General features: G+C 64.8%; 45 protein-coding genes, 1 tRNA gene and 2 pseudogenes. 33 read left to right on the forward strand and 15 right to left on the reverse strand.

Going from position 1 to position 51,388, the window contains the following annotated elements; genetic code table 11:
* Window positions 1–617 precede the first annotated feature (617 nt).
* On the reverse strand, window positions 618–1,652 hold the full coding sequence (locus KNN17_RS17695; RefSeq protein WP_241710240.1) for a hypothetical protein: 1,035 nt from the start codon (window positions 1,650–1,652) through the stop codon (window positions 618–620).
* A gap of 21 nt (window positions 1,653–1,673) precedes the next feature.
* Here KNN17_RS17695 and KNN17_RS17700 point away from each other — a divergent pair, with 21 nt between their 5' ends.
* The 10 genes from KNN17_RS17700 (at window position 1,674) to KNN17_RS17745 (ending at window position 11,536) form a co-directional block, all read left to right on the forward strand.
* A complete protein-coding gene (locus KNN17_RS17700; RefSeq protein WP_241710241.1) occupies window positions 1,674–2,537 on the forward strand; it encodes a hypothetical protein in 864 nt (287 codons plus the stop codon).
* Window positions 2,530–3,519 (forward strand): HAD-IIA family hydrolase, encoded by a 990-nt coding sequence (locus KNN17_RS17705; protein WP_241710242.1) that lies wholly within the window; start codon window positions 2,530–2,532, stop codon window positions 3,517–3,519. Before KNN17_RS17700 ends, KNN17_RS17705 begins: the two co-directional genes overlap by 8 nt.
* Before the next feature lie 9 nt (window positions 3,520–3,528).
* On the forward strand, window positions 3,529–3,783 hold the full coding sequence (locus tag KNN17_RS17710) for a hypothetical protein (RefSeq protein ID WP_241710243.1): 255 nt from the start codon (window positions 3,529–3,531) through the stop codon (window positions 3,781–3,783).
* 2 nt (window positions 3,784–3,785) lie between these two features.
* Entirely contained in the window at window positions 3,786–4,598 is an 813-nt protein-coding gene (locus KNN17_RS17715; RefSeq protein WP_241710244.1) for a TlyA family RNA methyltransferase, read from the forward strand.
* Between the two features lie 13 nt (window positions 4,599–4,611).
* A complete protein-coding gene (locus KNN17_RS17720) occupies window positions 4,612–5,634 on the forward strand; it encodes an NAD kinase (protein WP_241710245.1) in 1,023 nt (340 codons plus the stop codon).
* Window positions 5,635–5,637: 3 nt separating this feature from the next.
* On the forward strand, window positions 5,638–7,377 hold the full coding sequence (gene recN, locus KNN17_RS17725; RefSeq protein WP_241710246.1) for a DNA repair protein RecN: 1,740 nt from the start codon (window positions 5,638–5,640) through the stop codon (window positions 7,375–7,377).
* Between the two features lie 211 nt (window positions 7,378–7,588).
* Window positions 7,589–9,331: a CTP synthase gene (locus KNN17_RS17730; protein WP_241710247.1), complete on the forward strand. Its 1,743-nt coding sequence runs from the start codon at window positions 7,589–7,591 to the stop codon at window positions 9,329–9,331.
* A gap of 27 nt (window positions 9,332–9,358) precedes the next feature.
* Window positions 9,359–10,021 carry an NUDIX domain-containing protein gene (locus KNN17_RS17735; RefSeq protein ID WP_241710248.1) on the forward strand — a complete coding sequence of 221 codons (663 nt, stop codon included), beginning with the start codon at window positions 9,359–9,361 and terminating at the stop codon, window positions 10,019–10,021.
* Entirely contained in the window at window positions 9,994–10,986 is a 993-nt protein-coding gene (gene xerD, locus KNN17_RS17740; protein WP_372489698.1) for a site-specific tyrosine recombinase XerD, read from the forward strand. Before KNN17_RS17735 ends, xerD begins: the two co-directional genes overlap by 28 nt.
* Window positions 10,987–11,032: 46 nt before the next feature.
* Window positions 11,033–11,536, forward strand: a complete 504-nt coding sequence (locus KNN17_RS17745) for an 8-oxo-dGTP diphosphatase (RefSeq protein ID WP_241710250.1) — start codon at window positions 11,033–11,035, stop codon at window positions 11,534–11,536.
* A gap of 74 nt (window positions 11,537–11,610) precedes the next feature.
* Here the strand turns inward: KNN17_RS17745 and KNN17_RS17750 are convergent, their stop codons facing one another.
* The 6 genes and pseudogenes from KNN17_RS17750 to KNN17_RS17775 form a co-directional block, all read right to left on the reverse strand.
* Window positions 11,611–12,750, reverse strand: a complete 1,140-nt coding sequence (locus KNN17_RS17750; RefSeq protein WP_241710251.1) for a bifunctional 2-methylcitrate synthase/citrate synthase — start codon at window positions 12,748–12,750, stop codon at window positions 11,611–11,613.
* Between the two features lie 70 nt (window positions 12,751–12,820).
* On the reverse strand, window positions 12,821–13,729 hold the full coding sequence (prpB, locus tag KNN17_RS17755) for a methylisocitrate lyase (RefSeq protein WP_241710252.1): 909 nt from the start codon (window positions 13,727–13,729) through the stop codon (window positions 12,821–12,823).
* A complete protein-coding gene (locus KNN17_RS17760; protein ID WP_241710253.1) occupies window positions 13,730–15,250 on the reverse strand; it encodes an MmgE/PrpD family protein in 1,521 nt (506 codons plus the stop codon).
* Window positions 15,219–15,900 (reverse strand): annotated as a pseudogene (locus KNN17_RS17765) (GntR family transcriptional regulator). Before KNN17_RS17765 ends, KNN17_RS17760 begins: the two are co-directional and overlap by 32 nt.
* A gap of 119 nt (window positions 15,901–16,019) precedes the next feature.
* Window positions 16,020–16,733: a response regulator gene (locus KNN17_RS17770; protein WP_078105612.1), complete on the reverse strand. Its 714-nt coding sequence runs from the start codon at window positions 16,731–16,733 to the stop codon at window positions 16,020–16,022.
* Window positions 16,730–18,397: a sensor histidine kinase gene (locus tag KNN17_RS17775; RefSeq protein WP_241710255.1), complete on the reverse strand. Its 1,668-nt coding sequence runs from the start codon at window positions 18,395–18,397 to the stop codon at window positions 16,730–16,732. The genes KNN17_RS17770 and KNN17_RS17775 overlap by 4 nt, the downstream gene beginning before the upstream one ends.
* A 152-nt stretch (window positions 18,398–18,549) precedes the next feature.
* On the opposite strand from KNN17_RS17775, the gene KNN17_RS17780 reads away from it, so the two are divergent.
* From KNN17_RS17780 to KNN17_RS17830, 11 genes and pseudogenes are all read left to right on the forward strand, one after another.
* Window positions 18,550–19,875, forward strand: a complete 1,326-nt coding sequence (locus KNN17_RS17780; protein ID WP_241710256.1) for a cation:dicarboxylate symporter family transporter — start codon at window positions 18,550–18,552, stop codon at window positions 19,873–19,875.
* A 256-nt stretch (window positions 19,876–20,131) separates the two neighbouring features.
* A complete protein-coding gene (locus KNN17_RS17785) occupies window positions 20,132–21,031 on the forward strand; it encodes a ParA family protein (protein ID WP_078105609.1) in 900 nt (299 codons plus the stop codon).
* A 5-nt stretch (window positions 21,032–21,036) separates the two neighbouring features.
* On the forward strand, window positions 21,037–21,966 hold the full coding sequence (locus KNN17_RS17790; RefSeq protein ID WP_372489696.1) for a segregation and condensation protein A: 930 nt from the start codon (window positions 21,037–21,039) through the stop codon (window positions 21,964–21,966).
* Window positions 21,963–22,628: an SMC-Scp complex subunit ScpB gene (gene scpB / locus KNN17_RS17795; protein ID WP_241710257.1), complete on the forward strand. Its 666-nt coding sequence runs from the start codon at window positions 21,963–21,965 to the stop codon at window positions 22,626–22,628. The genes KNN17_RS17790 and scpB overlap by 4 nt, the downstream gene beginning before the upstream one ends.
* Before the next feature lie 159 nt (window positions 22,629–22,787).
* A complete protein-coding gene (locus KNN17_RS17800; RefSeq protein WP_241710258.1) occupies window positions 22,788–24,053 on the forward strand; it encodes a pseudouridine synthase in 1,266 nt (421 codons plus the stop codon).
* A gap of 3 nt (window positions 24,054–24,056) precedes the next feature.
* Complete coding sequence (locus tag KNN17_RS17805; protein WP_241710259.1) at window positions 24,057–25,163, forward strand: prephenate dehydrogenase; 1,107 nt, start codon at window positions 24,057–24,059, stop codon at window positions 25,161–25,163.
* On the forward strand, window positions 25,163–25,876 hold the full coding sequence (gene cmk / locus KNN17_RS17810) for a (d)CMP kinase (RefSeq protein ID WP_241710260.1): 714 nt from the start codon (window positions 25,163–25,165) through the stop codon (window positions 25,874–25,876). The genes KNN17_RS17805 and cmk overlap by 1 nt, the downstream gene beginning before the upstream one ends.
* Window positions 25,877–25,901: 25 nt before the next feature.
* A pseudogene (locus KNN17_RS17815) lies at window positions 25,902–26,600 on the forward strand (lysophospholipid acyltransferase family protein).
* A 10-nt stretch (window positions 26,601–26,610) separates the two neighbouring features.
* Window positions 26,611–28,161, forward strand: coding sequence for a ribosome biogenesis GTPase Der (der, locus tag KNN17_RS17820; RefSeq protein ID WP_078105603.1), 1,551 nt, complete (start codon window positions 26,611–26,613; stop codon window positions 28,159–28,161).
* Between the two features lie 127 nt (window positions 28,162–28,288).
* Window positions 28,289–28,362: transfer RNA gene (locus tag KNN17_RS17825), tRNA-Pro, on the forward strand.
* Window positions 28,363–28,966: 604 nt separating this feature from the next.
* Window positions 28,967–29,317 (forward strand): zinc ribbon domain-containing protein YjdM, encoded by a 351-nt coding sequence (locus tag KNN17_RS17830; RefSeq protein WP_241710261.1) that lies wholly within the window; start codon window positions 28,967–28,969, stop codon window positions 29,315–29,317.
* Between the two features lie 5 nt (window positions 29,318–29,322).
* On the opposite strand, the gene KNN17_RS17835 is transcribed toward KNN17_RS17830, so the two are convergent.
* Window positions 29,323–29,769: a MarR family winged helix-turn-helix transcriptional regulator gene (locus KNN17_RS17835; protein WP_241710262.1), complete on the reverse strand. Its 447-nt coding sequence runs from the start codon at window positions 29,767–29,769 to the stop codon at window positions 29,323–29,325.
* A 174-nt stretch (window positions 29,770–29,943) separates the two neighbouring features.
* Here KNN17_RS17835 and KNN17_RS17840 point away from each other — a divergent pair, with 174 nt between their 5' ends.
* The gene (locus tag KNN17_RS17840; RefSeq protein ID WP_241710263.1) at window positions 29,944–31,167 is read left to right on the forward strand and encodes an MFS transporter; all 1,224 of its coding nucleotides are present in this window, start codon (window positions 29,944–29,946) and stop codon (window positions 31,165–31,167) included.
* A gap of 21 nt (window positions 31,168–31,188) precedes the next feature.
* Here KNN17_RS17840 and KNN17_RS17845 read toward each other — a convergent pair whose 3' ends face one another.
* Window positions 31,189–32,082, reverse strand: coding sequence for a DNA-formamidopyrimidine glycosylase family protein (locus KNN17_RS17845; protein ID WP_241710264.1), 894 nt, complete (start codon window positions 32,080–32,082; stop codon window positions 31,189–31,191).
* Window positions 32,083–32,245: 163 nt separating this feature from the next.
* Between KNN17_RS17845 and gcvH the strand changes: the two genes are divergently transcribed.
* The 5 genes from gcvH (at window position 32,246) to KNN17_RS17870 (ending at window position 35,329) form a co-directional block, all read left to right on the forward strand.
* Window positions 32,246–32,632, forward strand: a complete 387-nt coding sequence (gene gcvH, locus KNN17_RS17850; protein WP_078105597.1) for a glycine cleavage system protein GcvH — start codon at window positions 32,246–32,248, stop codon at window positions 32,630–32,632.
* Between the two features lie 141 nt (window positions 32,633–32,773).
* A complete protein-coding gene (locus KNN17_RS17855; protein WP_241710265.1) occupies window positions 32,774–33,253 on the forward strand; it encodes an FHA domain-containing protein in 480 nt (159 codons plus the stop codon).
* Between the two features lie 20 nt (window positions 33,254–33,273).
* On the forward strand, window positions 33,274–33,990 hold the full coding sequence (gene ftsR / locus KNN17_RS17860) for a transcriptional regulator FtsR (RefSeq protein ID WP_241710275.1): 717 nt from the start codon (window positions 33,274–33,276) through the stop codon (window positions 33,988–33,990).
* Window positions 33,990–34,493, forward strand: coding sequence for a bifunctional nuclease family protein (locus KNN17_RS17865; protein WP_078105595.1), 504 nt, complete (start codon window positions 33,990–33,992; stop codon window positions 34,491–34,493). Before ftsR ends, KNN17_RS17865 begins: the two co-directional genes overlap by 1 nt.
* Before the next feature lie 242 nt (window positions 34,494–34,735).
* Entirely contained in the window at window positions 34,736–35,329 is a 594-nt protein-coding gene (locus tag KNN17_RS17870) for a MerR family transcriptional regulator (RefSeq protein ID WP_078105594.1), read from the forward strand.
* Between the two features lie 143 nt (window positions 35,330–35,472).
* Here KNN17_RS17870 and KNN17_RS17875 read toward each other — a convergent pair whose 3' ends face one another.
* Window positions 35,473–36,291, reverse strand: coding sequence for a ParA family protein (locus KNN17_RS17875; RefSeq protein WP_078105593.1), 819 nt, complete (start codon window positions 36,289–36,291; stop codon window positions 35,473–35,475).
* 312 nt (window positions 36,292–36,603) lie between these two features.
* Between KNN17_RS17875 and KNN17_RS17880 the strand changes: the two genes are divergently transcribed.
* Window positions 36,604–39,999: a pyruvate carboxylase gene (locus KNN17_RS17880; RefSeq protein ID WP_241710266.1), complete on the forward strand. Its 3,396-nt coding sequence runs from the start codon at window positions 36,604–36,606 to the stop codon at window positions 39,997–39,999.
* Window positions 40,000–40,094: 95 nt separating this feature from the next.
* Here the strand turns inward: KNN17_RS17880 and KNN17_RS17885 are convergent, their stop codons facing one another.
* Window positions 40,095–41,906 carry an AMP-dependent synthetase/ligase gene (locus KNN17_RS17885; RefSeq protein ID WP_241710267.1) on the reverse strand — a complete coding sequence of 604 codons (1,812 nt, stop codon included), beginning with the start codon at window positions 41,904–41,906 and terminating at the stop codon, window positions 40,095–40,097.
* Window positions 41,907–42,113: 207 nt separating this feature from the next.
* Here KNN17_RS17885 and KNN17_RS17890 point away from each other — a divergent pair, with 207 nt between their 5' ends.
* The gene (locus tag KNN17_RS17890; RefSeq protein ID WP_241710268.1) at window positions 42,114–43,229 is read left to right on the forward strand and encodes an ROK family glucokinase; all 1,116 of its coding nucleotides are present in this window, start codon (window positions 42,114–42,116) and stop codon (window positions 43,227–43,229) included.
* Window positions 43,230–43,304: 75 nt separating this feature from the next.
* Here the strand turns inward: KNN17_RS17890 and KNN17_RS17895 are convergent, their stop codons facing one another.
* Together KNN17_RS17895 and KNN17_RS17900 are read right to left on the reverse strand one after the other, a co-directional pair.
* Window positions 43,305–43,853 carry a hypothetical protein gene (locus tag KNN17_RS17895; protein WP_241710269.1) on the reverse strand — a complete coding sequence of 183 codons (549 nt, stop codon included), beginning with the start codon at window positions 43,851–43,853 and terminating at the stop codon, window positions 43,305–43,307.
* Window positions 43,846–44,661 carry an alpha/beta hydrolase gene (locus tag KNN17_RS17900; protein WP_241710270.1) on the reverse strand — a complete coding sequence of 272 codons (816 nt, stop codon included), beginning with the start codon at window positions 44,659–44,661 and terminating at the stop codon, window positions 43,846–43,848. Before KNN17_RS17900 ends, KNN17_RS17895 begins: the two co-directional genes overlap by 8 nt.
* A gap of 156 nt (window positions 44,662–44,817) precedes the next feature.
* Here KNN17_RS17900 and KNN17_RS17905 point away from each other — a divergent pair, with 156 nt between their 5' ends.
* Together KNN17_RS17905 and KNN17_RS17910 are read left to right on the forward strand one after the other, a co-directional pair.
* Entirely contained in the window at window positions 44,818–45,618 is an 801-nt protein-coding gene (locus KNN17_RS17905) for a lysophospholipid acyltransferase family protein (RefSeq protein WP_241710271.1), read from the forward strand.
* A gap of 66 nt (window positions 45,619–45,684) precedes the next feature.
* Window positions 45,685–47,112 (forward strand): class II 3-deoxy-7-phosphoheptulonate synthase, encoded by a 1,428-nt coding sequence (locus tag KNN17_RS17910; RefSeq protein WP_372489697.1) that lies wholly within the window; start codon window positions 45,685–45,687, stop codon window positions 47,110–47,112.
* 71 nt (window positions 47,113–47,183) lie between these two features.
* Here KNN17_RS17910 and pknB read toward each other — a convergent pair whose 3' ends face one another.
* Both pknB and KNN17_RS17920 read right to left on the reverse strand, forming a co-directional pair.
* Window positions 47,184–49,274, reverse strand: a complete 2,091-nt coding sequence (gene pknB / locus KNN17_RS17915; protein WP_241710272.1) for a Stk1 family PASTA domain-containing Ser/Thr kinase — start codon at window positions 49,272–49,274, stop codon at window positions 47,184–47,186.
* Between the two features lie 73 nt (window positions 49,275–49,347).
* Complete coding sequence (locus KNN17_RS17920) at window positions 49,348–50,724, reverse strand: lytic transglycosylase domain-containing protein (RefSeq protein WP_241710273.1); 1,377 nt, start codon at window positions 50,722–50,724, stop codon at window positions 49,348–49,350.
* On the opposite strand from KNN17_RS17920, the gene KNN17_RS17925 reads away from it, so the two are divergent.
* Window positions 50,681–50,956: a hypothetical protein gene (locus KNN17_RS17925; RefSeq protein ID WP_241710277.1), complete on the forward strand. Its 276-nt coding sequence runs from the start codon at window positions 50,681–50,683 to the stop codon at window positions 50,954–50,956. The genes KNN17_RS17920 and KNN17_RS17925 overlap by 44 nt on opposite strands.
* Window positions 50,949–51,302 (forward strand): Rv2175c family DNA-binding protein, encoded by a 354-nt coding sequence (locus KNN17_RS17930; protein ID WP_059389151.1) that lies wholly within the window; start codon window positions 50,949–50,951, stop codon window positions 51,300–51,302. Before KNN17_RS17925 ends, KNN17_RS17930 begins: the two co-directional genes overlap by 8 nt.
* The last annotated feature ends 86 nt before the right edge of the window (window positions 51,303–51,388 follow it).

The raw sequence follows: 51,388 nt of genomic DNA on the forward strand, positions 1-51,388 counted from the left end.
CACGGCCCCCGGACCCCCGCCCCACCTGACGTGAGCGCGCGTCCGGCCCGGACCCGCCATATGTGAGCGGGCGTCCGGCCCGGACCCGCCATAAGTGAGCCGGCGATCAACGAAAACCCCCGAAACGTGAGCGAGGGTCCGGCGGATCAAACCCCCGCCCACATATGGCCCGGTTTCCACCAACCCCGGCCCACATATCACCCGGTTTCCACCAACCCCGGCTCACATATCACCCCCTTTCCACAAACGCCGGCTCACATATGGCCCGTTTTCCACAACCCCGGCTCACATCAGTCCGGCCCGGAACCCCCTGGATATGTGAGCGCGCGTCCGGCCCGGGACCGCTATATGTGAGCGAGCGTTGTTGTAGGGATTGGGTAGACTTGACGGCTTCTAAGAACTGACACGCCGGCCGTGGGCTTGGATTCCCGGAGGGCCGAAGGGTGTTTGCCGAGGCATCAGGTTGTGATGATTCCCACGGGAAGCTGAATACGCGGCCTTCGAATGCGTCCGCCGATGGCTGTTCACCTAGAATTGCATAAGAGATACGAGCCGGATCCCGGCGGCGTGAGAACAAAATACGGATAAGAGCGGCTGCGCATGCGCCAGTGGTCAGCTCACAACAGGAGGAATCCATCATGGCTGAGCACAACGGCGGCAATCGCGGCAACTTCGGCGGTGGCCGTGGCGAGCGCGGCCCGTTCCGCGCCAACAACAATTCCGGGGGCGACCCCCGAGGGTTCCGTTCCAGGGACAACCGTGACGGCGCCGCCGGCGGCGACCGGGATCGGAAGCCGGTCGGCGATGGTGAGCGCCGTAGCTTTGGTGATCGTCCTCGTCGTGATGGGGATGCGCGTCCGAGTTTCGGTGACCGGGATCGTAAGCCGTTTGGTGATCGCCCGAGCCGCGACGGTGATCGGGATCGTAAGCCTTTCGGTGATCGCGATCGTAAGCCCTTTGGTGATCGTCCTCGTCGTGATGGGGATGCGCGTCCGAGTTTCGGTGACCGGGATCGTAAGCCGTTTGGTGATCGCCCGAGCCGCGACGGCGACCGTGACCGTAAGCCCTTTGGTGATCGTCCTCGTCGTGATGGGGATGCGCGTCCGAGTTTCGGTGATCGTGACCGGAAGCCGTTTGGTGATCGCCCGAGCCGCGACGGCGACCGTGATCGTAAGCCGTTTGGTGATCGTCCTCGTCGTGATGGGGATGCGCGCCCGACTTTCGGTGATCGTGATCGTAAGCCGTTTGGTGATCGTCCTCGTCGTGATGGGGATGCGCGCCCGAGTTTCGGTGATCGTGATCGTAAGCCGTTTGGTGATCGTCCTCGTCGTGATGGGGATGCGCGCCCGAGTTTCGGTGATCGTGACCGGAAGCCTTTCGGTGATCGTGACCGGAGGCCTTTCGGTGACCGTCCACGCCGCGATGGCGACGGAGAGCGTCGTAGCTTCGGCGACCGGCCGGAGCGCGGTCCCCGCAAGTTTGATGGCCCACGTACCGAGGGACGCGGCTTCGGCGGCGGATCCTGGGAAGAACGTCCCGCGCGGGTTCCGAACGCGGCGGATCTGCGCAGCGCCAACCGCCCGGACCGCGAGCGTTCCCCCGAGATCGACGACGACGTCACGGGCCAGGAACTCGACCGGGTCACGAAGCACCAGATCAAGACCCTTGAAGGCATGAATGCCGATTGGGTCGCCAAGCACCTGGTGATGGCCGGCCGCCTCATCGATATCGACCCTGAGCTGTCCTTCCAGCACGCCCTGGCCGCGAGCCGTCGCGGCGGGCGTTTGGCAGCCGTCCGTGAAGCCGTGGGCCTGACCGCCTATGCCGCCGGCCACTATGGCGAGGCTCTTCGCGAATTCCGCACCTACCGGCGGATCAGCGGCTCCAACGTCCATTTGCCCCTCATGGCCGACTGCGAACGCGGCCTGGGGCGGCCGGACCGTGCGCTCGACGTCGTCCGTTCACCCGAGGCCCAGGATCTCGACGCTCCCGGCAAGGTTGAGCTCGCCATTGTGGCTTCCGGCGCCCGGAGCGATCTTGGCCAGTTGGACGCTGCCGTGGCCGAACTGGAGATCATCCAGCTCGACATCAACCGCGCCTTCTCCTACAGCCCGCGCTTGTTCCGTGCCTATGCCGACGCCCTGACGGCAGTGGGTCGCACGGAAGAAGCCGGCAAGTGGCAGCGCCAGGCAGTCGTGGCCGAAAACGCCCTCGGCGTTGGAGACTTCGAGGACCCGGACATCATCGACCTCGGCGAAGACGACGAAGACGAAGCACGCAAACCTCGTTTCCGGAACCTCGAAGGGACCCCCGAGCGAGCCGAGGAGCGCCAGTCCGCGGAGGCGCCGGCACGCGCAGAGACAGTTATCGCCCCTGAAGCCCCCGAACAGGACGAAGTGGAACTCGACGACGCCGAGTCTGACTACTTTGACTCCGACGACGCCGAGTCGGACCGCGATTCCGTGGAGGAAGACGACGACGCTGAAGAAGACGGAGAAGAGGCTTCCCACGCCGGCGAAGAGTCCGGGAATGACTGAAGCCTCACTGGTTTCGCGTTTTGACGCCGTTCTGTCCGATCTGGACGGAGTAGTTTACGCAGGTCCGCACGCCATCCCGGGCGCAGTGGAAGCCCTGCAGCGGCTTGAGTCCGTCGGGGTGCGGCTGGGTTATGTCACCAACAACGCCTCGCGTACCCCGGCACAGGTTGCAGCCCATCTTCGTGAACTTGGCGCGCCTGCCGAAGATAACCAAGTGGTCAGTTCTTCGCAGGCTGCCGGGGATCTTCTGGCCGAACTCCTCGCTCCGGGTTCGCGTGTCATGATCACGGGAAGCGCGGCCTTGGCCCACGAGATCGAACTCGTGGGCCTCACCCCCGTCCACAGCGCCAAAGAGAAGCCTGTGGCTGTGGTCCAGGGCTTCAACCCGGAAATCGCATGGAAGGACCTGGCCGAGGCATCCTATGTTGTTGCCGCAGGAGCCCTCTGGGTGGCTACCAATACGGACATGTCCATACCCCAGGCCCGGGGGATTGCCCCGGGAAACGGCACCCTCGTGGCTGCCGTGGCGTCTGCCACGGGCAAGCAACCGCGGGTCGCCGGCAAGCCGGAGGCCCCGCTCTTCCATTCGGCCGCCCGGAGGCTGAAGTCCGAGCGGCCGATCGTTGTGGGAGACCGCTTGGACACTGACATCCTTGGCGGTAACCGTGCGGGCTTCGCGACGGCGGCCGTCCTCACGGGCGTCGACACGCCCGAGTCCATCCTTGCTGCGCGCAGCTCTGAACGCCCGGGATACTTGCTGGCTGACCTCACGGAACTGTACGAGCCGTACCCCGAGATCGTCGAGGAGGACAGCACGTTCCGCTGCGGAAAGGCAACTGCCGAAGTCCAGGATGGCCTGATCAAGGTCTCCGGGTCCGAGAAGGACCTGGACGCCTGGCGCGCTGCATGCGCAGCCTGGTGGGCGGCCACCCCCGACGCTGCAGAGGCTACATTGCCGCGGCTCGAATGGCTGGAAAACTAGACTGGTCCAATGAGCGAGTTGAACGATCACCCGGAGAGCGCAGCCGAAATGGGTGCCATCGATCTGGACGGCCTCAAGCCGCAAAGCGTCGAGCCGCACGATGCCCCATGGCCGGACGACACGGTCGCCACAGCTGACGCCGCCGTGGATTCCGCGTTGGGGCGACTGGCCGGGGTCTCCGCTGCGCCGGTGGCCGAACACAGCGGGCTCTATGCCGAGGTCCACGACTTGTTGCTGGCGGCCCTCGACGCCGACGAACGCTGAGCATGGCCAGGCTCGACCAGGAACTCGTCAGCCGTGGATTGGCGAGATCGCGGACCCATGCCGCGAAACTCATTGCGGACGGGAAAGTCAGCTCCGGAGGCAGCGTTCTCGCCAAGGCAGCGCAACAGGTCTCCGAAGAAACGGACATTGACGTTCAGGCCCATGCCGAGGACGTTTACGTCAGCCGCGCCGGACACAAACTTGCCGGAGCGCTGGCGGCGTTCCCTTCCGTCGTTGTCGAGGGGAAGCGGTGCCTCGACGCCGGAGCCTCCACCGGTGGCTTCACCGACGTGCTGCTCCGGCAAGGTGCCGCGCACGTGGTGGCGGTCGACGTCGGGCATGACCAGTTGGTGCCGTCCCTGCGGAACGATCCCCGTGTGGCAGTCCATGAGGGCCTCAACGTCCGCTACATGACGCCCGAGCAGATCGGCGGGCCGGCCGCGCTCACTGTGGCAGACTTGTCCTTCATTTCCCTCACGCTGGTTCTGCACCCGCTCGCGGCGTGCACCGAACCCGGGGGAGACCTGGTGCTCATGGTGAAGCCGCAATTCGAGGTGGGCAAGGAGCGGCTGAGCCGCACCGGCGTGGTCACCTCGGACCATGAACGGCGGCGCGCGGTGGCCCAAGTCGCGCAGGCCGCCGTGGATGCAGGGCTTGAACTCTGCGGCCTTGCACCGAGCCCCTTGCCCGGGCAGGACGGAAATGTGGAGTACTTCCTGTGGATAAGACGCAGGATGCAGGTGGACTTGCCTAAGATCGAAGAGCGGGACGAGGAAGTTGCTGCACTGATGGAACGAATCTGGACCACCCACTAGAAAGCAGAACACCATGAGCAGGCGCGTTATGGTCCTTGCCCACACCGGGCGCGAGGACTCCCTTCGCGCGGCCTGGGATGCCTGCGGGCAGCTCCACTACTCCGGACTGATCCCCGTGATGCAGAAGTCCGAACTGGACGATATCGAACGGTTCTATGGCGTGGTGGACAAGCCGATTGAGATACTCCATGAGGATGTCCGGCTGGAGGACGTCGAACTCGTCATGGTTCTTGGCGGCGACGGCACCATACTGCGCGCGGCCGAGCTGGTCCGCAACGTCGATGTTCCCCTGTTGGGCGTCAACCTCGGGCATGTTGGCTTCCTCGCCGAGAGCGAGCGTGCCGATCTCGCCCAGACTGTGGAGTGGATTGCCAGCCGCGACTATACCGTGGAAGAACGCATGACCATCGACGTCCAGGTGTGGGTCCGGGGCCAGAAGATCTGGCATACCTGGGCCCTCAACGAAGCCGCCATTGAAAAGGCGGACCGGGAGCGCATGATCGAAGTGGTGACCGAAGTGGATGAGCGTCCGCTGACGTCCTTCGGCTGCGATGGAGTGGTGCTGGCTACCCCTACGGGCTCCACGGCCTATGCCTTCTCATCCGGCGGCCCGGTAGTGTGGCCCGAGGTGGAGGCACTAGTGATTGTCCCCATCAGCGCCCACGCCCTCTTCGCCAAGCCCCTCGTGGTTTCGCCGCGGTCCAAGCTGGCCGTGGAGATCCTCACCCGGACGGATGCCCAGGGCGTACTGTGGTGCGATGGCCGCCGTTCCGTGGACCTGCCGCCCGGCGCCCGCATCGAAGTCACCCGGTCCACCCGGCCTGTGCGGCTTGCGCGCACGCACCAGACCCCGTTCTCAGCGCGGCTCGTTCGGAAGTTTGAGCTCCCCATCCACGGCTGGCGGGGTCCGGCGCCCCGTTCGGCCGACATCCACACGGGCCCGACCCCCGTGATCAGGACCTTCAAGCCCAGCCCTTTGCCGACGCCCCACGACGTGCGGACAGGTAGAGCGGCCGATCCCACAAAGGAGATGTAAACCATGATCGAGGAACTCCGGATCCGTGATCTCGGCGTCATCACCGACGCCACCCTGCCGTTGGGGCCAGGCTTGAGCGTCGTCACGGGCGAAACCGGCGCCGGCAAGACCATGGTGGTCACCGCCGTCGGCCTCCTTCTGGGAGCGCGGTCCGACGCCGGTGCGGTACGCTCCGGTGCAAAGTCGGCCTCTGCTGAGGCCACGCTCTTGCTCGATCCGGCGCACAGTGCCGTGGAAAGGGCCGTGGAGGCGGGCGGCGACGCGGAAGAGTACGACGGCGGCACCCAGCTCCTGCTGGCCCGCACCGTGGGTGCGGACGGCCGCAGCCGTGCGTTCGTGGGCGGCAGATCGGCGCCTGTAGGCGTGTTGGCGGAACTTGGCGAGAGCCTGGTGGTGGTGCATGGCCAGTCGGACCAGATCCGGCTCAAGGGTGCCGTGGCGCAGCGGCACGCGCTGGACCGCTTCGCCGGTGCCGATCTCGCCGCGACGCTCACGGAATACCAGGAGCTTTACACCCATTGGAAGTCCAGCCAGGCGGAGCTCGATACCCTCCGCAGCGAGGCGCGGGAAAGGCTGCGCGAGGCGGAATCGCTCGCGGTCGCGCTCAGTGAAATCGACGACGTCGATCCGCAGCCGGGCGAGGATGAATCCCTCAAGGCCGAGGCAGTGAAGCTGGCGAACGTGGAAGAGCTCCGCATTGCCGCCGCGGCAGCGCACGAAGCACTGATTTCGGAGGAATTCGGCGAAACAGCCGACGCGACCACGCTGATCGACTCCGCGAAACGGGCGCTGGACCAGGTTTCCGAGCATGACGAAGCGTTGGCGGGAGCTGCTGCACGGCTCGCCGAGATCGGCTTCCTCATCAACGACATCGCGGGGGAGTTGTCCAGCTACCAGGCCTCCCTGGACTCCGAGGGGCCCGAACGGCTCTCGGAGATCGAGGAACGGCGCGCTGCCCTGGCCAAACTCATCCGGAAGTACGCCCCGAGCATCGACGAGGTCTTGGAATGGGCCGCAGCTTCGAGGACCCGGCTCGACGAACTGCAGGACGACTCGAGCCGGATCGAAGCCCTCGAAGCCGAAGTGACTGCCGCAGAGTCCACGCTGCGGAAGCAAGCCGCGCGCATCTCGAAGTCGCGATCGAAGGCAGCCAAAGAACTTTCCACGCGCGTGAGCGCGGAACTCACCGCCCTCGCGATGGCCGACGCAACCCTGGTGATCGAGGTGGACAGCCAAGGACAGTTGGGCCCCCACGGCGTCGACGACATCTCCTTCCTCCTGCAGCCACACTCGGGTGCCCCTGCCCGCCCCCTTGGCAAGGGGGCGTCCGGTGGCGAGTTGTCACGCGTGATGCTCGCCATCGAAGTGGTCCTCGCGGCCGTGGATCCGGTGCCGACGTTCGTCTTTGACGAGGTGGACGCCGGAGTTGGCGGGCGCGCGGCCGTGGAGATCGGACGCCGGCTTGCCATGCTGGCCCGCCACGTCCAGGTGCTGGTGGTAACCCACTTGCCGCAGGTGGCTGCCTTCGCCGACCAACATATCCGCGTCACCAAGACCTCGGTCAGGGGAAGCGACGGCAAGACCGCCACGGGCTTCACGTCCAGCGACGTGCAGCTCCTCGATGACGAGGAACGCGTGAAAGAGCTTGCCAGGATGCTGGCGGGCCAGGAAGACTCGGAGTCCGCGCGGGCGCATGCCCAGGAATTGCTGGACGACGCGAAGCTTCTCCCGCAGCAGGCGTAGCTACCCGGCTGCGGCCTGGGACATCGGTCACATGCGCGCTTTCGCCGGACAGGGAGGCTCCTTCTGCGGTACCTGAGGCCAAGCAGCTGATTCCCGGGCGGCTGAGCTGTTTTGCCGTTCCGGGTGGGCTTTACTCTTGATCCTTGCCCGATGGCAGGGGACTATTGAGCATTTGGGAAAACGGCTAGCGGATCCTTTGGAGGCGCAATTGATGATAGGCTCGAATTCCGTGGTGCAGCGATCAAATTCCCGTGTAAATTCCCGGTTTCCGGGCTCGTCCAAGACGACCAAACACATCTTTGTCACTGGCGGTGTGGCGTCCTCGCTCGGTAAGGGACTGACGGCTTCGAGCCTCGGCCACCTGCTGCGGGCACGCGGTTTGTCTGTAACTATGCAGAAGCTCGATCCCTATCTCAACGTGGATCCGGGCACGATGAACCCCTTCCAGCACGGCGAAGTCTTCGTCACTGACGACGGCGCCGAAACCGACCTCGACATCGGACACTACGAGCGCTTCCTCGATGAGAACCTCGAGGGTTCGGCCAACGTCACAACCGGCCAGATCTACTCGACGGTTATCGCCAAGGAAAGGCGTGGTGAGTACCTCGGCGACACCGTCCAGGTCATCCCGCACATCACGGATGAGATCAAGCGCCGCATGCGCCTCCCCGCTGAGGGCAAGAACGCTCCTGACGTCATCATCACCGAAATCGGCGGCACCGTTGGCGACATCGAGTCGCAGCCTTTCCTCGAGTCCGCACGCCAGGTCCGCCAGGACATCGGCCGGAACAACGTCTTTTTCCTGCACGTCTCGTTGGTGCCCTACATCGGCCCCTCGCAGGAACTGAAGACCAAACCAACACAGCACTCTGTTGCCGCGCTGCGTTCGCTCGGCATCCAGCCGGAAGCGATCGTCATCCGCTCGGACCGCGAAGTGCCCGACGCCATGCGCGAGAAGATCGGCCGCATGTGCGACGTCGATATTGACGCAGTGATCAACGCCGCCGATGCTCCCAGCATCTACGACATCCCGAAGACGCTGCACTCCCAAGGCCTTGACTCCTACGTCGTCCGAGCCCTGGACCTCCCGTTCAAGGACGTCGACTGGACCAGCTGGGACAAGCTCCTCGAAGCTGTCCACAACCCCAAGCACAACGTTGAAATTGCGCTGGTGGGCAAGTACATCGACCTCCCGGACGCTTACTTGTCCGTGACCGAGGCCTTGCGTGCCGGTGGTTTTGCGAACGAAACCAAGGTCAAGATCCGGTGGGTCCCGTCCGACGAGTGTGAAACCCTCGAAGGCGCCACGAAGTCCTTGGCAGGCGTCGACGCTATTTGTGTTCCCGGCGGCTTCGGCATCCGTGGCCTGGAGGGCAAGCTCGGCGCGCTCAAGTTTGCCCGCGAGACGAAGCTTCCCGTGCTGGGCCTGTGCCTCGGCCTTCAGTGCATGGTCATCGAGTACGCCCGCAATGTGGTCGGCCTCGAGGGGGCGTCCTCCAGCGAGTTCGAACCCGACTCCAAGTACCCGGTCATCGCCACGATGGAAGAACAACTGGACATCGTGGACGGAAAGGGCGACCTTGGCGGCACGATGCGCCTGGGCCTCTACGAAGCCACGTTGGATGAAGGCTCCGTGGTCGCAGAGACCTACGGTGCCACGACGGTCAGCGAGCGTCACCGCCACCGCTACGAGGTCAACAACAAGTACCGCGAGCAGATTGCGGCCGAGGGGCTCGTGTTTTCCGGAACGTCCCCCGACGGCAAGCTGGTCGAGTTCGTGGAACTGCCGCGCGAAGTACACCCGTACTACGTGGCAACGCAGGCCCACCCCGAGCTCAGCTCCCGCCCCACGCGCCCCCACCCGCTGTTTGCCGGCCTCGTGAAGGCTGCGCTGGAGCGTCAGGCGGGCGTGGACGCCGGAGCAAAGTCGGCCCGCAAGGTAGCTGCAAAGTAATCGCTCACACAAACGAAGGACGGCGCGATGCCCGGTTTTCCTGAAACCCCCAGCACTTTTCGGAAGGTTTCGGACATGCCGAGCCCGCGCCGTCTTTTGTCGTCCAGCAAGGTCTATAAAGGCCGGATCTGGGACGTCGTCAGTGACGCGTTCGAACTGGGCGAAGACACCGGCACTTTGATCCGCGACTACATCGACCACCCCGGTGCTGTTGCGGTGCTGCCGATGAATGTCGACGGCGAAATCCTGTTGCTCAAGCAATACCGCCATCCCGTGGGCATGGACCTGTGGGAGATTCCCGCCGGGCTTCTTGACGTGGCCGGCGAAGACTTCGTCGTCGGTGCAGCCCGGGAGCTCGCGGAAGAGGCCGATCTTACTGCGGCCACGTGGAATGTCCTCGCGGACTTCTTCAACTCGCCCGGCTCCTCGAGCGAGGCGATTCGCATCTATTTGGCACGCGGTTTGGGAAGCGTTCCCGAGGCGGAACGGCACGTCCGCACGGATGAAGAAGCCGAAATCGAGCTCGTGTGGGTGACACTCGACGAAGCCGTTTCAGCGGTGCTCGAAGGCCGGCTGCACAACCCGTCCGCCGTCGTCGGGATCCTCGCGGCCGCCGCCGCGCGCGCGGACGGCTTCAGGAACCTGCGCCCCGCCAATGCTCCCTGGCCCGCCCACCCGAGCCAGCGCTGACCGTGCCCCAGCTCGCGGAGACCCCTGTCCAGACCGCCATTGACCGGGCCGTCACGGATTACCTGCAACACCTCGGCGTGGAACGTGGCCTTGCCAGCAACACCTTGTCCGCTTACCGCCGGGACTTGTCCCGCTATTCGAACTTCCTGGCCGCGTCCGGCGTGGACAAACCGGGCAACATCTCCCGCCACGATGTCACGGCCTTTGTCCAGGCACTGTCCGACGGCTCGGATGGTGGCGCCCCCCTCGGGGTCCGCTCAGCTGCACGCACCGTGGTCGCCGTCCGGGGGCTCCACAAGTTTTGGGCCCTGGAGGGCACGACGACGGCCGATCCGGCGAGCGATGTCCACCCGCCCATGCCCGGCAAGCGGCTGCCGAAGGCCATCAGCGTCGGCGAAGTGACCCGGATCCTCGAGGCTGCGGGCGCCGATACCGCCACCGGATTGCGGGACCGGGCCCTGTTGGAGTTCCTCTATTCCACGGGCGCCCGCATCAGCGAAGCGGTGGGGCTCGACGTCGACGATGTCTCCCTCGAAGCGGAATCCGATGGCCCCGCGATCGTCAGGCTCTTCGGAAAAGGTTCCAAGGAGCGCCTGGTGCCGCTGGGGTCCTATGGTGCCCGCGCCGTCGGGTCCTACGTGGTTCGCGGACGGCCGGCGCTGGCCGCGAAAGGCAAAGGCACTCCGGCGCTCTTCCTGAATGCCCGCGGAGGCCGGATCAGCCGGCAGAGCGCCTGGACCATTCTCAAGACAGCGGCGGAGAAGGCAAACATCACCAAGGATGTCTCGCCGCACACCCTCCGGCATTCGTTCGCCACGCATCTCCTGGAGGGCGGCGCCGATGTCCGGGTGGTGCAGGAGCTCCTGGGCCACGCCTCGGTGACCACCACGCAGGTGTACACCTTGGTCACCGCCGACACTTTGCGCGAAGTGTACGCCGCTGCGCATCCGCGGGCGCTCGGCTGAGCGTCGCCCTGAACCCGATGCGGGGCTGCAGGGTTAGGCTTGGTCAATGACCGCAGCCCACGTCACCCTGTGCTTCCTGCTCCGCGACGGCAACGCTGGACAGGAGGTGCTCCTGGGCCGGAAAAAGACCGGCTTCGGCACCGGAAAGGTCGTGGGTGTCGGCGGACACGTGGAGGCCGGAGAGACGGCGGCCCAAGCCGTATGCCGGGAAGTCCACGAAGAGATCTTCGTCCACCTGGAAGAAGAGGACCTTATCCCCGCGGGCACTGTGGATTTCGTCTTCCCCGCCAAGCCCGAATGGAACATGTTCACCACGGTGTATCTGACCGGGCAATGGACCGGCGAACCCGCCGAAAGCGATGAAATAGCGCCACAGTGGTATCGGGTGGAGGGACTCCCAGTCGAACAGATGTGGGCCGACGCCGAACACTGGCTGCCGGCCATGATTTCCGGCCAACGCATCGCCGTTGAAGTCGTGCTTGCCCATGACAATGAAAGCGTCGCCGAAGTCCACACGGCCGAGTGGCTGGATTCGGGAGCCGCGCGCTGACTTCCTGGCAGAAACCAGAACGACGCCGGGCCGGCCCCCTGAGGTGACCGGCCCGACGTCGTACGTTCAGAAAATTACGGCAGGTGCCGTTCGTCGACGCCGTTGTATTCGCTGAGCGGACGGATCAGGGAGTTCGATCCGAGTTGCTCCATGACGTGTGCGGTCCAGCCGGTGATCCGGCTGGCGACGAACAGCGGGGTGAAGGTCGGGGTGTCGAAGCCCATGAGGTGGTAGGTCGGTCCGGCGGGGTAGTCGAGGTTGGGCTTGATCGCCTTGGCCTCGTCCATGGCCTGCTCGAGGCCGTTGTAGAGCCCAAGGATTTCCGGCCGGCCGTAGTGGGCGATCATCTTGTCCAGTGCGGCCTTCATGGTGGGAACCCTGGAGTCGCCGTGCTTGTAGACGCGGTGCCCGAATCCCATGACCTTCTTCTTCTGCGCAAGGGCGTGTTCCATCCAGGTCTTTGCCCGGCTGGCGGCCTCATCCAGCGATTCCTCGGTGCGGATGCCGATTTCCTCGAAGGTGTGCATGACGGCCTCGTTGGCGCCGCCGTGCAACGGACCCTTGAGGGCGCCGATCGCCGCGGTGACCGCGGAGTGGAGATCCGAGAGCGTGGAGGTGACAACGCGGGCCGTGAAGGTGGACGCGTTGAAGGAGTGCTCGGCGTAAAGGATCATCGAGACGTTGAACGCCTTCACGACCTCGTCCACGGGATCCTCGCCGAAGGTCATCCACAGGAAGTTCGCGGAGAATCCGAGGTCCTCGCGAGGATCCACCACTCCCTGGCCGCGCCGGCGTCGCTGGTCGTAGGCGACCACCGCAGGCATCGCGGCGAACAAGTCGATTGCCTTGGTCATGTTGGCCTCGGGCGTGGAATCCTCGGCCAGGGGGTGCCGTGCTCCCAGCACCGAAGCCGCCGTCCGGCACACATCCATGGGATGGGCAGTCGTCGGCAGAGCATCGATGACCTGCTTCACCACGGGGTCAAGGGCGCGGCCCGCGCGCTCGCGGGCTGTGAACTCTGCGAGCTCCTCCGGCGTGGGCAACTCGCCGTTCCACAGCAGGAAGGCAACTTCTTCGAAGCTGCACTTGGCGGCGAGTTCCTGCACGGGATAGCCGCGGTACAGCAGCGAGTTGGTGTCCGGATTGACTTTGGAGATCGCGGTGTAGTCAACCACGACGCCGGCCAGGCCCTTCTTGATCTCAACAGCTACCATGCTGTTCTCCTTCGTTCATCGGCAAGCACTCCGGAATAGCCGGAGCGCCTGCATCCCTTGGTTGATCCAGTTACCGGCTGAGCCCAGGAACCTGGAAGTTGAAAACGCTCGTGTCGAAGTGGTTGTAAGCCTCGTAGTCCACGAGGTCATAGAGCCGCGCACGGGTGAGCATGTTCTCCACCTGCGCCTCCTGCGTTCCTGTGGCCTTGATCGTTTCCAGCGTACGCTCTGCAGCCCCCATGGCAATGCGGAGCAGGGTGACCGGGTAGATCACCATGTTCACGCCCACGCCTTGGAGCTGTTCCACGGTGAAGAGCTCGCTCTTGCCGAACTCGGTCATGTTGGCCAGGATCGGCACGTCCACTGCATCACGGATGGCTTGGAACTCGCTGAGATCCTTCATGGCTTCGGGGAAGATCGCGTCGGCGCCGGCGTCGACGAGCGCCCGGGCGCGTTCCTGGGCTGCCTCGATCCCGTCGACGGCGCGGATATCGGTCCGGGCCATGATGAGGAAGTTCGCATCGCGCCTGGCGTCGGCTGCCGCACGGATGCGCTTGGCGGCGGTGTCGACGTCGACGACGTTCTTGCCGTCAAGGTGCCCGCAGCGCTTCGGGTTGAACTGGTCCTCGATGTGGCAACCGGCCAGTCCGGCGTTCTCAAGCTCCTGGATGGTGCGGGCCACGTTCATCGGTTCGCCGAATCCGGTGTCCGCGTCCACCAGGCACGGGAGATCGGTCATGCGGGCGATCTGCCCTGCACGGGTGGCGACCTCGGTAAGTGTCGTGAGTCCGATGTCCGGCAGGCCGAGGTCGTTGGCGAGGACGGCACCGGAGATGTAGACGCCGGGGAAGCCCTTCTCCTCGATCAGCCGTGCCGAGAGCGGGTTGAACGCGCCTGGGAACTGGTGGACGGTCCCTGAGTTCAGCAGCTCCCGCAGGGCGAGCCGCTTCTGCTCAGGCGTGGTCTTGGAGTACAACATCTAGAACAACCCCTTCGGTGCGGCAGCGAGGTCGATGACGCCGGGAGCAGCGGTGATGTTCAGCTGGTCCAGCTCGCCCGGGCCGAGCTCAGGGAGGCGCTCGACGGCGGTGAGGAACCTTTCGATCTCGGCCTCCTCGACCAAACCGGCAGCAAGGGTGCGGAACTTGTTCACGTACTGTTCGCGGGCGAACGGCCGGGCGCCGAGCGGGTGGGCGTCGGCCACGGCGATCGATTCGGTGATGACGGTGCCGTCGTTGAGGGTGATTTCGACGGTGCCGCCGAAGGCCTTCTCCGCGATGTCCAGGGAGTGGTAGCGGCGGGTCCATTCCGGGTCCTCGACGGTGGTGACCTTGTGCCAGAGTTCCACGGTGTCCGCCCGTCCTGCGCGTTCCGGGCTGTAGGAGTCGACGTGGTGCCAGGAACCGTCCTGCAGGGCGACGGTGAAGATGTACGGGATGGAGTGGTCCAGCGTCTCGCGTGAAGCGGTGGGCGAGTACTTCTGGGGGTCGTTGGCGCCGGAGCCGATCACGTAGTGGGTGTGGTGGCTCGTCTTGATCAGGACGGACTTCACGTTGGCCGGGTCCGTGGCCTCCGGGTGCTCCTTGTTCAGCTTGCGGGCGAGGTCGATCCAGGCCTGGGCCTGGTATTCGGCGGAGTGTTCCTTGGTGTAGGTGTCAAGGATCGCGCGCTTGGCTTCCCCGGCCTCGGGGAGCGGGACCTCGTAGGAGGCATCCGGGCCGTCGAGCATCCAGGCGATGACGCCGTCTTCGCCTTCGTAGATCGGTACGGGGGAGGTCTGGCCGCGCATGGAGCGGTCCACGGCTTCGACGGCCATTTTGCCGGCGAACGCGGGGGCGTGGGCCTTCCAGGTGGAGATTTCGCCCTTGCGGGACTGGCGCGTGGCGGTGGTGGTGTGCAGGGCCTGGCCGACGGACTGGAAGATCGTCTCGACGTCGAGGCCCAGGAGGGTGCCGATACCGGCGGCGGCGGACGGGCCGAGGTGCGCTACGTGGTCGATCTTGTGTTTGTGCAGGCAGATGGCCTTGACCAGGTTCACCTGGATTTCGTAGCCCGTGGCGATGCCGCGGATCAGGTCCTTGCCGCCCGCGCCGACGTGCTGCGCCACGGCGAGGATCGGGGGAATGTTGTCGCCGGGGTGGGAGTAGTCCGCGGCCAGGAACGTGTCGTGGTAGTCGAGTTCGCGCACGGCGACGCCGTTGGCCCAGGCGGCCCACTCGGGGGAGACCTTGTCGCTGATGCCGAAGACGGACGAGCCCTTGCCGTTGGTGGTCGGCGCGTGGGTCAAAGCCTGAGCCCGGGCGGCGACGATCGGGGCACGGTTCAAGGATGCGATGGCGACGGAGGCGTTGTCGATGATCCGGTTGATGATCATGTCGGTGACCTCGGGAGTCACCTCGACGGGGTCGGCGGCGACGGTGGCGATCTTGTGCGCCAGTTGCTCCTCGCGGGCGAGGTTTTCTTCGCTCTTATAGACGCGGACGTGGTTGTTCTTCACCATGGTGCTCCTTAGTGAGGTGTGTGGGTGGCTTTGACGTGGGAGAGACTGCGGTGCAGATGAAGGGTGGTGGCGGCTTCGGCGAGCCGGGGGTTGCCTGCCGCGATGGCTTCGGCGATCGCGGCATGCTCAGCCGCGGCGGCATGGAGGCGTTCGGCGTCGTCGGCCGCGAGGCGGCGGACCCGCACGAGGTGGACGCGCAAGCTGCGCATGGCCTGGGCGAGGTAGGAATTGGAGATGGCTTCGTCGATCGCGTCGTCGAGCCGTCCCACCAGGGCGTAGTAGTCGTGCCGTGCAGGATCGCTGTCGTTGAGCATCTCGGGCGCCCGGAGGAGCTCGGCGTGCAGCTGCTCGAACACCGCATGTTCGCCTCGCTTCGCGGCGAGGGCTGCGGCTTTGCCTTCCAGGGTTTCGCGCAGCTCGAACAGTTCGTCGATGTCGTCCAGCGAGATGTCGGTGACGACGACGCCGCGGCCGCCTGCCGCCGTCGTCAGCCCTTCCGCGCTGAGCCGGCTCAGCGCCTCCCGGACCGGTGTGCGGGACACGCCCAAACGTTCGGATTGTTCCACTTCCGCGAGGACCGTTCCGGGTGCCAGACGCCACTCAATGATGTCTTCGCGCAGGGCCGCATAGGCTTTGTCGCTGGCACGCATGGACCCTCCTTCGCTGGGTGGACGTCCTCAGTGTATACACAAATGGCCATCAAGCCTAGCTTTTCTTGAGAATGCCCGGCCAATGACCCACCTATGTATACACCCAGATGAATTGTGGGCTAACCCCGGTTCCAGCGGTACTCGTTCTCCGGCCGCCCCGGAGTGCCGTATCGAGCATTCCGGGTGACCATTCCGGCGTCGGCCAGGTACTCGAGATAGCGGCGTACGGTGACCCGGGACATCCCCAGGGCGACGGTTGCCTCGCTCGCGGACACCGGCCGGCCAAGGCTGGCCAGGAGGTCTTTGACGGACTCCAGGCTATGGGCGGAGAGGCCCTTGGGCAGCGGGACTTCGGAGGGGGCGCGGAGACTCGCGAACGCCTGGTCCACATCGCTTTGGGACGCACCGCTCGCCCGCGCGCCCGACGCCGGTGCGGCGAGTTGCTCACGGAAGGCGCGGTAGCTGGCGAGCTTGTCCGCGAATGTCGCGAACGTGAAGGGCTTGATGAGGTACTGCACCACGCCGATCGACACCGCACTGCGGACAATGTTCACTTCCCTGACGGCGGTGATGGCGATGATGTCCGCAAGCAGTCCCGAAGCACGCATCCGGCGGGCAACGTCCAGTCCGTGAAGATCCGGCAGGTTCATGTCCAGCAGGACGAGGTCCACCGGTTGCCCGGCAACAGCGAACTCGTTGAGCAGCCGCAGGGCCGATTGTCCGTCAGGGGCCGTTCCCGCAACGGTGAAGCCGTCGATTCGGCCGACGTAGACGCCATGGGCATCGGCGGCGATGGGTTCGTCCTCGACAACGAGGACGCGGATCTCGGTCATTCGGTTTCTTTCCTGGAGTCCGGCGCGGGGAGCGCTACGCGGAAGAACGCACCGCCCAAGGCGCTCGTGGAGTCGCTGATGGACAGCGTACCGCCCAGCCGCTGTACCGCTTGCCGCACCAAGGCCAGTCCCACGCCGCGCGACGGGGCTCCGGGTTGCCCGGTTTGTCCGATGCCGGCCGCCTTGGTGCTGTATCCGTAGTGCCAGACGTCGTCCACGATGGCGGGATCGATCCCGTGCCCGGAATCGACCACCGTGAACGTGGTTCCTTCGGGGCCCGATTCGATGCCCAGTTCCACTTTGCGGGGCGGGGGAGCGGCAGCCGCGGCGTCGAGCGCGTTGTCGAGCAGGTTGCCCAGGATCGTCACGAGGTCCTGGACAGCCAGGCCCTGGAGTCCGTCCCCGCCCGTCACCGTGACCGTGAGCTCCGCCCCGCGTTCGTGCGCCTCGGCGGACTTCCCCATGATGAGCGCACTCAAGACAGGTTCGTCCACCGATGCCACGAGGTGGTCGGTCAGTTGTTGGCTCAGTTCAAGGTCCATGGTGGCAAAGTCCAGGGCGTCGGTGGTCCGCCCGAGTTCCATGAGGGACACGATGGTGTGCAGCCGGTTGGCATGTTCGTGTGTCTGGGCCCGCAAGGCGTCGGACAGGGTCTTCATGGTTTCGAGTTCACTGCCCAAGGACTCGATTTCCGTCCTGTCCCGGAGCGTGGCCACGGTCCCGAACACGGCAGGTCGTTGCCGGCCCCTCATTCCCGGGGGTCCCACGGCGGGCGCCTGGTTCACCACCAGGATCCTGGACCCTGTCAGGTGGATTTCGTCGTGCGCCGTCCGGCCGGACTCGAAGAGCCCGTGGAGGCTGGGCTCGAGGGGCAGGTCCGCAAGGCGCGGTGCGGCTCCCGCGGCGGGATCGACGTCGGACCGCTCCAGTCCCAGCAGCTCCGCGGCTTGGTCGTTGTACATGACCACGCGGCCTTCCGTGTCGATCAGCACCACGCCTTCGCGGACAGAATGCAGGACCGACTCGTAGTAAGCGAACAACTGCGCCAATTGCTCCGGTCCCCACCCCCGGGTGACCGAACGCAGGTAGCGGCCCAACAACCAGGAGGCCAGCGAGCCTCCGGCGAGCATGGCCAGGGAGAAGGCGATGATCGTCGTGAGCCGGGCTGAGACCGCGACGTCCACCGTCCGCACCGTGACACCCGCGGCGACCAGTGCCCGTACCTTCCCGGAGGAATCCTCCACGGGAACGATGGTGCGGACGGACGGGCCGAGAGTACCGGCGGTGACCTCGGTGAAGGTCTGGCCGTGGAGGGCCGGATCGATGGTGCCGATGTAGGGTTTGCCGATTTCGTCGGGGTTCGCATGGGTCCAGCGCGTCCGGTCCGGGGCCATGATGGTGATGAAGTCGGTATGGGCGTTGGCCATGACCACTTGGGCGTAGGGCTGCAGGGCGGCGGACGGGTTTGGTGTGCCGGCGGCCTGAAGGACGAGGGGGTTGGCTGCGATCGCCGCGGCCACAGCCTGCATGCGCTGGCCGGCGTCGTTGTAGGCCCGGTCCCGGGCGTCCACGAAGGCCACCGTTCCCACGATCGCGGTGAGCGCCAGAATGAACAGCAGATTTGCCACAAAGAGTCTCCGGGCAATGCTCCAGCGTCGGATCACGTGCTCCTTTCCACGGGCCATCCTGTGACCAATATGAACGCAACAGTGATGCATGTCACGCCGCGCCTAATGATGGGTATCACAGCAGAGCGACGCAGGGACATTTTGCAGGGACCACGGCGCTTTCCAGAGTATCTATAAGGAGTAAAGCCATGACCTCTCAAAGAGGAGAGATTGCACCCGCGAAGGCCGGGCGCAAGGGGCTGGACAAGTCGCATTACCTCTACATCGCCGTGATCGCCGCAGTTGTGCTGGGCGCCGTCGTCGGCCTGCTTTTCCCCGAAGTGGGCAAATCACTCAAGCCTTTGGGTGACGGATTCATCAAGCTCATCAAGATGATGATCGCCCCCGTCATCTTCTGCACCATCGTCCTGGGCATCGGGTCGATCGCCAAGGCTGCCACGGTCGGCAAGGTCGGCGGCCTCGCACTCATCTACTTCCTGGTGATGTCCACGTTCGCGCTCGCCATTGGTTTGGTCGTCGGCAACATCATCCACCCGGGCGAGGGGCTGAAGCTGATCCCGTACAACCCGAACGCGCCTGCTTCTTCGAACAGCACCGCCGACTTCCTGCTGGGGATCATCCCCGGAGACATCCCCGTGCTGCCGACGCTCCTGGTTGCCATCCTGGTGGGCTTCGCGCTGCAGCGCATGGGTTCGCAGGGCCAGCCGGTGCTCAAGGCCATCCAGCATGGGCAGGCGCTCGTCTTCCGCATCCTCATCATGATCATGTGGCTGGCGCCCGTCGGCGCCTTCGGTGCGATCGCCGCGGTGGTCGGCGCCACCGGAGTGAAAGCCATCTTCGGCATGCTCACCCTGATGGTCGCTTTCTACATCACCTGCGCGCTCTTCATCGTGGTGATACTCGGCAGCTTGCTGCGGGTCGTTGCCGGCGTCAGCATTTTCCAGCTGATGAAGTACCTGGCCCGCGAATACCTGCTCATCTTCTCCACCTCATCCTCCGAAGCGGCGCTGCCCAGGCTTATCGCCAAGATGGAGCACCTCGGCGTCTCCAAGCCGGTTGTCGGTGTCACGGTGCCTACCGGCTACTCCTTCAACCTGGATGGAACCGCCATCTACCTCACCATGGCTTCGCTGTTCGTCGCCAACGCCATGGGTATTCCGCTGGACCTGGGCGCCCAGGTATCGCTTCTGGTGTTCATGATCATTGCGTCCAAGGGGGCGGCCGGCGTTTCCGGTGCCGGCCTGGCCACCCTCGCTGCAGGCCTGCAGGCACACCGGCCCGAACTGCTGGGCGGTGTAGGCATGATCGTCGGGATCGACCGCTTCATGTCTGAAGCCCGCGCCCTGACCAACTTCACGGGCAACGCGGTGGCCACCGTGCTGATTGGTACCTGGGTCAAGGAAATCGACCGCACGCAGGTCACCAACGTCCTGTCCGGTGCGACTCCTTTCGACGAGCTGACCATGATCAGCCACCATGCCGAACCCGAGGTGAAAGAGGCCGTGGCCGCTTAGTCCGGCATACTGTTTGGAGTGTCGATGCAGGCAAGGCAGGAACCCGTCCGGGGACCTGCCTTGCCTGCGTTTTGCGGGCACGTTTTGGTGCACGCGGACCCAACCTTCTACCTCAGCTAGAAGGTAAAGGCTCAAACTGCGGGCAATGTCAAGTTCCGCAGAATGCCGTGTCGGGCGCTGTAGCCTAGGTGGGGAGCAGTGCTGGTGCTGGAGACAGCCGCAGGAAATGACCGTCGTGGAGAGAGTGGATAGATACGTGAGCAGCGAACGGGGAACGACTACGCTGGAGGGCACGGATTTCGATCTGGAAGACGCCGTCATGGGGCCCACGGGCCGCCCGCACCGCGACTTCCCCGAGCCCGCGCCATTGGCCTCCCACGGCCCGGCCCGCGTCATCGCCATGGTCAACCAGAAGGGTGGCGTGGGCAAGACCACGTCAACCATCAACCTCGCCGCTGCGCTCGCAGAATTCGGCCGGCGCGTGCTGCTCGTTGACTTCGACCCGCAGGGAGCTCTTTCCGCGGGCCTGGGCGCGAACCCGCACGAGCTCGACCTCACGGTCTACAACGTCCTGATGGACCGCAAAGTGGACATCCGCGATGCCATCCAGAAGACCGGCGTCGAAGGCATCGACCTCCTGCCGGCGAACATCGACCTCTCCGCCGCCGAAGTCCAGCTGGTCAACGAAGTAGCGCGCGAGCAAGTGCTGGACCGCGCGCTCAAGAGCGTGGAGGACGACTACGACGTCGTGCTCATCGACTGCCAGCCGTCCCTCGGCCTCCTCACGGTCAACGCCTTGACGGCTGCGCACGGCGTCATCATCCCGCTGATCTGCGAATTCTTCGCCCTCCGCGCGGTGGCACTGCTCGTCGAAACCATCGAAAAAGTGCAGGACCGGTTGAACCCGCGCCTGCAGGTGGACGGCGTGCTCGCCACGATGTACGACGCGCGCACCCTGCACAGCCGCGAAGTCATTTCCAGGCTCGTGGAGGCGTTCGGGGACAAGGTCTTCGAGACCGTCATCAAGCGTTCCATCAAGTTCGCCGACGCCACGGTCGCCGCGGAGCCCATCACCAGCTACGCCGGAAACCACATCGGTGCCGACGCCTACCGCCGCCTGGCCAAGGAACTGATTTCGCGCGGCGGCGCACCCTAGCCAGCGTGGCAGAGCCACTCACCCCTGAAACCGCGACCGTCCTGGCGGACGACGCGCCGCCGTCGAACCCACCTGAAAGCAACGCGGACGACGCCGGAGCCCGGCCTTCCGGACGGAAGGCCGGCTTCGAAGTCAGGCTGGCAAACTTCACCGGCCCCTTCGATCTCCTGCTCGGCCTGATCTCCAAGCACAAGCTGGATATCACGGAAGTTGCGCTGGCGACCGTCACGGATGAGTTCATCAAGTACATCCGGCGCCTGCAGGAACTGGGGGAGGACTGGGCCCTGGACGAGGCCAGCGAATTCCTGGTCATCGCCGCAACGCTCCTGGACCTCAAAGCCGCGAGGCTCCTGCCGGCCGGGGAGGTCGAAGATGCCGAGGACATTGCCTTGCTGGAGGCCCGGGATCTCCTCTTCGCCAGGCTGTTGCAGTACAAGGCCTTCAAACAGGTGTCCGCGATCATGTCCGGCACCCTTGAATCGGAAGCCCGGCGCTTCCCGCGGCAAGTCGCGTTGGAAGGGCATTTCGCGGCAATGCTGCCGGAGCTGATCTGGCGCCATACGCCCGAACAGTTCGCCGCGCTGGCCGCCAAGACGCTGGCACCCAAGGACAACACGCCCGAGGAAGTCGGGCTCGACCACCTTCACGGAACACCCGTCAGTGTCAAGGAACAAGCCGAGATCATCGGGTACCGCCTGCAGCGGGGCCAGCCACAAACATTCAGGGCACTGATCGCCGACGCCGAATCCACGCTCGTCGTCGTCGTCCGGTTCCTGGCGCTCCTCGAGCTGTTCCGCGACCGCGTGGTGGCGTTTGATCAACCGGGTCCGCTCGCCGAACTGACGGTGCGCTGGACAGGGCGCCCCGAAGGGTGGAGCAGCGACAATATGAGCGACGAGTACGAGCAGATCGACCAAGGAGAGGAACCGCTGTGAGCGAGCAGGAAACCGGCGGAGACGGCCTCGCCGAGCTTGAAGCCTTGCCGGGAGGGGCCCGCGCAGCCCTCGAAGCCGTCCTGATGGTGATCGACCAACCGGCCACCGCGGAAGAACTGGCCGCCGGGCTCAACGTGACGGTTGCCGTCGTCGAGGATTTGCTGGAGGGACTGCGGCGGGAGTATAGCGGCTATACTGTTAAAGCCCCGGGCAGGGACGCTGATGACTTGCACACTGATGCAAGTGCCAGCGCTGCACCCCGGGGTTTTGAGTTGCGGAACGTTGCCGGAGGGTGGCGGATCTATTCACGCGCGGATTTTGCCGACGTCGTGGGCAGGTTCGTTCTCGAAGGCCAGACCGCGCGGCTGACGCAGGCAGCCCTTGAAACCATGGCGGTCATCGCGTACCGGCAGCCGGTTTCCAGGGCCAGGGTGTCGGCCATCCGCGGCGTCAATGTCGATTCGGTCGTTCGGACCCTTGTCCAACGCGGGCTGATCGAGGACTCGGGTAACGATCCTGAATCGGGGGCGATCCTTTACCGGACCACCTCGTACTTCCTCGAACGCATGGGCATTGGCTCGGTGGCGGAACTTCCTCAATTGTCCCCCCACCTTCCGGGGCTGGAGGGCATCGAGGAGTTCTTCGACGCCGAACGCATGTAGTCGCGGGAAACCCGGCCGCAGGCAAGCTGAACAACTCAATATTGCAAGGATCTACAAACGCCCGGCTAGTAGCGGGCAGACACACGGGACAGATATTCTCTGTCCGGCTGGCTTACGTTGAGAAAGAACAAGCCGGCCACCATAACAAAAGGACGGGTCATGACACAGGCGGGACGCCAGGGTTCACCACGTAACAGTTCGGGACGAAACAATTCCGGACGCAACGAGTCGCAAGACTCAGGCCGCAACAATGCCGGCCGCAGCAGTGCCGCCCGCGCCGGAGGCAGCGGCTTCGGTGCCGGCCGGGGTGGCGCAAGCCGTGCCGGCGGCGCCTCCGGAGGCAGCAAGCGCAGCTTCTCCCCGGGCGGAGAACGCCCCTTCAAGCCCACGCGTCCGCGTGAAGAGCGCCCCTTCGATCCGGACAACCCCACGTCGGCCGGAGGCTACGGGCGCCGTGAAGACGCCGGCCGCCAAGATCCCAGGCCGGCCAAGGCCCCTCGCAAGCCTGGCTCCAACAAGCCCGGCTTCGGCAAGGCTCCGGGCACGCCCGGCGCATTGAAGCCCAAAGCCAGCAACAAGAAGCAGTACGCTTCCCGCGCCTTCGGCAGTGAGCGCTTCGGCCAGAACCTTGGCCCGATCCGCAAGCCCCGCGGCCGCCGCGGCGAGGTGGCGCAGTCCGAGCAGCACGACGCCGATGGCGTGCGCCTGCAGAAGGTCATGGCCCAGGCGGGCGTGGCTTCCCGCCGCGTCTGCGAGGAAATGATCGAGGAAGGCCGCGTCGAGGTCAACGGCCAGCTCACCACCGAGCTGGGCATGCGCGTGGACCCCGCTACCGCGGTGATCCACGTAGACGGAATCCGCATCCAGCTCGATGACACCATGCTCTACATGGTGTTCAACAAGCCCAAGGGCGTCGTTTCCACGATGGAAGATCCCGAAGGCCGTCCCTGCATCAGCGACTTCCTCAAGTCCGCCAAGAACAAAGGCGAGCGCCTCTTCCACGTCGGCCGCCTCGACGTCGCCACCGAGGGCCTGCTGCTGCTGACCAACGACGGCGAACTCGCCAACCGCTTGACGCACCCTTCCTATGAGGTGCCCAAGACGTACCTTGTCCAGGTCCGTGGTCCGTTCCCGCAGGGCGTCGGCGCGAAGTTGAAGGAGGGCATCGAGCTCGAAGATGGCATCGCGTCCGTCGACTCCTTCAAACTGGTGGACTCCACTCCGGGCCACGTCCTGATCGAGGTCGTGCTGCACTCCGGCAAGAACCGAATTGTCCGCCGTCTGTTCGAAGCCGTCGGTTTCCCCGTGCTCCGTCTCGTGCGCGTCAAGATCGGTCCCATCGGCCTGGGCGACCAGCGCCAGGGGAGCATCCGCAACCTCGGCAAGCAGGAAGTCGGACACCTCCTGGCCTCCGTAGGACTGTAAGGTATGTCGGCATTCCACTCGCACGGCCGGGGCCACCTTGACGGCCCTGTGGTCGTTTTCGGCACCGGCCTGCTCGGAGCCAGCATCGGTCTTGGCCTGCGTGGCCGGGGTGTCTCCGTGTTCCTTTCGGACCCGTCGCCAACCAACCAGGCCGTGGCCGTGGATATCGGTGCGGGCAGGCCTCTGTCCGAGCTTGAGAACCCACCCCAGCTGGTTGTTGTCGCGGCGCCGCCGGATGTGACTGCCGACGTCGTCGAGCGTGCCCTGGGTGAATACCCGGAGGCCGTTGTGGTGGACATAGCCAGCGTCAAGCTGGCAATCCAGTCCGAGCTCCGGGGCCGTGGAGTGGACATGTCCCGTTACGTCGGGACGCACCCGATGGCGGGGCGCGAGAAATCGGGGCCCGTCGCTGCCCGCGGCGAGCTCTTCACGTCCATGCCCTGGGTCCTTTGCCCGTCCGACGAGACCAGCGCCGACGCGCTTCACGCTGCGCGTTCCCTCGCCGGTGACCTGGGGGCAATAGTTTCCCAGTTCACGGCGGAGGAGCACGATGAAGCGGTTGCGCTGGTTTCGCATTTGCCCCAGGTGATGTCTTCGCTTCTGGCCAGCCGCCTGCAGGGGACGCCGCTCCACGCGCTGTCTTTGGCTGGCAACGGGTTGCGGGACACCACGAGGATTGCTGCCAGCGATCCCACCCTATGGGTGCAGATCCTGGGCAACAATGCGGCCAAGATGGTGCATATCCTTCATGGCGTCCGCGAGGACCTCAACCGTCTGATCGGTACCCTGGAGGATCCCACGGCACCCGGCGCCCGGCTGGACCTTGCCCAGCTCATCAGCGAGGGCAACGCGGGGCAGGCCAGGATCCCGGGAAAGCACGGCGGACCCCCGCAGGCATATTCATGGCTTACAGTTCTGGTAGACGACCGGCCCGGGCAGATCGCCAGGCTGTTGACGGAGATCGGTGAGATCGGCGTCAACGTTGAAGATCTCCGCCTGGATCACTCGTCAGGGCAGAACGTTGGCATGGTGGAACTCTCCGTCATGCCGAACAAACATGACCTCCTTGTTGAAGCCTTGACCGACCGTGGATGGCGGGTACTCCAGTAATGACACGTGAACTTTTCGGCCCGGAGACCGTAGTTCGTCCGGGCAAGCCGCTCGTCGTCGCCATCGACGGCCCGTCAGGATCCGGCAAATCCAGCGTGAGCAAGGAAGTGGCCCGGCGCTTGAAGCTCGCCTATCTCGACACGGGTGCCATGTACCGTGCGTTGACCTGGTACTGCCTCAAGACCGGCATCGACCTCAGCGACGGCGCCGCCGTCGAGCAGGCCTCAAAGGACCTGCCGCTGGAACTCAGCACCAGCGCCAACGCCGAATACGTCAGCGTTGCCGGGGTGGACATCACGGAGGAAATCCGTGAGCCGAGGATCTCCTCGTCGGTCAGCGCGGTGGCAACCACTCTGGGTGCCCGCAACGAGTTGATTCGCCGCCAGCGCCAGCTGATCGAACAGCACCACCGCCGCATGGTGGTGGAAGGACGGGACATCACCACCGTCGTCGCGCCCAATGCGGAGGTCCGCATGCTGCTGACCGCCAGCGAGGAAGCGAGGCTGCGGCGACGCGGCCTCCAGTTGGGCGGAACGCAGAGCCACGAGCAGCTGGCCGCCCAAGTGATCCACCGCGATGCCAAGGACTCCACCGTGGTGAACTTCACGCAGGCGGCCGACGGTGTGGTCACCCTGGATTCCTCGGAGCTGGACTTCGAACAAACGGTCGAAACGGCGCTGAGCATTGTGGGCAAGGTCATCTACGGTGACTGAGCCCCGGCTCCCGGCACGCTGGACCATGATCTGGAGCCGGCCCGTTGGCTGGCTGTTGGACCATGTCCTGTACCGGACCGCGATCACGGGACGCTCCAATGTTCCCAAATCCGGCCCGGTCATTTTCGCGGGCAACCACATCAGCTTCCTGGACGGGCCGGTGATGTTCGGCGCGGCTCCACGGCCTATGCACATCCTGGTCAAGAAAGAGATGTTCAAGGGGTTCCTGGGAAAGGTGCTTCGTGCGTCGGGACAGATTTCCATCGACCGCACGGGCGACCGCTCGGCGCTCCAGCTCGGAAAGAAAGTGCTCGACGCCGGCCGTTGCGTGGGGATTCTCCCCGAAGGAACGCGGGGAGGCGGCACCGCCGGCAGCATCAGCAACGGCGTCGCATGGCTCGCGTTGATGTCCGGAGCCACAGTGATTCCCGTGGCCATCCTCGGAACGCGGATCGGAGACGAACACCGTGATCACATTCCGAGGCTGCGCCGCCAGCTGCAGGTCAGTTTCGGAGCCCCCTTCAATGTGACCCGCAGAAATGGCGAGTCGGGGCGTGTTTCAATGGACAGGGCGGCTGCGGAGATCCGCGCTGCGCTGGCTGGACACGTCCAGGATGCCGTCAAGACCACCGGTCAGTCCCTTCCGGGGGACTAATGCGCCGGCCCGCAGCCAATGCATCACCGCCAAGAAGAAGTAGCCGGGACGCCGGCAGATCACCACTAAGGAAAGTGCAATGAGCGATACGACTCACAAATCCGGCAACATCGGAGCCGGCGACGACGAATACACGCCCACCGGCACCGACCAGGTGGCTGAAAACCTCGCCGCCCTGGACGACGACGAAGCCGAACTCCGCGCGGCCTCCCTTCGCGCAGGCCTGGAAGACTACGACCTCGACGAGGACGACGCAGCCCTGCTGAGCGGACTCTACGACGACGAAGGCGAAGACGGCCCCCTCAAGCTTGACCCGGTCCTGGCCATCATTGGCCGCCCCAACGTCGGTAAGTCCACGCTGGTGAACCGCATCCTCGGCCGCCGCGAGGCCGTGGTCGAGGACACCCCCGGGGTTACCCGTGACCGTGTCATGTACTCGGCTCACTGGAACGGCCGCAACTTCACGCTGGTGGACACCGGTGGCTGGGAGCACGATGCCAGGGGCATCCACGCCCGCGTCGCCGAGCAGGCCGAGATGGCCGTGGAACTGGCTGACGCCGTTCTCTTCGTGGTGGACTCCGCCGTGGGCGCCACCGCCACGGACGAAGGCGTCATGAAGATGCTCCGCAAGTCGAAGAAGCCGGTCATCATGGTGGCCAACAAGGTTGACGACTTTGCGCAGGAAGCCGACTCGGCAACGCTTTGGGGGCTTGGCTTCGGCGAGCCGTACCCGGTCTCTGCCCTCCATGGCCGCGGCGTTGCCGACCTCCTGGACCACGTCATGGACACCCTGCCCGAGTTCTCCACCGTTGAAGGCGTCGAGCGCTCCGGTGGTCCACGCCGCATCGCCCTCATCGGCCGCCCGAACGTCGGCAAGTCCTCCTTGCTGAACAAGCTGGCCGGCTCCGAGCGCGTCGTCGTTGATCCCCTCGCCGGGACCACCCGCGACCCCGTGGACGAATTCATCGAACTCGGTGGCCGCACCTGGCGCTTCGTGGACACCGCAGGCATCCGCCGCCGCCAGCACATGGCCCAGGGCGCGGACTTCTACGCCTCCCTCCGTACGCAGGCCGCGCTCGAAAAGGCGGAGGTCGCCGTCGTGCTCCTGGCCGTCGACGAGGTGCTCAGCGAGCAGGATGTCCGCATCCTGCAGCTCGCCATCGAGTCCGGCCGCGCGCTGGTGCTCGCGTTCAACAAGTGGGACCTGCTCGACGACGAACGCCGCCGCTACCTTGAGCGGGAAATCGAGCAGGACCTGGCGCACGTTGAATGGGCTCCGCGCGTCAACATTTCCGCCAAGACCGGCTGGCACAAGGACCGCCTGGTGCCCGCACTGGACCTCGCCCTGGAGAGCTGGGACAAGCGCATCCCCACGGGTCGCTTGAATGCGTTCCTGGGCGAGCTCGTGGCTGCCCACCCGCACCCGGTACGCGGCGGCAAGCAGCCCCGCATCCTGTTCGGCACCCAGGCGTCCAGCCGTCCGCCGAAGTTCGTGCTCTTCACCACGGGCTTCCTGGACCCCGGATACCGCCGGTTCATCACCCGCCGGCTGCGCGAGACCTTCGGCTTCGACGGCACGCCGATCGAGGTCAACATGCGCGTCCGTGAAAAGCGCGGCAAGAAGCGTTAATTGAGACGCGCATCACAGATGACACCCGCCAAGGTGTCATTGGGGACCTCGAACATCGTGTAAGCTTTTTGAGGTGGTTCGGCCGGACTGCTTAGGTGAAAACCTAGGCGGAGAACGGCAGGACTGACGGGCTGTAGCGCAGCTTGGTAGCGCACTTGACTGGGGGTCAAGGGGTCGCAGGTTCAAATCCTGTCAGCCCGACCGCAAGGTATGGATAGCAAAGTCCCAGGAACGTAAACGTTCCTGGGACTTTGCGTTTAAGTGTTGGTGTGGCTTTGAGTGCGGGTTGGATTCTGCTCAATCATTCGAATGGATCTGCGGAATCACAGGACCGGGAACTTCGGCGAAGAGAGTGATCCAGCAGAATCGACGCCGTTCCCATGATTCTCCCGGCCTGACTCGCCTTCCTGACCTTGTTTGAAGGGCCCAGAGCTTTGAAATGACGTGACTCGCCGTGTCGTAAGCGATTTCCCAAACCAAAGAAGGTCAGGAAGGCGCTCACTCGTCTTGAGTCAGTCATCAGGGCGAAGAGTCTGGGCGAGCGAAGATATATGCTGACGACCAGCCATCCCAGGACGAGGCCCCATGTAGGCAACTGCACGGTTCATGCACCAACTTTCGAAGTCTTGGGCATTGGCAATATATGGCCGACATGTGGCCTCTCAGTGGTCAAACCCAAGAATTAAGTGGTCTGCAGTTCCAATCTACGTGTTCAATTCCGCGAGATCTCGGGGTTCCTGCCGGCCGTTTCCGTGTGCCCGGGTCCTCGTCTCCGTGTTGGACCGCCCCCAACTATCATTGGACGGTGAGCGAAACACTTCCCCCTTGCCCCGAATGCGCCAGCGAATACACCTACGAGATGGGTGCCTTGCTGGTCTGCCCCGAATGCGCGCACGAATGGGCGCCGGCGGCTTCTGACGAAGCGGAAGCCGAGTCAACGGAGATCAAGGACGCCGTGGGCAACGTCCTCTCAGACGGGGATACCGTGACGATGGTCAAGGACCTCAAGGTCAAGGGGAGCGCCACGGCCATCAAGGTCGGCACCAAGGTCCGCAACATCCGCCTCGTGAACGGCGTGGGGGATCACGATATCGACTGCAAGGTGGACGGATTCGGACCCATGCAGCTCAAGTCAAGCGTGGTCAAGAAGGTCTAACGCCCTCAAGCCCCCTGCAACGCCCCCAACGCCTTCACCAGGGGCTCAAGCTCGGGCACCGATTCTGCGGCCGTCAGGGACTCCGCGAGGGTTTCGTCATGCACGGGCCTGGCGGCCAGCAACAGCTTCTGGCCGGCCTCGGTGAGTTCCGTGTAGATCCCTCGCCGGTCGTCGGCGCACAGGATCCTGGCCAGCAGCCCCCGGTCTTCGAGCCGGTTCACCAAGCGCGTCGTGGCGCTGCTGGAAAGCGCCGTGGCCCTGGCGAGCTGCTGCATCCGCATGTGCCAGCCGTCCTGGCGGCTCAGCGCGTCCAGCACCGTGTACTCGACTACGGAAAGATCCGCGGCGGACTGCAACGCCTTCTCCAGTGCTGCCACGATGTTGCCGTGCAGCGCCGCGAGAGTCCGCCACCCCTGCGCCCGCACCTCAACGGCGTCGTCCTTGATGCCCATGTCTCCTGTAACTCCTGCCGATTGATGAAGAAACCAGACGCACGCAAAAGTAGTTGCTTGCGCAATTACATGGCGTGTGCAACTATATATGCAGCGTCTGCAACTAATATTCTACGGTTCTCGGCGACGCACTTCCAGTCTCACGGGAATCCATCCCCACAAAGGAGCAACAACATGCCCGCAGGGTTGATCGCCCTTGCCCTCGGCGGATTCGGCATTGGCTTGACCGAATTCGTCATCATGGGCCTCTTGCCAGAAATTGCCACCGACTTCGGAGTCAGCGAAGCGGCCGCCGGATGGTTCATCACCGGCTATGCGCTGAGCGTCGTGGTCGGCGCCCTCCTGGTTACGGCGGCCGTCACCCGCTTGCCCCGCAAGCCTGTGCTGATCGGGCTCCTCGTCCTGTTCATAGCGGGCAATTTCCTGTCCGCCATCGCGGACAGCTACCAGGCAATGCTGATCGGACGCATTGTCGCAGCGCTCTGCCATGGAGCCTTCTTCGGCATCGGCTCAGTGGTCGCGGCAGGCCTTGTCCCGGCCCACAAAAAGGCGGGAGCCATTGCCATCATGTTCACGGGCCTCACCGCCGCGAACGTGCTGGGAGTGCCCTTCGGAACCTTCCTTGGCCAGAACCTCGGCTGGCGATCCACCTTCTGGGCCATCACGATCATCGGCGTCGTCGCCCTCATCGGCATCGCCCTCATGGTCCCGCGCACTAACGAAGGGGCAGTCGCCAGCAGCCTCCGCAGCGAGCTCGGAGCGTTCAAGTCCGGCCAGGTCTGGCTGTCGATTATCGTCACAATTCTCGGATTCGGCGGCATGTTCGGTGCCTTCACCTACATTGCCTTCACCCTGACCGACGTCTCCGGGTTCGATCCCCGCGCCGTCCCGTGGCTGCTGGTCCTGTTTGGCGCCGGGCTGTTCGTCGGCAACATCGCCGGCGGCAAAGCGGCCGACAAATCCATCGACAAAACGCTCACTGTCATCCTCGCGGGGCTGGTGCTCGTGCTCGTGTTCTTCGGACTCACCGCCGCGAGCCCGGTGGCCACCCTGTTCTCGCTGGCACTCATGGGCGGATTCGGCTTCGCCACCGTTCCGGGACTGCAGATGCGCGTCATGCACTTTGCCGCCACCGCACCCACCCTCGCCTCCGGCGCGAATATCGGCGCCTTCAACCTGGGCAACGCCCTCGGCGCCTGGCTGGGCGGCATCACCATCACCATGGGCCTGGGGTACACCTCGCCGATCTGGGCCGGTGCCGCCATCACCGTAGCGGCCCTGCTCGTCATGATTGCCGCCGCGGCAGCCGCCCGGCGCGGGGGAGCGGAGCAGCCAGCTTCCGCGCAGCAAGCAGCCCCCGACGTCGTACGCGAACCTGAGGAGGCGCCGGTCGCCTAGCGAAAAGCAGGTCCCTCAGGATCAGTCTTCGCCCGAACGGCGTTTGGCCAGGATCTCGCCGTTGGTCTGGCACGTAGGGCAGTACTGCAGCGAAGTCCCCACGAAGGCAACCTCGCGCACAGTGTCCCCGCAGGCCGGGCAAGGCTCGCCGGTCCTGCCATGCACGCTCATCGAGGCTTTCTTGGCCGCCTTCAGGTCTTCCGGTTTCTTGCCCGACAGCCCCCTGATGGCACCCGTGAGAATGTCCTGCATCGTGGTGAAGAGACGCTTAAGTGCGTCCGGGTCCAACGAAGAAGCGTGGGCAACGGGAGAGAGCTTCGCCGCATGGAGGATTTCGTCACTGTAGGCGTTCCCGATACCCGCCATAAGCTTCTGGTTCTTCAGGATTCCCTTGATCTGCTGCCGGTGCGTGAAAAGCCGGCTGAACTCGTCCAGGCCGAAGGCGGGGTCAAGGGGATCCGGCCCAAGCTCGGCAATGCCATGGACTTCCTCCGGCTCGCGAACGATGAAGATGGCCAATCCCTTCCACGTTCCGGTGTCGGTAAGCGTGATGCCAAAATCGCTGCCATCGTTGGAAAAGTCCAACTGCGCCGCGAAATATCCGCCCACAGCAGGCGCTTCGTCTCCGGGCTTCTTGTCCGAGAAGGTGAGCCAGCCGGACTTCGCGAAACTGACGATCACGTAGAGGGCCTCTGCAAAGCCTCCGCTGTCCGGAGCCTCGGGAGCGATCTCGAAAACGAGGAATTTGCCCCGCCGTCCGACGGATTCGACGGTCCGCCCGACCAGGGATTCGTGGGGAACATCCGCTACTTTCAGCGGAAACGCCGATGGTAGCAATACCTGCGTGAGCTGGGCCCCGGCCAGCTTCTCGTCCAGAAAGTCGCCCAGGGCAGTGATTTCGGGCAGTTCCGGCATGATCGCGCTCCTTCGACGGCGGTGCAGGAATATGCGTCTGGAGTCTGCTTCCAATCATTCCAGACACCTGTGGGGAGGGGGCATGGATGTGCTTATACTTTCAGCGGTGGCCGGATGACCGGGCCGCCGTCGTGGTCCGAAATGTCCCGATGAAAGGCGACTCATGAGCAACATTCCTGCCGATCTTTCCTACACCGCCGAACATGAATGGGTCAGCGCCCCGAATGCAGACGGCGTCGTGCGCGTCGGCATCACGGACTTCGCCCAGGATGCCCTCGGCGATGTCGTCTATGCCCAGCTTCCCGAGCCCGGCACTACTGTGAAGGGCAACGACGTCGTGGGTGAAGTGGAATCCACGAAGAGCGTGAGCGATATATACGCCCCGGTCAGCGGCGAAATTGTCTCCCGCAACGAGGCTCTCGACACCGACTCTGCCCTGATCAACTCGGATCCCTACGGTGACGGCTGGCTGTTCGAAGTAAAGCTTTCGGAAGCTGACGCCATCGAGACCCTTCTCAGTGCATCAGAGTACGAACAACAGGTAGGCTAAATGGTATCTGGCCCGCCAAGTCGGTTCTCCCCGGAACAGGGGAGCGACGGCGGCGGGCCAGCGACCTGTTTGGCCCGGGGGAACCGGGCAGTTGCGTAACCGGCAGTTGGTGACAACGGCCGGCGGATGAGGAGGAATTCCATGGTTGGCGGTAAGCGGAACCACGCCCGGGACGAGCACGGTGCTGTAGGACAGCCAACCTCGGAGACCACCTCGATCCAGCTCACCCCGGTGCGCCATCACGAGCCGGATGACCGCCCGCCGCTGGCTGCCGAAGAACGCGCCGCGGTGCAGGCATTGCCTCCTGGCTCGGCCTTGCTCATTGCCCACACCGGCCCCAATGCTGGTGCGCGGTTCCTCCTGGACTCGGACACCACCACTGCCGGCCGACACCCGGATGCGGACATCTTCCTGGATGACGTGACGGTTTCGCGCAAGCACGTGGAGTTCGTACGCACCCCCGAGGGCTTCGAAGTCGTCGACACCGGCAGCCTCAACGGCACCTATGTCAACCAGGACCGGGTGGACAACGTGCTGCTCAAGAACGGCAGCGAGGTTCAGATCGGCAAGTTCCGCCTCACCTACTACCTGAGCCCTGCCCGCGCAGCAGGCCAAGACTGATTCCGGGTACGCCTGTGGCACTGCCCCAGCCGGAACGGCGAGGACCGCAGGTCCTCAACATCGGAGAGGTCCTCGCGCAACTCAGCGACGACTTTCCTACCATGACGGCGTCCAAGATCCGTTTTCTTGAGGAAAAGGGACTGATCAATCCGAAGCGCACGCCCGCCGGTTACCGGCAATACGCCGAAAGCGACGTCGAACGCCTGCGCTTCGTGCTGTCCCTCCAGCGTGACCAGTACCTGCCCCTCAAAGTCATCAAGGACTACCTCGACGCGATCGACCGTGGAGAGCGCCCCGAAAACCTCCCGCCGGGGGTGTCGGTTTCCCCCCGTATTGTCTCGGACGAACTCGCGGCCGAGCTGCAGGGCCGCGCACGTGCCCTGAGCGAGGAACAGCTGCGGACGGAATCCGGCGCCAGCGTTCCGCTCCTGCAGTCACTCCTCAGTTATGGGCTCATCAACCACGTCAACGGCAAATTCGACGAACACGCCCTCCAGGTGGCGCGCGCGTGTGTCCAACTTGAAAGCCACGGACTTGAACCGCGGCACCTCCGTCCCTTCCAGGCGGCAGCCGAGCGCGAGTTCGGCTTGGTGGAACGGGTTGTCGCTCCCTTGACGTCCCGCAAGGATGCGGCATCGCAATCCCGGGCTGCCGAAGCCGCCCGGGAAATCAGCGAACTCTGCCTCAGCCTGCATCGAGCTTTGGTGCAGGACCGTATCTCCCGTATGGATGCATGATGATTGAGGTCGAGATCGTTGGAGTGCGGATTGAACTGCCTTCAAACCAGCCCTTGGTCCTCTTGCGTGAGATGCACGGGGAACGCCATGTTCCCATTTGGATCGGCACGCCCGAAGCCAGCGCCATCGCCCTGGCTCAACAAGGCGTGGTGCCGCCCCGGCCCATGACCCACGATTTGATGATCGACGTCGTGGAGGCGCTCGGCCACACGATCATCAGCGTGAACATCGTGGCGGTCGAGGACAACATCTTCTACGGCCAGCTCCAGTTCGACGACGGCACTGTGGTGAGTTCCCGCGCTTCCGACGCGCTGGCGCTTGCGTTGCGGGCGAAATGCCGCATCTGGTGCGCCGACGCCGTGATGGACGAAGCCGGCGTCCGGATCACGGAACACGACGAAGGCGAAGACGCCGAACCGGGTCCCGAAGTCGACGAAGAGCGGGAATTGCGCCGATTCCGGGAGTTCCTGGACGATGTGGAGCCTGAGGATTTCGAAGGCTGAAGGCAGCCTAAGGTTAAAGTGGAGGATGAAAGTTTCGACACGATCCGAAAAGGGCCCGGACGTCTTTGACCTGAGGCCCCGGCACGCCTAACGTCGAAGATATCAAGTTCCCGTTGCGTACAGGACCCGCGCAGGTCACACTGAAAGGTGCGGACGCGTTGAAATTACACGAGTGCATTTCCCCTTTTCGTGTTGCCCCCGTATGCACCATCCCCAAGGGAACTTCTGACAAGGAGGGTCACGTGAGTCCCAAAGGCGAAGCAGGCGAGCTAAAGCAGGCCTCGACAGGCGTTGCTGTACCCGCAAGCGGTGCCCAGGGTCTGCTTTTCACCGAGGACCTTCCGGTCCTGGACGAAGATGCCGGCTACCGTGGCCCCACCGCGTGCAAGGCGGCAGGGATTACCTACCGTCAGCTGGACTACTGGGCACGTACTGGACTTGTTGAACCCGCAGTGCGGGGCGCCGCCGGTTCCGGATCGCAGCGCCTGTATGGCTTCCGGGACATCCTGGTACTCAAGGTCGTCAAGCGCCTCCTCGATACAGGTGTGTCCCTTCAGCAGATCCGCACGGCCGTTGAACATTTGCGCGAACGGGGAGTGGAAGACCTGGCGCAGATCACGCTCATGAGCGACGGCGCGAGCGTCTATGAATGTACTTCAGCGGACGAAGTCATTGACCTGGTGCAGGGCGGCCAGGGCGTATTCGGCATCGCGGTAGGCCGCGTGTGGCGCGAAGTCGAGGGCAGCCTTGCCGCCCTTCCGAGCGAACACGCCGCAGAACAGTCATTTCCGGACGACGAACTCAGTAAGCGCCGCTCCGCGCGCCGGACGGGCTGAACCGCCGTCGGGTTTGCCGCCAGCGGCCACAGAAGATGCCACTGAAGGCCAATGGAGCCGCCTTCCAACAGGAAGGCGGCTCCATTGGCTTTTCTCGACGATCGATGATCTCGAAAGGGCGGCTTCTGCCCCGAGGACTCCCGTCAGCGTTTGCGGCGGTCCCGCGTGCCGTTGTGGGAGGACAACATATTCGCCAGAAGCGTGTCGAACAGCTTGGCGGTGTTCTTGGCGGAGTCGCCCGGCCAGTGGTGAACTGCGTGGGCGGCCCCCTGGATTTGCTGCCAGTTGGCCTGCTCCGGAATGTGCGGTGCCAGCAGGAGCTCGCCGAACATGGATTCCATCTCGGCGAGGCGGAAGGTGTGCTCGGACGAGGCGGGACGGACGCGGTTGGCAACGATCCCTGCCGGGGCCAGCTGGGGGGCGAACTCCTGGCGGAACAGTTGGATGGCGCGCATGGTGCGTTCCGTGCCGGCTACCGAGAAGAGCCCCGGCTCGGCGACGAGGACCACGCGGTCACTCGCGGTCCAGGCCATGCGTGTGAGGCCGTTGAGGGACGGCGGACAGTCCACGAGTACCAGCTCGTACTTTTCGGCCGCGGCAAGGACTGCCGTCAGGCGGCGGAGATCGCGGCGCCCAAGGTCCGGCCGATCGTAGATTCCGGTGTACGCGGATCCGACGGCGACATCAAGGGCCGTCCCTCCGCCATTGCCGCGGGGGTGGTCAACCCAGCCGCTGCTGACCACGTTGTCCAAGAGCCTCGCCTTGCGGGGGTTCTTCAGCATGCGGCCAATGTCGAGTTGCTCGCCGGCCTGGACGCCGAGGGCCGTGGTGGCGTCCGCGTGGGGATCCAGGTCCACGACAAGGGTGGGGATCCCTGCGGCCAATGCGGCCGAGGCTAGCCCAGTGGTTACGGATGTCTTGCCCACGCCGCCTTTGAGGCTGCTGATGCTGACTACTTGCACTTGAAAACCCAAAACCTAACGCCGGTTGCCGTGTCGCGGTGCTTGTGTTCCGGCCTTGCCGGAACCGGGGCTCTGCCGCTGCCCTTCAACATCATATGTTGAGTGGCCGCCGTTTCCTGCCTTATCGGCCCGGAACGGCTTGGGCCGTCCGAAGTCGATCGCCTTTTAGCACGTGAAACTGCATCGTGCGCGAAGGTACACTGCTCGTGACGAATTCCCGTGTGACAGTCACCACAAAGATTTGTGTTTGGGTATGGAGGTCTTACACACTGTGACCACCGACCGTTACACCCGCAATGATGCAGGAGAAGCATGTTTTCCAAGATTCTGGTGGCTAATCGCGGCGAAATCGCGATCAGGGCCTTCCGCGCCGGCTACGAACTCGGCGCCAAGACCGTAGCGGTCTTCCCGTATGAGGATCGCAATTCGATCCACCGTCAGAAGGCTGATGAGGCCTATCTGATTGGCAAGGAGGGTCATCCGGTCCGCGCTTACCTGGACGTGGATGAAATCGTCCGGGTCGCCAAGGAAGCGGGTGCGGACGCAATCTACCCGGGCTACGGATTCCTGTCGGAAAACCCTGACCTCGCCCGGGCAGCCCAAGAGGCGGGCATCACGTTTGTCGGCCCTCCGGCGGAGGTGCTTGAGCTCGCGGGCAACAAGGTCGCCGCTCTCGAGGCCGCCCGCAAGGCCGGCGTGCCGGTCTTGAAGTCGAGTGCGCCGTCCCGTGACATCGACGAGCTCATCGCCGCGGCGGACGAGGTCGGATTCCCGATCTTCGCCAAGGCCGTCGCCGGTGGCGGCGGCCGCGGCATGCGCCGGGTGGAGACCCGCGAGGACCTTCCGGAAGCCCTCCAGTCGGCCATGCGCGAGGCGGACGCCGCGTTCGGCGATCCCACCATGTTCCTGGAGCAGGCCGTGCTGCGTCCCCGTCACATCGAGGTACAGATCCTGGCGGACGCCGAGGGCAATGTCATGCATCTCTTCGAGCGCGACTGTTCCCTGCAGCGCCGCCACCAGAAAGTCGTGGAAATCGCTCCGGCTCCCAACCTGGACGAGTCAATCCGCCAGGCCCTCTACCGGGATGCTGTGGCTTTCGCCAAGGCCCTGAACTACGTCAACGCCGGAACGGTCGAGTTCCTCGTGGACACCGAGGGCGAACGGGCCGGCCAGCACGTCTTCATCGAGATGAACCCGCGCATCCAGGTTGAGCACACGGTCACCGAGGAAATCACGGACGTGGACCTCGTCCAGGCGCAGATGCGCATTGCCTCGGGCGAGACACTCGCAGACCTCGGCTTGAGCCAGGAGTCGGTATCCATCAAGGGCGCCGCCCTGCAGTGCCGCATCACCACGGAAGATCCCGCCAATGGCTTCCGGCCCGACGTCGGAAAGATCACCGGCTACCGTTCGGCCGGCGGCGCCGGTGTCCGTCTCGACGGCGGCACGGTCTACTCCGGTGCCGAGATCAGCCCGCACTTCGACTCCATGTTGGTCAAGCTGACCTGCCGCGGACGCGACTACCCGGCCGCAGTGGCCCGTGCCCGGCGCGGTCTGGCAGAGTTCCGGATCCGTGGCGTGTCCACCAACATCCCCTTCCTCCAGGCCGTCCTCGCGGACCCCGACTTCATTGCCGGCAACGTGGCGACCGACTTCATCGACAAACGTCCTGAACTGCTGAAGTCCCACGTCTCCGCGGACCGCGGAACCAAGCTGCTGACCTGGTTGGCCGACGTGACGGTCAACAAGCCCAACGGCGAACTCAAAGTCCACACGGATCCCGCGGCCAAGCTCCCTTCGGTTGCAGGGATCGTTGCACCGGCCGGTTCGCGCCAGAAGCTGCAGGAGCTTGGTCCCGTTGGCTTTGCGAAGGCGCTGCGCGAACAGACCGCCGTCGCCGTCACCGACACAACATTCCGCGACGCGCACCAGTCGCTGCTCGCCACCCGTGTCCGTACCCGCGACCTCGTCGCGGCCGGCCCTGCGGTCTCCGCGCTGCTGCCCGAGCTGCTGTCGGTCGAAGCCTGGGGCGGCGCCACCTACGACGTCGCCCTGCGCTTCCTCGGCGAGGATCCCTGGGACCGGCTGGCCGCCCTGCGCAAGGCCCTGCCCAATGTCTGCCTGCAGATGCTGCTGCGTGGCCGCAACACGGTCGGGTACACGCCCTACCCGGAGGAAGTCACCGAGGCATTCGTCAACGAGGCCGCGGCAACGGGCATCGACATCTTCCGCATCTTCGACGCCCTCAACGACGTCAACCAGATGGCTCCTGCCATCCGCGCCGTGCGGGCCACCGGCACCGCGGTAGCTGAGGTGGCACTCTGCTACACCGGCGATCTCCTCGACCCGGACGAGACCCTGTACACCCTCGACTACTACCTGGACCTCGCCCAGAAGATCGTCGACGCCGGTGCGCACATCCTCGCCATCAAGGACATGGCCGGGCTGCTTCGCCCGGCGGCGGCAGCCAAGCTTGTCAGCGCCTTGCGCGAACGCTTCGACCTGCCTGTCCACCTGCACACCCACGACACCGCAGGCGGCCAACTGGCCACCTTGCTGGCGGCTGTGGACGCCGGCGTGGACGCCGTCGACGTCGCGTCAGCGTCCCTGGCGGGTACCACGAGCCAGCCGTCGGCGTCGGCCCTCGTGGCCGCATTGGCACACACGCCGCGCGATACCGGGCTCAGCCTGGCCAGCGTGAGCTCCATGGAGCCCTATTGGGAGGCGGTCCGGCGGGTCTACGCACCGTTCGAATCCGGGCTTCCCGGTCCTACGGGCCGGGTCTACCAGCACGAAATCCCGGGCGGCCAGCTGTCCAACCTGCGCCAGCAGGCCATCGCGCTCGGCCTTGGCGAGCGTTTCGAGGCCATCGAGGACATGTACACCGCCGCGGACCGTATTCTGGGCCGTTTGGTGAAGGTCACGCCATCGTCCAAGGTGGTCGGTGATCTCGCCCTGCACCTCGTGGGAATCCATGCGGATCCTGCGGACTTCAACGAGAACCCGCAGAACTACGACATCCCGGACTCCGTCATCGGCTTCCTGTCGGGTGAACTGGGAGATCCTCCCGGAGGATGGCCGGAGCCGTTCCGCACCAAGGCGCTCCAGGGCCGCAGCATCAAGGTCCGCGACGTCGAATTGAGCCCCGAAGACAGCGCGGCGCTCAAGGGTGATTCGAAGACCCGCCAGAGGACACTGAACCGGTTGCTGTTCGCGGGCCCCACCAAGGACTACCTCAAGAGCGTGGATACCTACGGCAACCTGTCGGTGCTCGATACCCGCGACTACCTCTACGGTCTCCAGCTCGGTACCGAACACGTCATGGAGCTCGAAAAGGGCGTGCGCCTGATCGCTTCCCTGGAAGCAGTCTCGGAGCCTGACGAAAAGGGCATGCGCACCGTCATGTGCAAGCTCAACGGCCAGTCCCGCCCCGTGGTGGTCCGCGACAAGTCCGTCGTCAGCAACGTGAAGGCGGCGGAGAAGGCGGATGCGTCCCAGCCCGGCCAGGTCGCAGCGCCGTTCGCCGGCGCCGTGACGCTGACCGTCAAAGCCGGGGACACCGTCAAGGCCGGCGACACCGTCGCCACTATCGAGGCAATGAAGATGGAGGCGTCCATCACGACGCCGGTGGCCGGCACGGTCTCGCGCCTCGCCATCAACAACGTGGAGCAGGTCCAGGGCGGCGATCTGCTGATCGTGGTCGAATAGCGGCCCGCTCCTCCGCGGAGCACACATGAAGGAAGGTCCCGGGCTAAAGCCCGGGACCTTCCTTCATTGCTTTGACCGATGCGTCGCGTGCGGCGTCAGGACGCCTTGGGCGCCGAGTACATTTCCTCGATCACGGCGTCGAAGTCCTTCATGACCTGGGCGCGCTTGACCTTCAGCGACGGCGTGAGGTGGCCGGAAGCCTCGGTGAAGTCGGACGGCACGATCCGGAACGACTTGATGGCCTCCGCATGCGAGACGGACTGATTCGCGTGGCTGATCAATTCCTGGACCGCCGCCCGGACAAGGGCGTTGTCCGCGGCAGCGGTCGTCGTCGTGGATGAGGGAAGGCCATGGCGCTCCAGCCAGCCGGGCAGGGCTTCCTCGTCGAGGGTGACCAGCGCGCCGATGAAGGGCCGGTTGTCGCCGATGACGAGGACTTGGGACACCAGCGCGTCCGCGCGGATCTGGTCCTCCAGCAGGGCGGGCACCACGTTCTTGCCGCTGGCGGTGACGATGATTTCCTTCTTGCGGCCGGTGATCTTCAGGAACCCCTGTTCATCCAGTTCGCCGATGTCACCCGTGCGGAACCAGCCGTCCACGAAGGTTTCCGCGGCAAGGTCATCCCGCTTGAAGTAGCCCCTCATGACGCAGACGCCCTTGGCGAGGATTTCGCCGTCGTCGGCGATCCTGACCGCATTGCCGGGGAGCGGCGCCCCCACCGTGCCGATCTTGATCAGGGACGGGGTGTTGACTGATATGGGCGCCGTGGTCTCCGTGAGGCCGTAGCCTTCCAGGATCTGCAGGCCGATACCGTGGAAGAAATGGCCCAGCCGTTCGCCGAGCGGGCCACCGCCGGAGACGGCGTGGCTGACATGGCCACCCATGGCAGCGCGAAGCTTCCCGTACACCAAACGGTCGAAGACTGCGTGCTTGAGCCTGAGCACCAAGCCGACGGATCCCGACTGCTGCGCCTTCGAGTAGGCGATCGCGGTGTCCACGGCCTTGTGGAAGATGGCACCCTTGCCACCGTCCTCTGCCTTGGTGAGGGCCGAGTTGAAGACCTTCTCGAAGACGCGGGGGACAGCCAGGATGAAGGAGGGCTGGAAGCTCTGCAGGTCCGCCAAGAGGTTCTTGATATCGGGCGTGTGCGCCACTTGGGCCCCTGCCGCGACGGCCAGGACCGAGATGAAACGGGCAAAGACGTGGGCCAGCGGAAGGAACATGATGGTCTTGGCGTTCTCGTTGACGACGTTCCCGAGGGAGGCCAAGGCGTTCTCCGAGAGTTCCACGAAGTTGCCGTGCGTGAGTTCGCAACCCTTCGGGCGGCCTGTGGTGCCCGAGGTGTAGATGATCGTGGCGACGTCGGCCAGTTCCGCGCTGCTGCGGCGCGCCTCGAGTTCCTCGTCGCTGACGGCGCTGCCGGAGTTGCGGAGTGCGTCTAGGCCGGCGCCTTCGAGCTGCCAGACATGGGCGACTGAGCCGAGGCCTTCTCCGGTAACGGCCTGCCGGATCACGTCTTCGTGGTGCGGGGACTCGGCGAATGCGGCCACCGCGCCGGAGTCGCCGAGGTTCCAGGCCACTTGCGACGGCGACGACGTTTCATAGATCGGCACGGAAATGCCGCCGGCAAACCAGATGGCGAAGTCCACGAGGGACCACTCGTAGCGGGTCCTGGACATGATGCCCACGCGGTCGCCCACGCTGACGCCGTTGGCGATCAGTCCCTTGGCGAGTGCCGACACGTCCTTGAGGAAGTCCGTTGCCCGGATATCCTGCCATTGGCCGGCGCTGTTGAGCTTGGCAAACAGTGCCGGGTTGGACGCCTTGGCGGCCTGACGAACCACGAGGTCCGTGATGTTGGTTTCGGGGGCAACATTCACCAGGGGCGGAACACTGAATTCACGCACGATAGCTCCTTCGATATCAACAGACCATTGCGGGGCTGCTCTAACTCTATACGGCCAAGTAATGGGTGTGTCGCAATTCACGATACTCAAGTTACTGATGAGTAACTTTACGTGAAGCGTGGAATTCCGCCAATGCGGGCGTGTGAACGTTCCCTCCGCGCAGCGTCCATGTCAGTACATATGCGGCACGCGGAATAGGATGGCGACATGCCCTTGAATTCATCCAACGACCAGATCCCGGCAAGAGTCCGGAAGATTTCCTGGTCCGGTTCGAACGCAACCGGCCGGCGCGCCGGCTCCACACACGGAGGCCTTCGTTGGGAATCGGTGCCGTGGGCCGCGCGCCGTTCCCATCTCGGCCGCAGGGGCTTGGCGATCGGCATCGACATCGGCGGCACGAAGGTGGCAGCCGGAGTTGTGGATCCCTCGGGCCGCGTGGTCGAAGAAGCGTGGCGCTCCACGCCGGGCAATGACGCCCGGGCAGTAGAGCAAGTGATCGTCGAGCTTGTCCAGGAATTGGGTAGGAGCCAACGCATAGCCTCCGTGGGGATCGGCGCCGCCGGCTGGATGGACCTCGACGGCGGCACGGTGCTTTTCAGCCCGCATCTCGCCTGGCGAAACGAGCCGTTGCGTGAAAACCTGCAGCACCTGTTGAGGCGCCCGGTACTCGTCACCAACGACGCCGACGCCGCTGCCTGGGCCGAATGGCGCTTCGGAGCGGGGCAAGGGGAGAGCCGCCTCGTCTGCATCACGCTCGGCACGGGCATCGGTGGCGCCATGGTCATGGACGGACGGGTGGAGCGTGGACGGTTCGGCGTAGCGGGGGAGTTCGGCCACCAGATCGTGGTGCCCGGCGGCCATCGCTGTGAATGCGGCAACCGGGGCTGCTGGGAGCAATATGCTTCCGGTAATGCGCTCGGCAGGGAAGCCCGGGAGCTTGCCCTGCGGAATTCACCGGTTGCCTTCGAATTGCTCAAGGCTGCCGGGGGCTCTGCCGGGAACATCTCCGGCGTAACCGTGACGGAGCGGGCAAAAGCCGGGGACTCCGCGTCGAGGGAGCTCCTGGAAGAAGTGGGGCACTGGCTCGGGCTTGGCCTTGCAAACCTCGCGGCTGCGCTTGACCCAGGAACATTTGTGATCGGCGGCGGGCTGTGCGACGCCGGTGAGCTTCTTGTCGGCCCCGCGCGGACAGCCTTCGCCCGGAACCTCACGGGCCGCGGCTTCCGTCCCGTGGCCGCCATCAAGCTTGCCGCACTCGGACCGCGGGCCGGGATGATCGGTGCCGCCGACCTGTCAAGGGTCAGCGGCCGGGCACGCGGCTAGCAGGCCCCAGCCGCGAGGGTATGGGCAGGGGGGGAGTCCGCTCAGCCGCGAGGGATGCGCAGGGCGGCAGTCCGCTCAGACGCGTGCGCCGTCGTCGTTCTCGTCTTTTTCCTGGGGCAGCTTCATGATGAGGTACACAACGGAGGCCAGGAAGGTTGCCAGGATGCCCATCACAGCCAGGAGCGGTGCCGAGCGCCAGAACATCGCGGTGAACAGCAGGGCAAGCGGGCCGCCCACGGCTCCGAGCCAAGCGAGCATGGTCAGCGGTTCGGTGCCGGCCAGGCTCGGCGGCTCCTCCGGGACGAAGCCGTTTTCGTCGTCGACGTCGTAGTCGCGCGGACCGGCAGCTCCGCTGCCCCCGGATTCTTCAGCAGCGCCCCTTTTGGACAACCCGAGGGGATCGAAGTCCTGGAAGGAACGGGACGACGACCGGCCAGGAACGTCCTGCGGACCCGGACCCGTACCCGTCTCGGTTCCGGAATCGCTCGCTGACGTCTCCGCCGTCGGCGCTTCGTCGAGCGCCGAGGAAGGCATCGACTCAAGCCGGGCCACCAGATCGAGCCAGACGGCGTCGTCGTCCTTGTTGGCGCTCTGGTCGGGGGAATCGGGCCCCGGCCTATTCATGGGGTGAATCCCGGAGCTCGGTGCCGGACTGGCCAGCGGGGGCGGAACTGCTTGCCACTCCCGCCATTGTCTTCCTGATGAACTCGGCCGATCCCCGGAAAATCTCCGGAGCATCATTGTCCAGCGTAGCCACGTGGTAGCTGTTCTCCAGGGTGCTGAACTCCATCGGAGCCGTGACCCGCTCCTTCAACTGCCTGATGCTTCGATCCGAAACCACGTGGTCCACGGAGGAACGGAAGACGCGCACCGGCTCGGAAATCCGGGGCAGCAGGGTGACGGTGTCCTTGTACATCTTTTTCAACTCATGCGCGGCGGCAACCGGTGTCCTGGGGTACGCTCCTTCATCCATGCCCGGTTTGAGGATGTCGTTGGCGATGGCAGGGGTGGATTTCATCACGTGCTTGAGGATGCCGACCACGGCGGCGCGCGGGTCGTCGATCACCAGTCCCGGATTGACGACGACGGTGCCGGCCACGGGCCGCGTGGCCGCGATCCGCAGGGCCAGTGTTCCCCCCATCGACAGGCCGGCGGCGAAGACGAAGTCACACTCGGCCTGAAGCTCGAGATAAGCGGCATCCACCGCATGGTGCCACTCCTGCCAGTGCCTCGTTGCCATGTCCTGCCACGTTGTCCCATGGCCTGGAAGCAGCGGGAGGCGGACCGCGTAGCCCTCCGCGGCCAGATACTCCGCCCAAGGGCGCATGCTGTGCGGACTGCCCGTGAAGCCGTGGCTCATCACGACGCCGATGCTGGGTCCACTACCGGTGAAGTCGCTGGCGTACGGCGAGGGATCGGGGAGAGTTTTCATAATGACTCCGAGGCTACTGAAGTTGGCGGCACTGCTTTCCGTGATGAGTCCATCGTGTCACTGTTCGGGACATTTCTCACTGGAGTAGGGTGGCTTCTGAATGCGGACCGGCACCGTCCGGACGCCTTGCAGACGCCGCCCCGGAGAGGAACCAACGTGTTCTATTGGGTCATGAAGCGGATCTTTTTGGGTCCGCTTCTCAAATTGCTGTTCCGTCCCTGGGTCAAGGGCCTCGACAATGTTCCCCACGATGGTCCCGCGATTCTCGCTTCCAATCATTTGTCCTTTTCGGACTCGATCTTCATGCCGGTGATGGTGCCCCGGCGCGTGAGTTTCCTTGCCAAGTCCGAGTACTTTACGGGCACCGGTCTCAAAGGAAGGCTTACGGCCTTGTTCTTCCGGCTCACCAACCAGTTGCCGATGGACCGTTCGGGCGGTGCCGCGTCCGAGCTGTCCTTGCAGGCCGGCAGGGACGTCCTGGCCGACGGCGGACTGCTGGGCATCTACCCCGAGGGCACCCGCAGTCCCGACGCCAGGCTCTACCGGGGCAAGGTCGGGGTCGCGAAACTTGCACTCCAGACCCGGGTGCCCGTTGTTCCCGTGGCGATGATCGGCACTGAGAAGGTCCAGCCCATCGGCAAACGTTTGCCCAATATCCGCCGGATCGGGATCATTTTCGGTCAACCGATGGACTTCAGCCGGTATTACGGCCAGGAGGAAGACCATTCCGTGCAACGCGCCGTGACCGACGAAATCATGTACGAACTCATGCGGCTCTCCGGTCAGGAATACGTGGACGAGTACGCCGCCGTCGTCAAGCAGCGGCTCGCCGGGCAGCTTCCGGAGCCGGCCGGCGGGTCAGAAGGGAATCCACGCGACGGCGGTGAAAAGGGGAGGCGGCTCCCCGGCAACGGTTCGGGGCCGGACGGCGACGGCGCGGTGGCCGGGAAAGTGTGACGGCGGTGGAATAAGGGTTACGGAAGCCGTGCCCCGAACAGCGGGCAAGGCAACTAGTCTTGGAGAGTGACTGAGCTATCCGCGAACCCCGCACCGTCCGTGACGAGCCCCTTGACCAGTTCCCTGGGCAGCCCCCTGACCAGCACCGCGCAAAGCGGCGCGGCAAACTATCCCGGCTTGGACGATTGGCGCCAGCTGCCTATCTCGCAGCAACCCACCTGGACCGACAGGGGTGTCTTCGATGCCTCAGTCAAAGAACTCTCCGTGCTTCCGCCGCTGGTCTTCGCTGGCGAAGTGGACGTATTGCGCGAGCGTTTGGCGGCTGCGGCCCAGGGCAAGGCATTCCTGTTGCAGGGCGGCGACTGCGCCGAGACTTTCGAGGACGCGACGGCGGACAAGATCAGTGCCCGGGTCCGCACCATCCTGCAGATGGCCGTTGTCCTAACCTATGGTGCGGCCATGCCCGTCATCAAGATGGGCCGCATGGCCGGACAGTTCGCCAAGCCCCGTTCGTCGAACGACGAAACCCGCGACGGCGTGACCTTGCCCGCCTATCGCGGCGACATCGTCAACGGCTACGAATTCACCCCGGAATCCCGAGCCCACGATGCCAGCCGCATGCTGAAGGCCTACCACACCTCGGCTTCCACGCTGAACCTCATCCGCGCCTTCACGCAGGGTGGTTTCGCCGATCTTCGCCTGGTGCACCTCTGGAACAAGGGCTTCACCGAAAACCCCGCCCATGCGCGCTACGAGTCCCTGGCACGGGACATCGACCGAGCCATCAAATTCATGGCATCCTGCGGTGCCGATTTCGAAGCACTCAAGCGCGTGGAGTTCTTCGCGAGCCACGAGGCATTGTTGCTCGACTACGAGCGGGCCCTGACCCGCATTGACTCCCGCACCGGGCTTCCGTACGACACCTCAGGGCATTTCCTCTGGATCGGTGAGCGCACGCGCGAGCTCGACCATGCGCATGTCGATTTCCTGTCCCGCGTGCGCAATCCCATCGGCGTCAAGCTCGGTCCCGGGACCTCGGGAGACGACGCGCTGCGGCTCATTGACAAGCTGGACCCGAACCGCGAGCCTGGCCGCCTCACCTTCATCACCCGGATGGGCTCCAAGAACATCCGCGAGAAGCTGCCCGCCGTCGTCGAGAAGGTCACTGCCTCGGGCGCCCAGGTTCTCTGGGTCACGGACCCGATGCACGGGAACACGGTCACCTCGCCCAACGGGTACAAGACCCGCAACTTCGACGACGTCGTGGATGAAGTCCGCGGCTTCTTCGAAGTTCACCACGCCCTCGGCACGGTACCGGGTGGCCTGCACATGGAAATGACCGGCGACGACGTCGCGGAATGCCTTGGTGGCGCCGATCCCATTGACCAGGACGCCTTCCTGGACCGCTACGAGTCGGTGTGCGACCCCCGCCTGAACCACATGCAGTCGCTCGAAATGGCATTCCTCGTAGCCGGGGCGCTCACCAATCGGTAGTCCAGACGTGCACGGCAGACAGGAAAGGCGATCCGGAATATTCCGGATCGCCTTTCCTGTCTGCGCGTGTCCTACACCACTGTCAAGGTGATGACGGTACCCTCCGGCGCATCGCTGTCCACAGGGTTCTGGTCACGGACGGTCCCGAAGAAGCCACCCAGGATGTTGTTGACCTTGACGTCGAATCCGAGCGACTCCAGGGCTTTGCGGGCGGCGTCTGCCTGCTTGCCGATGAAGTTGGGGACATGCACCATTTTCGGGCCCTTGGACAGGGTCAACGTGACAGAGTCACCCCGGACCAAAGTGCCGTTGGCGGGGCTCTGGCTGACCACGGCGCCTGCGGGGACCTTCTTGTCATTGACGGGTTCCGGCGCAATTTTCGCGGTCAATCCAGCGTCGCTGATCGCCTGGACGGCTTGTTGCTGGTTCATGCCGCGGACGTCGGGAACGGGGAGGGGCTGCGGTCCCTTGGAGACCACGAGCGCCACCGGGGTACCGTGGCGGACTGCGGTGTCCTGGGGCGGGGACTGGGAGATGATCGAGCCTGACGGCACTTTGTCGTCATACTGCCCGGTGACTTGGCCGAGTGTCATTCCGGCCACGCCCAGGGCATTCTTGGCCTGGTCGAGTGTCAATCCCGACATCGAAGCAAGCGGAAACAACTGTGGGCCCTTCGAGACGAAAAGAGACACCGCTTGGAACTTCCGGACCACCTGGCCGGACGCGGGCTCCGTTCCAACTGCCAACCCGGCTGTGACGTCGTCGTCGTACACATCCTTGGGCTCGGATTGGAAGCCGGCGGTTCTCAGCAGTTGCTGTGCCTCCGCCACTGTCTTGTTCTTGGTGTCCGGAATGGTTCCGGGCGAGCCGGGCCCCATCCCGAAGAACCAGCCTGCCGCAGTGGCCAGTATCGCCAGGACAATCACGACAATCGTCCAGATCACCGCCCGGCGGCGCGGATTGCCTTCGCGCAAAGTGCGCGACGGCGTGGCCGCGGCCCGGACGCGGTCCTTCTCTTCCTGGCGCGCCATCCGTTTGACGTCGCGTTTGTTCGCCGGGGCTTCGTCCGGCGCCGCGGGCTCCCGGTCCTGCGGCACCTGGATGTCGAAAGCCGTGGCGCCGGGGGAGAACCGCGACGGCGGAAGCACCGTGGTTGGATTGCGCTGGCTGGAGATGATCTCCGTCGGACGGCCGATCCGTTCGAGGGGCTCCGTGCGTTCGGCGTGGAAAGGCGCGACGACGGCGGTTGCCCCGGCCGCTTCCTGATGGCCTTCCGGAATTGCCGCCTTGGCAGCCGGCGGGTTGATGTCCAGTTGCGCGTCGCTCAACGTTGTACGGATATGCCGCAGTTCCGACAGGAGTGCCGAACCGTCCACAGGCCGCTCTTCGGGTTCCTTCGCGGTGCACCACTGGACGAGTTCGTCCACGTCCGCGGCAAGTCCGGGCACAGCGAGCGACGGCGGAGCGACGGCCGAATTGACGTGCTGGTAGGCAACCTGGATGGGAACCTCGCCCGCGTAGGGTTGGCCACCGGTCAGCATTTCGTAAAGCATGATGCCTGTGGAGTAGATGTCGCTCCGGGCGTCGGCGGGCTTGCCGAGGACGAGCTCGGGAGCCAAATACGCGACGGTGCCGATCAGGGCACCGGTGCTGGTTGTCGCGGTGACCGCCCGGGCCAGGCCGAAATCGCCCACTTTGATGCGGCCGTCGTCGGCGATGAGGACATTCTCCGGCTTCACGTCGCGGTGGATCAGCCCCGCCGAGTGGGCCGCGGCCAGCCCTTCGATGACGGGATCGATCAGTGCGAAGGCCAGCCGGGGCGGAAGCGCTGCCTTCTCGTTGAGGACGTCCCGCAGGGTGTGGCCCTTGATGTACTCCATGACGATGTAGGCAATGTGGCCGTCCTGTCCCTGGTCGAGGACTCCGACGACGTGCGGGTGGGAAAGGCTGGCCGCGGCCCGGGCCTCGCGTTGCAGGCGGTCCAGGAAGTTCTGGTCGTTGGCCAGGTGCGGATGCAGCACTTTGAGCGCCACGTCGCGATCGAGCCGCTCGTCGGTGGCGAGATAGACGGTTGACATTCCGCCGCCTGCCAGGCGCGACCGCACCAGGTAGCGCCCGTCCACGAGGGATCCGAGGAGATGGTCCGAAACTTGTTCCTGCACCCTACGATCCTAGTTGAGCAAAAACACGGGCCCGAATCGACATGCGATCCGGGCCCGGGTTATGCGATGTGGTTTAGTTGAAGTTCTTCTTCAGGGCCAGGATCGAGGCGACGTAGGCCTTGGTGTCGTCGTACATGCCGTGCTTGCTCACCGAGTACTGGCCCTGGTAATAGCCTGCGATGGCAGTGGGCAGGTCCTTGCTCGTGTTGACGAGGGCCCGGATGATGGCGACGCCGGCGGTCACATTGTCATACGGGTCCAGGATGTTGAGCTTGCGGCCCACTAACTCGGAAGCCCACTCGCCGGAGGAGGGAATAACCTGCATCGTGCCGATGGCGTTGGCGGGAGAGACCGCCCGCTGGTTGAAGCCGGACTCCTGGTAGGCGAATGCCATGGCCAACGACGGGTCCACTCCCATCCGACGAGCAGTGTCAGCCACGATGCCCTTCATCTGGGCGGTGCTGGGGACCGGGGACGCATTGAGCAGGGCCTTGTTCGCGTTGGCTGAACTGACCACAGCGTCCGGGTACCGGTAGCCCAGGAATGTGCTCGGGACCAACGGGGTGCTGACGGGAGCAGGGGCCGGTGCGGCAGGAGCGCCCGGAATGGCGAGCTTCTGCCCCGGATAGATGATGGTGTTCATCGACAGCTTGTTGGCCGACAGCAGCGATGACAGGGACACGCCAAGGCGGTTCGCGATGCCGCCCAGGGTGTCTCCCGATTTGATGGTGTACGAGCCGGTGTTGGCAAGCGCAGGTGCCGCCGGCGCCGCAGGGCGGGCCGGTGCCGCCGGGGCCGGTGCCGCCGGAGCCGGTGCGCTCGTTCCCGCGCTCACCTTGATCTTCTGTCCCGGGTAGATGATGGAGCGGCCGTTGAGGCCGTTCCAATTGAAGACGTCGGACAGCGCGACGCCGTGGCGGGCGGCAATGCCGCCCAGGGTGTCCCCTGGGACCACCGTGTAGCTGGCAGCCGACGACGGCGCCGGGCTGGGTGCCGGCCTGGGCGCGGGCGCCGGCGCGCTTGGAGCAGCCCCGGAACCGGACAACTTGATCTGCTGTCCCGGGTAGATGATGGTGTTGGCCGAGAGCCCATTGAGCTGCAGGACGGTGTTGGTGTTCAACCCGTAGCGGGCCGCGATGCCGCTGATGGTATCGCCCCGGACGATGGTGTAGGTGGCCGGAACCGCGGGTGCCATGGGCTGCATGGCGGCCGGAATGGTCGCAGCAACCGCAGACGCGGGAATGACGTTCGCAGGCACGGCCGACGCCTGAGCCTGGGCCTGGATGGCCGCAGCCAATGATGCGGGGATCTTCTGGGTTTGTACCGCCGGAAGCGCGGTTGCCGGCTGGGCGAGCGCCAGTGAAGAGAGCATGACGGCGGGCAGCGCCGCTGTGGTGGCCGCAATTATGGGCATGCTCGTTGTCTTCTTGGGCGAGCGGGGCGTCGTCATGGGAGCAATCCTCATCTCAGCAGCGGACGTTGGGAATGCCGCTGTTGCCAGTGTTACTAAAGTGAGTAGTGATGCAAATGTGATCAATGTGAATCTCTCACATTTTTCGATTCCGCACAAGAAATCACTGCGCATTCGATTCTTGGGCAATTCGAAGGCACTAATTCGGCCCCTGCTGCCCGTCTGGCTAGGCGCAAAGCGCGAGGGCGTGGCAATCTTGATCCGTGAGTAATGTAGAAAGCCTCGTTTCCGAATGGCTGCCGCTGCCCGATGTGGCAGAGCTGCTGAACGTTTCAATCACCAAGGTCCACGGTCTTCTGGATGAGCGTGCAGTGGTGGCTGTGAGAGTGGGCGAACGCAATATCCGTTCGATTCCTGCCCTCTTTATCCAGGACGGTCATGTGGTGGATAGCCTGAAAGGCACCATCGCAGTGCTTGGCGATGCCGGGTACACGGATGAGGAGCTCATTGTGTGGCTTTTCACTCCGGATGAGTCGCTGCGTGGCCGCCCTGTCGATGCGCTCCGCGAAGGTCGCAAAACTGAAATCCGACGCAGGGCCCAATCGCTGGCCTGGTAAGGGAATCCTGCCTTAAATACAGTGGTGGGGGGGGGGGGGGGGGGGGGGGGGGGGGGGGGGGGGGGGGGGGGTGTGGGGGGGGGGGG

The organism is Arthrobacter bambusae (assembly GCF_022606295.1).
Classification (GTDB): domain Bacteria; phylum Actinomycetota; class Actinomycetes; order Actinomycetales; family Micrococcaceae; genus Arthrobacter; species Arthrobacter bambusae_A.

Bases quoted from the DNA above. Each gene is read 5' to 3' on its own strand.
- prpB (WP_241710252.1), bottom strand. From the start codon at position 13,729: ATGTTGTACTCCAAGACCACGCCTGAGCAGAAGCGGCTCGCCCTGCGG.
- KNN17_RS17710 (WP_241710243.1), top strand. From the start codon at position 3,529: ATGAGCGAGTTGAACGATCACCCGGAGAGCGCAGCCGAAATGGGTGCC.
- KNN17_RS17700 (WP_241710241.1), top strand. From the start codon at position 1,674: ATGAATGCCGATTGGGTCGCCAAGCACCTGGTGATGGCCGGCCGCCTC.
- KNN17_RS17840 (WP_241710263.1), top strand. From the start codon at position 29,944: ATGCCCGCAGGGTTGATCGCCCTTGCCCTCGGCGGATTCGGCATTGGC.
- KNN17_RS17745 (WP_241710250.1), top strand. From the start codon at position 11,033: ATGACCGCAGCCCACGTCACCCTGTGCTTCCTGCTCCGCGACGGCAAC.
- KNN17_RS17900 (WP_241710270.1), bottom strand. From the start codon at position 44,661: ATGAAAACTCTCCCCGATCCCTCGCCGTACGCCAGCGACTTCACCGGT.
- KNN17_RS17835 (WP_241710262.1), bottom strand. From the start codon at position 29,769: ATGGGCATCAAGGACGACGCCGTTGAGGTGCGGGCGCAGGGGTGGCGG.
- KNN17_RS17865 (WP_078105595.1), top strand. From the start codon at position 33,990: ATGATTGAGGTCGAGATCGTTGGAGTGCGGATTGAACTGCCTTCAAAC.
- KNN17_RS17735 (WP_241710248.1), top strand. From the start codon at position 9,359: ATGCCCGGTTTTCCTGAAACCCCCAGCACTTTTCGGAAGGTTTCGGAC.
- KNN17_RS17720 (WP_241710245.1), top strand. From the start codon at position 4,612: ATGAGCAGGCGCGTTATGGTCCTTGCCCACACCGGGCGCGAGGACTCC.
- KNN17_RS17890 (WP_241710268.1), top strand. From the start codon at position 42,114: ATGCCCTTGAATTCATCCAACGACCAGATCCCGGCAAGAGTCCGGAAG.
- KNN17_RS17800 (WP_241710258.1), top strand. From the start codon at position 22,788: ATGACACAGGCGGGACGCCAGGGTTCACCACGTAACAGTTCGGGACGA.
- der (WP_078105603.1), top strand. From the start codon at position 26,611: ATGAGCGATACGACTCACAAATCCGGCAACATCGGAGCCGGCGACGAC.
- KNN17_RS17780 (WP_241710256.1), top strand. From the start codon at position 18,550: ATGACCTCTCAAAGAGGAGAGATTGCACCCGCGAAGGCCGGGCGCAAG.
- KNN17_RS17770 (WP_078105612.1), bottom strand. From the start codon at position 16,733: ATGACCGAGATCCGCGTCCTCGTTGTCGAGGACGAACCCATCGCCGCC.
- KNN17_RS17920 (WP_241710273.1), bottom strand. From the start codon at position 50,724: ATGACGACGCCCCGCTCGCCCAAGAAGACAACGAGCATGCCCATAATT.
- KNN17_RS17845 (WP_241710264.1), bottom strand. From the start codon at position 32,082: ATGCCGGAACTGCCCGAAATCACTGCCCTGGGCGACTTTCTGGACGAG.
- KNN17_RS17705 (WP_241710242.1), top strand. From the start codon at position 2,530: ATGACTGAAGCCTCACTGGTTTCGCGTTTTGACGCCGTTCTGTCCGAT.
- KNN17_RS17895 (WP_241710269.1), bottom strand. From the start codon at position 43,853: ATGAATAGGCCGGGGCCCGATTCCCCCGACCAGAGCGCCAACAAGGAC.
- KNN17_RS17715 (WP_241710244.1), top strand. From the start codon at position 3,786: ATGGCCAGGCTCGACCAGGAACTCGTCAGCCGTGGATTGGCGAGATCG.
- KNN17_RS17880 (WP_241710266.1), top strand. From the start codon at position 36,604: ATGTTTTCCAAGATTCTGGTGGCTAATCGCGGCGAAATCGCGATCAGG.
- KNN17_RS17750 (WP_241710251.1), bottom strand. From the start codon at position 12,750: ATGGTAGCTGTTGAGATCAAGAAGGGCCTGGCCGGCGTCGTGGTTGAC.
- KNN17_RS17925 (WP_241710277.1), top strand. From the start codon at position 50,681: ATGGGCATGCTCGTTGTCTTCTTGGGCGAGCGGGGCGTCGTCATGGGA.
- gcvH (WP_078105597.1), top strand. From the start codon at position 32,246: ATGAGCAACATTCCTGCCGATCTTTCCTACACCGCCGAACATGAATGG.
- KNN17_RS17730 (WP_241710247.1), top strand. From the start codon at position 7,589: ATGATAGGCTCGAATTCCGTGGTGCAGCGATCAAATTCCCGTGTAAAT.
- KNN17_RS17760 (WP_241710253.1), bottom strand. From the start codon at position 15,250: ATGGTGAAGAACAACCACGTCCGCGTCTATAAGAGCGAAGAAAACCTC.
- KNN17_RS17855 (WP_241710265.1), top strand. From the start codon at position 32,774: ATGGTTGGCGGTAAGCGGAACCACGCCCGGGACGAGCACGGTGCTGTA.
- recN (WP_241710246.1), top strand. From the start codon at position 5,638: ATGATCGAGGAACTCCGGATCCGTGATCTCGGCGTCATCACCGACGCC.
- cmk (WP_241710260.1), top strand. From the start codon at position 25,163: ATGACACGTGAACTTTTCGGCCCGGAGACCGTAGTTCGTCCGGGCAAG.
- KNN17_RS17805 (WP_241710259.1), top strand. From the start codon at position 24,057: ATGTCGGCATTCCACTCGCACGGCCGGGGCCACCTTGACGGCCCTGTG.